The 47,276-nt window shown below is 71.6% G+C and carries 41 protein-coding genes, 1 tRNA gene and 3 pseudogenes; 23 read left to right on the top strand and 22 right to left on the bottom strand.

What is annotated here, in order from left to right; translation table 11 throughout:
* The 7 genes from DEP02_RS30675 to DEP02_RS30645 form a co-directional block, all read left to right on the top strand.
* The coding region (locus DEP02_RS30675; RefSeq protein WP_500300160.1) for a UbiA prenyltransferase family protein at positions 1 to 618 on the top strand (618 nt) is incomplete at its 5' end.
* Positions 615 to 1,484 (top strand): sugar phosphate isomerase/epimerase family protein, encoded by an 870-nt coding sequence (locus DEP02_RS30670; protein WP_112470934.1) that lies wholly within the window; start codon positions 615 to 617, stop codon positions 1,482 to 1,484. The genes DEP02_RS30675 and DEP02_RS30670, both read left to right, overlap by 4 nt.
* Positions 1,481 to 2,197, top strand: a complete 717-nt coding sequence (locus DEP02_RS30665; RefSeq protein WP_112470933.1) for an EboA domain-containing protein — start codon at positions 1,481 to 1,483, stop codon at positions 2,195 to 2,197. The genes DEP02_RS30670 and DEP02_RS30665 overlap by 4 nt, the downstream gene beginning before the upstream one ends.
* Complete coding sequence (locus DEP02_RS30660; RefSeq protein ID WP_112470932.1) at positions 2,197 to 3,045, top strand: TatD family hydrolase; 849 nt, start codon at positions 2,197 to 2,199, stop codon at positions 3,043 to 3,045. The genes DEP02_RS30665 and DEP02_RS30660 overlap by 1 nt, the downstream gene beginning before the upstream one ends.
* A 3-nt stretch (positions 3,046 to 3,048) precedes the next feature.
* Positions 3,049 to 4,248, top strand: a complete 1,200-nt coding sequence (gene eboE / locus DEP02_RS30655; RefSeq protein ID WP_112470931.1) for a metabolite traffic protein EboE — start codon at positions 3,049 to 3,051, stop codon at positions 4,246 to 4,248.
* A complete protein-coding gene (locus DEP02_RS30650; RefSeq protein ID WP_112470930.1) occupies positions 4,245 to 5,672 on the top strand; it encodes an alkaline phosphatase family protein in 1,428 nt (475 codons plus the stop codon). Before eboE ends, DEP02_RS30650 begins: the two co-directional genes overlap by 4 nt.
* Entirely contained in the window at positions 5,669 to 6,841 is a 1,173-nt protein-coding gene (locus DEP02_RS30645; protein ID WP_112470929.1) for a sugar phosphate isomerase/epimerase family protein, read from the top strand. Before DEP02_RS30650 ends, DEP02_RS30645 begins: the two co-directional genes overlap by 4 nt.
* A gap of 34 nt (positions 6,842 to 6,875) precedes the next feature.
* On the opposite strand, the gene DEP02_RS30640 is transcribed toward DEP02_RS30645, so the two are convergent.
* Positions 6,876 to 8,081: an RNA-guided endonuclease InsQ/TnpB family protein gene (locus DEP02_RS30640; protein ID WP_112470939.1), complete on the bottom strand. Its 1,206-nt coding sequence runs from the start codon at positions 8,079 to 8,081 to the stop codon at positions 6,876 to 6,878.
* A 329-nt stretch (positions 8,082 to 8,410) separates the two neighbouring features.
* Here DEP02_RS30640 and DEP02_RS30635 point away from each other — a divergent pair.
* Positions 8,411 to 8,495, top strand: a tRNA-Leu gene (locus DEP02_RS30635).
* Between the two features lie 399 nt (positions 8,496 to 8,894).
* Here the strand turns inward: DEP02_RS30635 and DEP02_RS30630 are convergent.
* Entirely contained in the window at positions 8,895 to 10,142 is a 1,248-nt protein-coding gene (locus DEP02_RS30630) for an alkaline phosphatase PhoX (RefSeq protein WP_112470928.1), read from the bottom strand.
* 148 nt (positions 10,143 to 10,290) lie between these two features.
* Between DEP02_RS30630 and DEP02_RS35620 the strand changes: the two are divergent.
* Positions 10,291 to 10,485, top strand: a pseudogene (locus tag DEP02_RS35620) (transposase); the annotation flags it as partial.
* 34 nt (positions 10,486 to 10,519) lie between these two features.
* Here the strand turns inward: DEP02_RS35620 and DEP02_RS30620 are convergent.
* The 6 genes and pseudogenes from DEP02_RS30620 to DEP02_RS30600 all read right to left on the bottom strand — a co-directional run bounded on the left by DEP02_RS30620 (position 10,520) and on the right by DEP02_RS30600 (position 17,840).
* The gene (locus DEP02_RS30620) at positions 10,520 to 11,338 is read right to left on the bottom strand and encodes an SAM-dependent methyltransferase (protein ID WP_112470927.1); all 819 of its coding nucleotides are present in this window, start codon (positions 11,336 to 11,338) and stop codon (positions 10,520 to 10,522) included.
* A gap of 720 nt (positions 11,339 to 12,058) precedes the next feature.
* A complete protein-coding gene (locus DEP02_RS30615) occupies positions 12,059 to 13,267 on the bottom strand; it encodes an SPFH domain-containing protein (protein ID WP_232839345.1) in 1,209 nt (402 codons plus the stop codon).
* Positions 13,268 to 13,342: 75 nt separating this feature from the next.
* Positions 13,343 to 13,513, bottom strand: coding sequence for an NfeD C-terminal domain-containing protein (locus DEP02_RS33750; protein ID WP_157977578.1), 171 nt, complete (start codon positions 13,511 to 13,513; stop codon positions 13,343 to 13,345).
* Positions 13,514 to 14,113: 600 nt separating this feature from the next.
* Positions 14,114 to 14,848, bottom strand: a pseudogene (locus tag DEP02_RS30610) (RNA repair domain-containing protein); the annotation flags it as partial.
* A gap of 209 nt (positions 14,849 to 15,057) precedes the next feature.
* Entirely contained in the window at positions 15,058 to 16,647 is a 1,590-nt protein-coding gene (locus tag DEP02_RS30605; protein ID WP_112470925.1) for a hypothetical protein, read from the bottom strand.
* Positions 16,647 to 17,840, bottom strand: coding sequence for an FAD-dependent monooxygenase (locus DEP02_RS30600; RefSeq protein WP_112470924.1), 1,194 nt, complete (start codon positions 17,838 to 17,840; stop codon positions 16,647 to 16,649). Before DEP02_RS30600 ends, DEP02_RS30605 begins: the two co-directional genes overlap by 1 nt.
* Before the next feature lie 190 nt (positions 17,841 to 18,030).
* On the opposite strand from DEP02_RS30600, the gene DEP02_RS30595 reads away from it, so the two are divergent.
* The 4 genes from DEP02_RS30595 (at position 18,031) to DEP02_RS30580 (ending at position 20,037) form a co-directional block, all read left to right on the top strand.
* Entirely contained in the window at positions 18,031 to 18,639 is a 609-nt protein-coding gene (locus DEP02_RS30595) for a class I SAM-dependent methyltransferase (protein ID WP_112470923.1), read from the top strand.
* 4 nt (positions 18,640 to 18,643) lie between these two features.
* On the top strand, positions 18,644 to 19,084 hold the full coding sequence (locus DEP02_RS30590) for a hypothetical protein (protein WP_112470922.1): 441 nt from the start codon (positions 18,644 to 18,646) through the stop codon (positions 19,082 to 19,084).
* A 141-nt stretch (positions 19,085 to 19,225) separates the two neighbouring features.
* Entirely contained in the window at positions 19,226 to 19,555 is a 330-nt protein-coding gene (locus DEP02_RS30585) for a plasmid mobilization protein (protein WP_112470921.1), read from the top strand.
* Complete coding sequence (locus DEP02_RS30580) at positions 19,552 to 20,037, top strand: PIN domain-containing protein (RefSeq protein WP_198668670.1); 486 nt, start codon at positions 19,552 to 19,554, stop codon at positions 20,035 to 20,037. Before DEP02_RS30585 ends, DEP02_RS30580 begins: the two co-directional genes overlap by 4 nt.
* Positions 20,038 to 20,170: 133 nt before the next feature.
* On the opposite strand, the gene DEP02_RS30575 is transcribed toward DEP02_RS30580, so the two are convergent.
* Both DEP02_RS30575 and DEP02_RS30570 read right to left on the bottom strand, forming a co-directional pair.
* Entirely contained in the window at positions 20,171 to 21,586 is a 1,416-nt protein-coding gene (locus tag DEP02_RS30575; protein WP_112470919.1) for a tannase/feruloyl esterase family alpha/beta hydrolase, read from the bottom strand.
* 87 nt (positions 21,587 to 21,673) lie between these two features.
* Positions 21,674 to 23,290 (bottom strand): long-chain fatty acid--CoA ligase, encoded by a 1,617-nt coding sequence (locus DEP02_RS30570; RefSeq protein WP_112470937.1) that lies wholly within the window; start codon positions 23,288 to 23,290, stop codon positions 21,674 to 21,676.
* A gap of 244 nt (positions 23,291 to 23,534) precedes the next feature.
* Here DEP02_RS30570 and DEP02_RS30565 point away from each other — a divergent pair, with 244 nt between their 5' ends.
* The 6 genes from DEP02_RS30565 (at position 23,535) to DEP02_RS30540 (ending at position 30,493) form a co-directional block, all read left to right on the top strand.
* Entirely contained in the window at positions 23,535 to 24,293 is a 759-nt protein-coding gene (locus DEP02_RS30565) for an ABC transporter ATP-binding protein (protein WP_112470918.1), read from the top strand.
* A 1-nt stretch (position 24,294) separates the two neighbouring features.
* Complete coding sequence (locus tag DEP02_RS30560; protein WP_198668669.1) at positions 24,295 to 24,993, top strand: ABC transporter ATP-binding protein; 699 nt, start codon at positions 24,295 to 24,297, stop codon at positions 24,991 to 24,993.
* A gap of 84 nt (positions 24,994 to 25,077) precedes the next feature.
* Positions 25,078 to 26,325 (top strand): ABC transporter substrate-binding protein, encoded by a 1,248-nt coding sequence (locus DEP02_RS30555; RefSeq protein ID WP_112470916.1) that lies wholly within the window; start codon positions 25,078 to 25,080, stop codon positions 26,323 to 26,325.
* Positions 26,326 to 26,511: 186 nt separating this feature from the next.
* Positions 26,512 to 27,378, top strand: a complete 867-nt coding sequence (locus tag DEP02_RS30550) for a branched-chain amino acid ABC transporter permease (protein ID WP_112470915.1) — start codon at positions 26,512 to 26,514, stop codon at positions 27,376 to 27,378.
* Positions 27,375 to 28,412, top strand: coding sequence for a branched-chain amino acid ABC transporter permease (locus DEP02_RS30545; protein ID WP_112470914.1), 1,038 nt, complete (start codon positions 27,375 to 27,377; stop codon positions 28,410 to 28,412). Before DEP02_RS30550 ends, DEP02_RS30545 begins: the two co-directional genes overlap by 4 nt.
* A 62-nt stretch (positions 28,413 to 28,474) precedes the next feature.
* Positions 28,475 to 30,493 (top strand): helix-turn-helix domain-containing protein, encoded by a 2,019-nt coding sequence (locus DEP02_RS30540; protein ID WP_112470913.1) that lies wholly within the window; start codon positions 28,475 to 28,477, stop codon positions 30,491 to 30,493.
* 110 nt (positions 30,494 to 30,603) lie between these two features.
* Here the strand turns inward: DEP02_RS30540 and DEP02_RS35415 are convergent, their stop codons facing one another.
* Positions 30,604 to 31,383 (bottom strand): D-Ala-D-Ala carboxypeptidase family metallohydrolase, encoded by a 780-nt coding sequence (locus DEP02_RS35415; protein ID WP_269809387.1) that lies wholly within the window; start codon positions 31,381 to 31,383, stop codon positions 30,604 to 30,606.
* Between the two features lie 270 nt (positions 31,384 to 31,653).
* Here DEP02_RS35415 and DEP02_RS30530 point away from each other — a divergent pair, with 270 nt between their 5' ends.
* Complete coding sequence (locus DEP02_RS30530) at positions 31,654 to 34,368, top strand: ATP-binding protein (RefSeq protein ID WP_112470936.1); 2,715 nt, start codon at positions 31,654 to 31,656, stop codon at positions 34,366 to 34,368.
* Positions 34,369 to 34,388: 20 nt separating this feature from the next.
* On the opposite strand, the gene DEP02_RS30525 is transcribed toward DEP02_RS30530, so the two are convergent.
* Genes DEP02_RS30525 through DEP02_RS30500 form a run of 6 tightly spaced genes read right to left on the bottom strand, consistent with a single transcriptional unit; the run spans position 34,389 to position 39,888 of the window.
* A complete protein-coding gene (locus DEP02_RS30525; protein ID WP_112470911.1) occupies positions 34,389 to 35,243 on the bottom strand; it encodes an STM4011 family radical SAM protein in 855 nt (284 codons plus the stop codon).
* Between the two features lie 17 nt (positions 35,244 to 35,260).
* Positions 35,261 to 36,646 (bottom strand): STM4012 family radical SAM protein, encoded by a 1,386-nt coding sequence (locus tag DEP02_RS30520; RefSeq protein ID WP_112470935.1) that lies wholly within the window; start codon positions 36,644 to 36,646, stop codon positions 35,261 to 35,263.
* 20 nt (positions 36,647 to 36,666) lie between these two features.
* Positions 36,667 to 37,473, bottom strand: coding sequence for an STM4013/SEN3800 family hydrolase (locus tag DEP02_RS30515; RefSeq protein WP_112470910.1), 807 nt, complete (start codon positions 37,471 to 37,473; stop codon positions 36,667 to 36,669).
* A gap of 1 nt (position 37,474) precedes the next feature.
* Positions 37,475 to 38,695: an STM4014 family protein gene (locus DEP02_RS30510; protein WP_198668667.1), complete on the bottom strand. Its 1,221-nt coding sequence runs from the start codon at positions 38,693 to 38,695 to the stop codon at positions 37,475 to 37,477.
* Complete coding sequence (locus DEP02_RS30505) at positions 38,676 to 38,924, bottom strand: hypothetical protein (protein ID WP_112470908.1); 249 nt, start codon at positions 38,922 to 38,924, stop codon at positions 38,676 to 38,678. The genes DEP02_RS30510 and DEP02_RS30505 overlap by 20 nt, the downstream gene beginning before the upstream one ends.
* A gap of 7 nt (positions 38,925 to 38,931) precedes the next feature.
* Entirely contained in the window at positions 38,932 to 39,888 is a 957-nt protein-coding gene (locus DEP02_RS30500) for an STM4015 family protein (protein WP_112470907.1), read from the bottom strand.
* An 83-nt stretch (positions 39,889 to 39,971) separates the two neighbouring features.
* Here DEP02_RS30500 and DEP02_RS30495 point away from each other — a divergent pair, with 83 nt between their 5' ends.
* Positions 39,972 to 40,172, top strand: coding sequence for a hypothetical protein (locus DEP02_RS30495; protein WP_112470906.1), 201 nt, complete (start codon positions 39,972 to 39,974; stop codon positions 40,170 to 40,172).
* A 43-nt stretch (positions 40,173 to 40,215) separates the two neighbouring features.
* Here the strand turns inward: DEP02_RS30495 and DEP02_RS34200 are convergent, their stop codons facing one another.
* The gene (locus DEP02_RS34200) at positions 40,216 to 40,758 is read right to left on the bottom strand and encodes a hypothetical protein (RefSeq protein WP_198668666.1); all 543 of its coding nucleotides are present in this window, start codon (positions 40,756 to 40,758) and stop codon (positions 40,216 to 40,218) included.
* Between the two features lie 3 nt (positions 40,759 to 40,761).
* Entirely contained in the window at positions 40,762 to 42,513 is a 1,752-nt protein-coding gene (ctaD, locus tag DEP02_RS30485) for an aa3-type cytochrome oxidase subunit I (RefSeq protein ID WP_112470905.1), read from the bottom strand.
* A 328-nt stretch (positions 42,514 to 42,841) separates the two neighbouring features.
* On the opposite strand from ctaD, the gene DEP02_RS30480 reads away from it, so the two are divergent.
* Together DEP02_RS30480 and DEP02_RS30475 are read left to right on the top strand one after the other, a co-directional pair.
* On the top strand, positions 42,842 to 44,500 hold the full coding sequence (locus DEP02_RS30480) for an N-6 DNA methylase (RefSeq protein ID WP_112470904.1): 1,659 nt from the start codon (positions 42,842 to 42,844) through the stop codon (positions 44,498 to 44,500).
* 375 nt (positions 44,501 to 44,875) lie between these two features.
* Positions 44,876 to 45,460 carry a DUF4352 domain-containing protein gene (locus DEP02_RS30475; protein WP_112470903.1) on the top strand — a complete coding sequence of 195 codons (585 nt, stop codon included), beginning with the start codon at positions 44,876 to 44,878 and terminating at the stop codon, positions 45,458 to 45,460.
* A gap of 332 nt (positions 45,461 to 45,792) precedes the next feature.
* Here DEP02_RS30475 and DEP02_RS30465 read toward each other — a convergent pair whose 3' ends face one another.
* From DEP02_RS30465 to DEP02_RS30455, 3 genes and pseudogenes are all read right to left on the bottom strand, one after another.
* Positions 45,793 to 46,197 (bottom strand): hypothetical protein, encoded by a 405-nt coding sequence (locus DEP02_RS30465; protein ID WP_112470901.1) that lies wholly within the window; start codon positions 46,195 to 46,197, stop codon positions 45,793 to 45,795.
* A gap of 40 nt (positions 46,198 to 46,237) precedes the next feature.
* Positions 46,238 to 46,501 (bottom strand): annotated as a pseudogene (locus DEP02_RS35145) (hypothetical protein); the annotation flags it as partial.
* Between the two features lie 83 nt (positions 46,502 to 46,584).
* Positions 46,585 to 47,019, bottom strand: coding sequence for an ATP-binding protein (locus DEP02_RS30455; RefSeq protein WP_112470900.1), 435 nt, complete (start codon positions 47,017 to 47,019; stop codon positions 46,585 to 46,587).
* Positions 47,020 to 47,276: the final 257 nt, after the last annotated feature.

The following is a 47,276-nucleotide window of genomic DNA, read 5'->3' as shown; positions in this document are numbered from 1 at the left end:
GCGGCCTGCGCGTTCACGGCGGCGGGCCTGGGCCTGGCGTCCCGCGCCGGCCGGCCCGCGCTGGCGGTCGCCGCGCCTCTCGCGGCCACCGTATGGGCGTACGACCTGGCCCTGAAGCACACCCCGGCGGGCCCGGTCGCCATGGCGGCGGCCCGCGGCCTCGACCTGCTGCTCGGCGCCGCGGCGACCGGCGGCCGCCTCCGCGCGGCCCTTCCGTCGGCCGCCCTGCTGAGCGCCCACACCTTCGCCGTCACAGCCGTCTCCCGCCGCGAGACCACCGGCGGCTCCGCCGCGGCGCCCCTGGCCGCCCTGGCCACGACCGCCACCCTCACCGGCCTGCTCCTGCGGCGGCGGGACACACGGCCGGACAGGAAGACCCTCTCCCCGGTGACCGCACTCACCACCGCCTACGCCCTCACCTCCGCCCGCCCCTGTCTCCACGCCGCCCTCAACCCCTCCCCACCCCTCGTCCAACGAGCCGTCGGCGGCGGCATCCGCGCCATGATCCCCCTCCAGGCCGCGCTGTCCGCCCGCGCCGGCGCACCGGTCACCGCCCTGGCCACGGCGGCCCTGGCGCCGCTCGCCCGCCGGTTCGCGAGAAAGGTGAGCGTCACATGAGCAGCCCCCGGGCCCTCCGCTTCGGCTACGGCACCAACGGCCTCGCCGACCTCCGCCTCGACGACGCCCTCGCCCTGCTCGCCGACCTCGGCTACGACGGCGTGGGACTGACCCTCGACCACATGCACCTCGACCCGCTCGCCCCCGACCTCGCCACCCGCACCCGCCGGATCGCGCACCGGCTGGACGCCCTCGGCCTTCAGGTCACCGTGGAGACGGGCGCCCGCTATGTGCTCGACCCGCGCCGCAAACACGGCCCCTCCCTCCTCGACGCGGACCCCGGGGACCGCGCCCGCCGCGCCGGCCTGCTGCTGCGCGCCGTACGGGTCGCCGCCGACCTCGGCGCCCACGCCGTGCACTGCTTCAGCGGCATCACCCCGCCCGGCACCGACCAGGACACGGCGTGGAAGCGGCTGGCCGAGTCCCTGACCCCCGTCCTGGACGCGGCCGGCGCCGCCGGCGTCCCCCTCGCCGTGGAACCCGAACCCGGCCACCTCCTCGCCACCCTCGCCGACTTCCACCACCTGCGCCGCCTCCTCGGCGACCCCGACCACCTCGGTCTGACCCTCGACATCGGCCACTGCCAGTGCCTCGAACCGCTCCCGCCCGCCGACTGCGTCCGCGCCGCCGCGCCCTGGCTCAAACACGTCCAGATCGAGGACATGCGCCGCGGCGTCCACGAACACCTGCCCTTCGGGGACGGCGAGATCGACTTCCCGCCGGTCCTGGCGGCCCTGGCCGCCACCGGCTACCAGGGCCTGACCGTCGTGGAACTGCCCCGCCACTCCCACGCCGGCCCCCACTACGCCGAACTCTCCCTGCCCTTCCTCCGCCGGGCGGCCACCGCTGAAGGGAGCACCCGATGACCCACCCGCAGGACCCCACGGGCACCCCCGCGGCCGGCACCGCCCTCGTCCCCGTGGACGAGCTGCACACAGTCCTGACCGCCCACCTGCCCCCGGCCGCCCGGGCCTGGCTCGACCAGGCGCTCGACGAGGCCGCCGCCCATCCCGGCATCCACGGCCCCATATCCGTATGGGAGCTGCGCCTGGCCGAGGCCGGTCGCCGCTGCGGTGCCGGCCACGCCGACGCCGCCCGCGTCCTCATCCTGCACGCGGCCCGCGCCGACCTGGACGCCCTCACCCGGGTCTACCGCCAGGGCACCGCCGACGAGCGCCGCGCCGTCCTGCACGCCCTGCCGCACCTCGTGCCCGGCCCGGACGCGGTGCCGCTCGTCGAGGACGCCCTGCGCACCAACGACACCCGGCTGCTCGCCGCCGCCGCGGGCCCGTACGCCGCCCGGCACCTGGCACCCCACCCGTGGCGGCACGCCGTCCTGAAGTGCCTGTTCACCGGCGTACCCGTCGACAGTGTCGCGGACCTGGCCCGCCGCTCCCGCGGCGACGCCGAACTCGCCCGCATGCTCGGCGACTACGCGGCCGAACGCACCGCCGCCGGCCGCCCGGTCCCCGAGGACCTGCACCGCGTACTGACCCTGACCGGGACCGTGCCCGAGACCGCGCCCGAGCCCGAGACCGCGCCGCACGGCCCGGTCGACCCCCACGGCAAGGAGTCCTGATGCGCATCTTCGACCCCCACATCCACATGACGTCCAGGACCACCGACGACTACGAGGCCATGTACGCCGCCGGCGTCCGGGCCGTCGTGGAGCCCGCCTTCTGGCTCGGCCAGCCCCGCACCTCGCCCGCCTCCTTCCTCGACTACTTCGACGCCCTGATCGGCTGGGAACCCTTCCGCGCCGCCCAGTACGGCATCGCCCACCACTGCACCATCGCCCTGAACCCCAAGGAGGCCAACGACCCGCGCTGCCTGCCCGTCCTCGACGAACTGCCCCGCTACCTCGTCAAGGACCGGGTCGTCGCCGTCGGCGAGATCGGCTACGACTCGATGACCCCGGCCGAGGACACCGCCGTGGCCACCCAGTTGCAGCTCGCCGCCGACCACGGCCTGCCCGCCCTCGTCCACACCCCGCACCGCGACAAGCTCGCCGGCCTGCGCCGCACCCTCGACGTCGTGCGGGAGTCGGCGCTGCCCATGGACCGCGTCCTGATCGACCACCTCAACGAGACCACCGTCAAGGAGGCCAAGGACAGCGGCTGCTGGCTCGGCTTCTCCGTCTATCCCGACACCAAGATGGACGAGGAGCGGATGGTCGCGATCCTGCGCGCCCACGGCACCGAGAAGGTACTGGTCAACTCCGCGGCGGACTGGGGCAGGAGCGACCCCCTCAAGACCCGCAAGGTCGGCGACCTGATGCTCGCCGAGGGCTTCACCGAGGACGACGTGGACCTCGTCCTGTGGCGCAACCCCGTCGCCTTCTACGGCCTCAGCGGCAGGCTGGACCTCGACGTCGCCGCGACCGACGCCACACACGAGGGCAACAGCATCCTGCGCGGCGGGGAGTGAGCGATGCGCTTCCGCCACCCCGACGGCTCCACCGTCCACCTCGCCTACTGCACCAACGTCCACCCCGCCGAAACCCTCGACGGCGTCCTCGCCCAACTCCGCGACCACTGCGAGCCCGTACGCCGCCGCCTCGGCCGGGACCGCCTGGGCATCGGCCTCTGGCTCGCCCGCGACGCCGCCCGCACCCTCGACACCGACCCGTCCGCGCTGCGCGGCCTGCGCGCCGAACTCGACCGGCACGGCCTGGAGGTCGTCACCCTCAACGGCTTCCCCTACGAGGGCTTCGGCGCCGAAGAGGTCAAGTACCGCGTCTACAAGCCCGACTGGGCCGACCCCGAACGCCTCGACCACACCACCGCCCTCGCCCGCGTCCTCGCCGGCCTCCTCCCGGACGACGTCACCGAGGGCAGCATCTCCACCCTGCCCCTGGCCTGGCGCACCGCGTACGACGACACACGCGCCGAGCAGGCCCGCACCGCCCTGCGCACCCTGGCCGAACGCCTGGACTCCCTCAAGGAGTTGACCGGCCGCTCCATTCGCGTCGGCCTGGAACCGGAACCCGGCTGCACCGTGGAGACCACGCACGACGCGATCGCCCCGCTGACCGCGATCGCCCACGACCGCATCGGCATCTGCGTCGACACCTGCCACCTCGCCACCTCCTTCGAGGACCCGGCGACCGCCCTCGACGCCCTCACCGAAGCCCGCGTCCCCGTCGTCAAGTCCCAGCTGTCCGCCGCCCTGCACGCCGAACACCCCCACCTGCCCGAGGTCCGCGAGGCCCTCGCCGCCTTCGACGAACCCCGCTTCCTGCACCAGACCCGCACTATCACCGCCACCGCCACCGCCACCGGCACCAGCACCGCCACCGGCCTGCACGGCACCGACGACCTGGGAGAAGCCCTCGGCGGCAACGCACTCCCCTACACCGCACCCTGGCGCGCCCACTTCCACGTCCCCCTGCACGCGGCCCCCGCCGCCCCCCTCACCTCCACCCTCCCGGTCCTGAAGGCCGCCCTGACCCGGCTCGTCGGCGGCCCGCACCCGCTCACCCGCCACCTCGAGGTCGAGACCTACACCTGGCAGGCCCTCCCGCCCGAGCTGCGCCCCCGCGACCGCGCCCGGCTTACCGACGGCATCGCCGCCGAACTCGCCCTCGCCCGCGACCTGCTGACCGACCTCGGCCTGAAGGAGCTGCCATGACCCGGCCCCAGCAACCGGGACCGACGCCGCTGCTCGTCCTGGACGTCGTCGGCCTCACCCCCCGGCTCCTCGACCACATGCCCCACCTCAAGTCCCTCGCCCAGTCCGGCTCCCACGCCCCGCTCGGCACCGTCCTGCCCGCCGTCACCTGCGCCGCCCAGTCCACCTTCCTGACCGGCGCCCTGCCCTCCGAGCACGGAATCGTCGGCAACGGCTGGTACTTCCGCGAACTCGGCGAGGTCCTGCTGTGGCGCCAGCACAACGGCCTGGTCGCCGGCGACAAGCTGTGGGACGCCGCCCGCCGCGCACACCCCGGCTACACGGTCGCCAACATCTGCTGGTGGTACGCCATGGGTGCCGACACCGACATCACCGTCACACCCCGCCCGGTCTACTACGCCGACGGCCGCAAGGAACCCGACTGCTACACCCGCCCGCCGTCCCTGCACGACGAACTCACCGGGAAGTTCGGCACCTTCCCCCTCTTCCACTTCTGGGGCCCCGGCGCCGACCTCGTCTCCAGCCAGTGGATCATCGACGCCACCCGCCACATCAACCGCACCCGCCACCCCGACCTGACACTCTGCTACCTCCCGCACCTCGACTACGACCTGCAGCGTTACGGCCCCGACGACCCCCGCTCCCTGCAGGCGGCCACCGACCTGGACACGGCCATGGCGCCCCTCCTGGACGACGCCCGCGCCGAGGGCCGTACCGTCGTCGCCCTGTCCGAGTACGGCATCACCCGCGCCGACCGCCCCGTCCACATCAACCGTGCCCTGCGCAGGGCCGGCCTGCTCGAGGTGCACACCCAGGACGGCATGGAGTACCTCGACCCGATGGCCTCACGCGCCTTCGCCGTCGCCGACCACCAGATCGCCCACGTCTACGTACGCCGCCCCGAGGACCTGGACGCCACCCGGGCCGCCCTCGACGGCCTGCCCGGCATCGACCAGATCCTCGACGACGAGGGCAAGGAGGCCCACCACCTCGACCACCCGCGCTCCGGCGAACTCGTCGCCGTCGCCGAACCCGACGCCTGGTTCACGTACTACTACTGGCTCGACGACGACCGCGCGCCCGACTTCGCCCAGCTGGTCGAGATCCACCGCAAACCCGGCTACGACCCGGTCGAACTGTTCATGGACCCGCTCGACCCCTACGTCAAGGTCAAGGCAGCCACCGCCCTGGCCCGCAAGAAACTCGGCCTGCGCTACCGCATGGCGGTCGTCCCCCTCGACGCGTCCCCCATCCGCGGCAGCCACGGCCGCCTCCCCAGGAGCGACGACGACGGTCCGCTCCTCATCTGCTCCACCCCCCGCGCCGTCGGCGACCGCGTCGCGGCCACCGACGTGAAGTCACTCCTTCTCCAGCTCGCCGGTCTCGGCGGAGCCGAGCACCAGTCCGAAAAGAGGCACCCGTGAACGACCTCCACGCAACCGACCACGCAGCCGATCACGGCACCGACGACCAGCTGCGCCGCAGCCTCGGCATAGGCCGCCGCGGCTTCCTCGGCACCTGCACCGCCGTCGCGGCCGGCGCGATCGCCGCCCCCGTCCTCGGCGCGGCCCCCGTGCAGGCGGCGCCCGCGACCGGGACGCCCGGCAAGGCCAAGGGCCACCTGCTCGTCCCCGAGGACAAGCGCGGCATCATCCTCTACACGGTCCGCGACGCCACCGGACGCGACCCGCTCTCCACCAACCTGCCCTCCGGCTTCCGCGCCGTCTTCGAACAGCTGGCCCGCTTCGGCTACCGCCAGGTGGAGTTCGCCGGTTACCGCCAGCACGCCAACGCCCCCGGCGGCGCCAACCTGGAGACCGTCGAGGGCGCCCGGCTGCTGCGCCGCTGGCTGGACGACTACGGGCTGAGAGCGCAGGGCAACCACGGTTTCATCCCACCGTCCTGGCCCCTGACCACCGCGGACCTGGACACCTTCAAGAAGCACCTGGAGATCGCCAACATCCTCGGCATGGGCCACATGGGCACCGGCGGTGACCCCACCGGCAGCTCCTACCGGGCCGACTGGGACGTGGCCGCCGACAAGTGGAACGCCATGGGCGAGATCGCCCGCAGAGCCGGGATCAAGCTCTACACCCACAACCACGACGCGGCGTACGGCTTCCTGCTCGACGGCGGCCCGCTCGACGACCGGGGCCGCCCGACCCGCAGCTCCGGCATCCGCAAGCTGGAGTACTTCCTGTCCGTCACCGACCCCAAGCTGGTCTGGCTGGAGATGGACATCTACTGGGCACACGTGGCCCAGTACAAGTTCCGCACCTACACCGACCACGACGGTGCCGTCCGGCAGGACATCTTCGACCCGGCCGCCCTGGTCGCCGCCCACAACAAGCGCTACCCGCTCTTCCACGCCAAGGACGGTGTCATCAACACCACCAACGGCCAGGGCTACGACATGGTCCCCTTCGGCACCGGCGTCATCGACTACACGACCTTCTTCTCCCGCGTCGGCCACCGCAACTACCACAACCCGATGGTCGAACAGGACAACGCCCCGAGCTCCACCGACCCGGCCCAGTCCCTGGAACACGCCCGCATCGGCTACCGGAACATGGCCGCCCTGCGCCGCAATTGACATCCTCGCCGTCTTGAAGGACGGCGATTCCCGCCTACCGTGCCGTTGAAGGCTGGGGTGTCGGGTGGGTTCCCGCTTCGCCGCGCTGTGCCGGGACGGGTCCCGGTCTTACCTGCGCTCCATGGGCTGACACGGCCAGTCCGGCCGCCTTGGCGACGTTGACCGCCGCGTTGGTGTCCCGGTCCAGGACGGCCCCGCACGCCCTGCACGTCCAGACACGGACGTGCAGGGGCTTGGGGCCGTCCTGCATACCGCAGGCCGAGCAGACCTGGCTGGTGGGCTCGAAGCGGCCGACTCGGACGAAGGTCCGCCCGTACCGGGCGGCCTTGTACTCCAGCATGGCCACGAACGCCGACCATCCGGCGTCGTGGACGGACTTGGCCAGGCGCGTGCGGGCGAGTCCCTTCACCGCCAGGTCCTCCACGGCGACCGCTTGGTTCTCGCGGATCAACCTTGTGGAGAGCTGGTGGTGGAACTCGCGGCGCGCGTCGGCCACCTGCGCGTGCGCGCGGGCTACCTTGTGCCGGGCCCTGTCGCGGTTCTTCGAGCCTTTCTCCTTGCGGGAGAGGGCACGCTGCGCCTTCTTCAGCCGTTTCTCCGCCCGGCGCAGGAAGCGCGGAGAGTCGATCTTCGTGCCGTCCGAGAGCACGGCGAAGTGCGTCAGACCCAGGTCGATCCCGATCTCGGGTGTGGCCTCCGGCAGCGTCTCGGCCGGGCCGGTGACGACGAAGCTCGCGAAGTACCGGCCGGCGCTGTCCTTGACCACCGTCACCGTGGACGGCACCGAGGGCAGGCTCCGGGACCACTTCACCTTCACGTCGCCGATCTTCGGCAGGCGCAGCTTCCCGCCCGGCGTGATCGACCAGCGGGCGTTCGCGGTGAAGCGGACGGCCTGCCGGGTGTCCTTGCGGGACTTGTACCGGGGCGCGCCCATGCGCGGGCGTTTGCCTTTCAGTCCGTCGAAGAAGTTCTTGTACGCGCTGTCGAGGTCCCTCAGGGACTGCTGGAGGATCACGGCGGACACCTCGCCGAGCCAGGCCCGTTCCGGGGTTTTCTTCGCCTCGGTGATGAGCTGCTTGGACAGCTTGCCGGTCTTCGGGAATGGCAGCCCCTCGCTGCGGGCGGTCTCACGGGCGCGGAGCGCGTCGTTGTAGACCACTCGCGCACACCCGAACGCCCGTGCCAGCGCGGTGCGCTGACCGGCGCTGGGGTACAGGCGGAAGCTGTACCGAAGCTGCACACCGATCACGGTACACAGTCGGCTTATGAGTGCCGATGAGAACATTTGTGCTGGTCGCACTGTGTTTCCGGCTGCATGTCCAATTGGTTTTTGTGACGAAGTACCGGCAGGCAGTGTTCGCCGAGTCCTGCGAATGATCCCGGTAGCACCGTACGGACACTAGGAGGCTAAACTCTGAAGGTGGCCATCTGGGCACTCTCCGTATTCACTCCCGAGGCCCCTTCCGAGGCGCCCCCAGGGGCAGATACGCAGGTGAAAGCCACCCCCAAACCTTGGTATTGTTGTCCTGTCGCCGCGGGGAACATCCCCGCTCGGGCGGCAGGCACCTGGTCCGGGTGGCGGAATGGCAGACGCGCTAGCTTGAGGTGCTAGTGCCCTTTATCGGGCGTGGGGGTTCAAGTCCCCCCTCGGACACTCACTGTGTCGATACGTATGAGAGGGCCTCGACCTGACGGTCGCGGCTCTCGTTGCGTGTTCATGGGTAATGGTGATGTCCAGGGCTTCGTGAAGGGGCCCTCCTTCTCCGCGTCGGCGGCGCGGACGCGTGGTGTGATGCCTCCGATTCTTTCGGTGATCGCCTGGCGAGCCTGGGCCTGCTCGGAGGTCTGCGTCTCTGCGGTGCTTGCTTGGCTGAGTGCTGTGACGGTGGCGGTGAGCAGGTCTGGTGCGAGGGCCCGGGCGACCCACGCATCCAGTGCCCGGCACACGACCTCTTTACGCGGGGCATGGGCCCGCCGCCCGAGACGGAAGGGCCCCGTCGCGGATGCGGCAGGGCCCTTCGGGGCTCGGGTCAGGAGCGGGGCGGGGAGCAGGTCAGCGGCGGGTGATCTTCCAGGTGCCGTCGGCCTTCGGCTTGTCGGGGTGCTGGACGTTGAAGAAGAGGCTCTTCGGGTCCTTGCCGAAGTAGATGCCGCTGATCTCGGCACCCGGGTCCTTGAGCGAGCCGAACAGCTCGACCTTGTCGGCGGCGCCGTCCTTGTCGTTGTCCTTGCCGGCGACGTAGATGTCGCTGAGGTAGTTGTCCTCGACGATCCACAGGCGGCCGTCAGGGCCCTCGGCGAGGTTGTCCGGGCTGTTGAAGCCCGTCATCTTGGCGCCGGCGTTCTCGACCGGCACGTTCTTCCCGGCCTGGACGAAGCTGGTGAGCACGTTCTTGTTCAGGTCGACGGCGACGACACGGTCCTCGCTGGTGTTGGCGACGTACAGCGTGTCGCCGATGACCTCGACGTCCTCCGGACGGCCGAACTCGGTGGCGTTGACGGCGTTGGCCGCGGCGTCGGCGTCCACGACCACCTTGTCCATGTCGAGCGCGACCCACTCGAAGGCGCCGACCTTCTTGTCGTACGTCGCCGAGCTCCACTTCTGCTCGGCGTCGGAGAGGCCCTTGATCTTCAGCGCGTAGAGCCGGCCGTCGGACAGGTCGCCGCGCTTGGTGGGCACGAACTTGTAGATCGAGCCGCCGTTGAGTTCGTCGATGACGAAGACGGTGCCGTCGGCGAGCGCCTCGATGCCCTCGTGCCGCATGATGCCGGCCTCGCGGCGCTCCTCGACGCGGGTGATCTTCGTCGGGTCCTCGGAGTCGAGGAACGCCTCGAAGAGGCGGCCGCCGGTCGTCTCCTCGGCGAAGAGCAGGGTGCCCCACGGGGTCCAGCGCAGGCCGTCGAGCCGGCTCCAGTCCGCGCGCTGGGCGATGACCTTGGCCTCGCCGGTCTTCAGGTCGACGACGGACAGGGAGCCGTTGGAGCCGACCTCGTGGGTGCGGTAGAGGTAACGGCCGGCCTGCGGGCCGGTCTCGTTGACCGTGTTCATGTCGGTGAGGTCGTCGGCGGTGCCGCCGTAGATGTCGAGGACGGTCTCGTCGGCGACGAGCTTCTGGGTGAAGCCCTCGGGGGCGACGAGCGGCTCGCTCCAGTCGGGGGTCACCTGGTCGTAGGCCGAGCCCTTGATCGGCTCGAACGCCATCGGCCCGGCCGCGGCGGCTGCCGGGCCGGCAGCCATCAGCCCGAGGGGCAGGCTCAGGCCGAGCGTGAGAGCCGCTGTGGCGAGACGGGTACGGCGCATGAGTGCGTCTCCCTGTGCAAGTCGTGGTACTGGGTGGACGCGTTGGAAGCTATGAGCAGTCTGTGAACATCCGGCCACCCACAAGTAGCCCTTCGCCATGGAGGCAGGTGAACACTCGGCCCCCTGCTGCGGCGCAAAGGGGCCGGCCGACCGCACTGGCATCCCTCGGCGGTAACTGCCGCACGACTTCGCCCCATGGGAGACGGTCCATGGCCATTTCACGGCCTGGCAGAAGGACGGCGTGTTCGGCCGGCTCAATGGAGTGCCGCGGCGACTGGTCCGGGAGGCGGAGGGCCGGAAGCCCGGGCTGCACCCCGCCGCACAATGCACCACCGACGCTCGCCCGCGACTACGAGACCCACCCGCACCGCTCCGAACTAGGCTTTCCGGGCCAGCCCGGCGGCGATGAGACGCTCCCAGACGGTGAGCTCCCGTTCGCCGCCGCTGTTCCACGGGCTGTCAGCCACGTCAGGACGCCACAGGGACGCGGGGACGATCCCGGGGTCGAGGATCTCCAGGCCATCCAGCAGGGATTCGATCTCCTCGTCGGTGCGCCACCGGCCGCGGCCGAAAGTCTGCTGGAGGACTCCCTCGGCCTCCGCTGTCTCCGGGTTGTTGCCGGAACGGAAGTGGCTGACGAAGAAGTAGCTGCCGGAGGGTACGTGGTCGCGCCAGTAGCGGACGATTCCAGCTGGGTCTTCCTCGTCGTTGACGTGGTGAAGGATGGCGCTGAACATGACGGCGACGGAGCGGTCGAAGTCGATCAGTTCCAGGGTGTCCGGGTGGGTACGGACGTCTTCGGGGTTGCGTACATCGGCCGGGACGACCCGGGTCCGGTCGTTTTCCTCCAACAACGCACGGCCGTGGACCAGCACTTGGGGGTCGATGTCGACGTACACGACCCGAGACTCCGGAGCGTGCCGTTGCGCGACCTGGTGGACGTTGTCGGCGGTCGGAAGACCACTGCCCAGGTCGATGAACTGCCGTACGTCGGTGGTCGTCACGATCTCCCCGACCGCCCGGGTCAGGGCTGCGCGGTTGGCGAAGGCGATTGCCACCGAACCAGGAAGGTCACGTTTGAACACGTCGCCGATCTCCCGGTCCACAGCGTAGTTGTCCTTGCCGCCGAGCACGTAGTCGTAGACGCGGGCGATACTGGGCTTGGTGAGGTCGATGGAGAGGCCTTCATCCGTCATGGCGGCCATCCTCCCCCGTGTGCTCGTCTGCTGACCATCACTTTGGAATCCTTGAGCAGACATCATGCTGCCGCACCGGGAAACCCCAAGATCCCCCACAGAGTCAAGGCCACGGGCCGCGTCGTTGCCACGCGCAGGGACGGACCGGCCGCGTACTCGATCGCGACGACATGGAACGGCCGTGACACGACAGGCGGACTGCTTCCCAACGGCTCGTACACCTGAACGCTGACGCCTGTGCCGGCGGACGGGCAGGGCGCGGCGTTGGTCCAGTCCGGCACGGTCCGGCTGACGGGTGGCGCGGCGGTGCGGCGGGACCACGTCGGCGACTCGTCGCTGCCCGACGGTGTCGGCGGCCTCCTGACGCTGAACTCCTCGGGATCGCTCACCTTCCACTGGGGGACGGGGGCGGGAAAGTGTCGGCGAGTGGCTGGTCGACCTCGGTCAGAGCCGTGCCGCTCGGCGACCTCAGCGGTGACCGCTGCAACAGGGCCTCGTCCAGGAGGCCTCCGTCGAAACCGATGAGCACACTGTCGCTGACGATTTCCGCGTCCAGCCCCGATGCGCCATCGACGTCCCAGGGCGCTTCGACGCCTCGTCCAGAACGACCCCAACCCGACCCCGAACTCGTTGACACCTGCCTCCACGAGATGGGCCATCACCTCCCGGGCCCGAACGCCGCCACCACACGGTTGGCGCGATCCGCATCCATAACAGCTGTCACTCCTCCGAGTTCAGGGCTTCTCGCGGGTTCAAGCCTTCTCGGGCTCGGCCGGTACCTGTCTTCCCGGACTTGGCCGGAACCTGCCTTCCTGTGGTGGGTGAGGGCGTCGAGTGCTGGAGCGAGTCGAGGATGGACAGACCTTGCGCCACCACTCCGGCCGCCACCTGGTTGATACCGTCGGTGCCGTTCAGGACGGTGAGATTGGCTCCGGACATGCCACGGGCCGCCGCCTCGGCGAGGGCGGGCAGATTCTCCACGACCCGGTTGGCAGCGATGAGTTCCTGGTTGCCGTCACGGAGCGAGGCGGCACGAGCCGTGTTGGCGTCGGCCTGAGCCTGGGCGATGGTCCGCTCGGCGTAGGCGGTTCCGTCGGCCTCGAACCTGGCCCGGTCGCGGCCCGCCTCGGCCAGGGCCCGCTGCCGATAAGCCTCCGCGTCCGCCGGGCGCCGTACCTCCGCCTCCAGCCGCTGGGCCGCCAGACCGGCCTGGCGCTGGGCCAGAGCGGTTTGTTCCTCGATGACCTCCTGGGAAGCCCTGGCCTGGGCGAGGGGGCCCGCCTGTGCGGCGCGGGCGTTGTACTGCTCGGTCTCAGCGGTGAAGCCCGCCCGCTTGATCGCGGTGTCCCGTTCGTACTCGGCCTTGAGCGCGGCGGCCTGCTGCTCCCGCTCCGCTGCTTCCTGATCAGCCTTGGCCTGCGCTATCCGGGCCTGGCTCGCCACCGCGGCGGCATGCGGTGCCGCCAGGTTGTCGATGTATCCGGTGGCGTCCTCGATCTCCTGGATCTGGAGTGCGTCCACGACGATGCCGAGTTTCTCCATCTCACCATGGCTGCCCGCCACCACTTCCTGGGAGACCCGGCTGCGCTCGCGGATGATCTGCTCCACTGTGAGTCCGCCGATGATGGAACGCAGATGTCCCGCGAAGATCCGGCCGACCAACTCCTCCATCCGATGCTGTTCCGACAGGAACCGGCGGGCGGCATTGGCGATCGACACCGCGTCGTCACCTACCTTGAACACGCATACGGCCCGCACCGCGAGCCGAATTCCCTGCTGGGTCACACAGTCCTCCGCGATCTCCGCTTCCCGCAGGGCCAGCGACAGCATCCGGGCCTTCTGCTTGACGGGTAGCACAAAACTGCCATGACCGGTGACGATACGAAACTGGGTTTTCTCGGCCTGCCGTTTGGAGCCGGAAATGAGCATTGCCTCATTCGGTGCGGGAACATGCCAGAAAAGCATGAGGAATCACCTCGCATCCTGCGGAACCAAGAAGACGCTTCAGGACGGCAGCGGCTCAACGATCACCGAGCGTGCCGAGATGGAGTCGATCACGATCACGCGGACGTCCTTGGCAACCGGTGCCGCGGACCAGGCCGCATAGGCTTCCGAGCCGCCCCGTACGGCCACGAGAACTTCCCCGGGACCGTCCTGTGGGATCGCCACCGTCACTTTCCCCAGGGCTCCCACAGGACTCTGCGAAGAGTCGTCGGCTATGCGCATACGTCCTCTTGACACACGGATACGGAAGGTCACCTGAAGGGGCTCTGAGTGGTCGACAGGCCACGATCACTCGCTGCCCGCTTTCTCCCCTCCGGACGCATCAAGGCTCTGGACACATCTGCAAATAGCTCCAGGCACCAAGACCTCGGTCGCCTTCGCACTCCTCCACGCTACTCCGCCTCGCTTCCCTCGGCGCATCACGCCTGACCGTGACACGGTGTGGTCGGTGATGTCGGGCGTCACGCGGAGGGCCCATGTCGATGAGCGCGGCGGCAGAATTCTGTTCATCGCGATGAGTTCGGCGAATTCTGACAGATTCTTGGAGGGAATTCCGGGCCGATTGAGCCCGGATCCACCCTGGCCATGGCCTCACCTGTCGGTGATTTCGGAGAGCCATGCCGTGTCCTCCGGGCCCGGCGCTTCGGGGCCGGGCGTGGGCAGCCAACGGACCTCGCCCGTGCGCAGGGCGACCGTGGCCCGTGGCCGCATCGGCCCGTCGCCCCTGCGTGAGAGCAGGACGAGTTCCCAGACCGTCGCCGTCATGGTGTCCAGCCGGGTGGTGCAGTCGGCGGTGACTCGCCTCGGATCCCGGGTCCGGCCCAGGGACAGATGGGGGGTGAAGTTCCTGGCGGGCCCCCTGCAGCGCGGGAACCGCTGCTGCAGTACGCGGTGCAGGTCCGCCCAGGGCACCTCGCCGGCTGCCGTCGGGTCGAGCCACACGGTGAAGTACGCCCTGTGCCGGAAGGTGCGCACCCCGTCCAGCCGGGCGGTGAAGACCGGCGTCTCGGCCGTCGCCGCGGCGAGCAGTGGGGCAGCCCGCTCGAAGTCGGACTCCGGCACGAAGCCGAAGAGCAGGTTGACGTGCGGCGGCCAACGGTGGATCTGCGGATCGTAATCCCGGCGGATGTCCTGGATGGGCGGCCACAGCTCCGCGGGCGGGATCCAGGCCACCGCCGTGCGGGCCGTCGGGGACACGTCGAGGACGCCGGCGGACTCGCCCCTGCCGGGGCTCGTGCCGGAGCTCAGGTGTGCTTGCGGGTGCCGCACCCGGCCGGCGCCCGACGCGTCGACGCGGTCCACGCCCGTGGCCCGGTCCCAGACCACCTCGCCGTCCGCCTCGATGAACACCACCCGGTGCCACGGGATGTCGCCCCCGGGCACGAAGGAGGACAGCGGGATGCGTTTGAGGCCGTCCCCGCGCTGGCTGATCCCCAGCACGAACCGGGCCGGGTCGAACCGCGGGTCCCAGCGGACCCGGTGGTAGATCTCGTCGCTGGTTCGCACCACGCCTCCTCTCCCGCCTTCGCACCTTCTCTTCCTCAGGATCGGCGATCGGTGTGGGTAATGGGTGCAGCGGGATCGAATCCCCCCTCGGACACTCGCTGCTACGGTACAGACGCGAGGGCCCCGACCTCACGGTCGCGGGCCTTGTCGCGTGTTCGTGGCCGACGGTGACGCCCCGGGCCCTGTGGAGCGGTGGCACCGCGACCTGATCAAGCAGCGTCACGCCCGCACCCGTCGGCCGAAGAGTCCGAGCCGATGCCCTGGTCCCTCGCTCTCGACGGCGTCCTGGCGCAGAGGTACGGGCGTGCGAGGAGCAGGCCGGTGCCGGTCAGGGCGATGCCGAAGTAGACCGGCGCGAGGTGGATGAAGTCCGTGTAGTGGATCGCGCCGTGCACCACGACAGCCGGCAGGAAGCCGGTGGCCGCCGCCGCGGTCAGGGTCCAGAACACCCAGGCCTCACCCCGCCGCCAGCCCCACGCGCTGAGCAGGACGATCGCCACCGCCGAGGCCATCAGGGCGCCGCCGAACCCCGCGCGGTCGTGCGCGACGAACGGCACGAGCCGGGGATTCACCGCTTCCAGTGTCTGCGTGTCGGTGCCCAGGAAGGTCAGGTCGGTCGGCACGAAGACACCGGTCAGACCGATCACCGAGATAACCGCTCCGCCGACGAACAGCCCCGCTCCCGTGACGATCAGCAGCAGCTGGCCGACCAGCGCCCGCCGGCGCTCCGGCTCCGGCCCCTCGGGCGCCAGGCGCCACCGCGGCGCGTGCGGGGTCCGGCGGACCGCGGCCACGAACATCGGGAAGAGCACGAGGGTGGTGGCCGTGTGCAGGGGTTCCACGAAGCCGGTGGCCAGGAAGTAGAACAAGGTGGGGAAGCCGACCGCCCCCGAGAGCAGGTACACCTCGCGGGCCCAGGGCCAGCCGCGCCTGATCCCGCCCACGGCGAGACCGGTGTAGAGGGCGCCGATCGCCATCATCGTGCCGGCCATGGTGATCCGGTCGTGCTGGAGGAAGTGCACGAGGTGGTGGTTGGCGGCACGCAGTTCGTGCAGCGTCATGCCGAGGTAGTCGCGGTCGTACCAGAGCAGCACCGGACCGAGCGTGATCGCCGCGGCGCCCAGTCCGGCGCCCGTCATGCCGAGCCCGACGAGCAGCCCCCACCACCAGGCGGGCCAGCGGCGGGGATCGCGGCCGACGTCCCGCAGCACGGGAGCGGGCGCGGTGGGCGTGGCTGCCTCGGTGACCCGTGCGAACCAGCCGGGTCCGGCCTCGACGAGCACCCCGGGCCGGGCGAGCACGACGGCGTCCGGCTCCTCGAGTGCGGTGGCCGCGGCGGTGACCGACGGGTCGGACACGTGGACCACGTGGGGATCGTCGCCGCTGGTGAACCCGTCGACATGGGGTTTGAGGGAGGCCTCGGCCTCCGGGTCGCAGGCGCGGACGACCAGCGGGATCGAGCGGCCGGCAGCGGCCTCGCGCACGGTCTCCGCGTCGGCCGCCGAGACGGGCGCCACCTCGACGACACCGGCCCCGAGCGGCGGCATGGCGCGTACCGCCTCGCGGGCGAGCGAGGGCGGGACGGACAGGCCGAGGCGGACGGTCACGGGCACATCGGCGATCTCGCCGGCGAGCCGCTTCGGCGGATGGCGGTGGCCGAACCCCCGGGCGATCAGCCGCGCGCCGGCGGGACGGGAGCCGATCGAGGCCAGCAGCCGCAGTGCGGTGCGCTGCGAACGGCGGCGGCCGAGGACGGCGGCGGCCAGGCCGCGCAGCGGGTGGTACGTCCAGTCCGGCATCAGTGGCTCCCGCTCTCCGTCGTGCTCTCCGTCGTGCTCACCCGGTCACCGGGCGGGGTCCAGCCGAGCACCGGCGTCATGGAACGCAGCGCCGCCCGCGTCGGCGTCAGCCGGGCGGCCGTGTCACGCAGCAGCACCGCGGGCGGCCACGACAGCTGGCCGACCACGCCGAGCCGGGCGGAGCGGCGCGTGATGGCCTGCGTCCGCGGGCGACGCAGCACGTCGTACGAGCGGAGCGCGGCGGCCACGTCCGGGGTGGAGTCGAGACAGTGGGCGAGGGTGACCGCGTCCTCCAGTGCCTGGCACGCGCCCTGGCCCAGATTGGGGGTCATGGCATGGGCCGCGTCGCCCAGCAGCGCGACCCGGCCGTGGACGAAGGAGGGCAGCGGCGGCAGGTCGTACAGGTCGTGCCGGAGCACCGCGTCCGCGGGGACGGCGGCCAGCAGGGCGGGAATGGGGTCCGGCCAGGACCCGAACCGGCGCAGCAGTTCGGCGTACTCGGACGAGCCGGAGGCCGCTCCCTCCGGCAGCGACGCGGTCGCGAAGCAGTACATCCGCCCGCCCGGCAGCGCCGTGCAGCCGAACCTCGCCCCACGGCCCCAGGTCACCGCACCCTCGGAGGGCGGCTCGGCGAGAGGCTCGGTGACCATGCGCCAGGCGGTGTAACCGGCGTACCGGGGGCCGGCCGCGTCGGGCCACAGGGTACGGCGGACCGCACTGCGCAGCCCGTCGGCGCCGACCACGAGATCGGACCGGGACCCGCCCCTTCGGTGGTCGACGACCACGCGGTGGCCGTCGTCGCGCACCGCGGACACCTCGCTGCCCGAGCGCAGAGCCCCGGCGGGCAGCGCCTCGGTGAGCACCCGCAACAGGTCCGCGCGGTGCAGGACCACCAGGGGATGACCGAAGCGGCGGGTCAGCTCCGCGTTGTCCGTACGGGACAGCCGGCGGCCCCGGCGGTCGCGTACGCCGCCCGCGGCCTCGACGGCGCCGAGTGCCCGGACGGCACCGGCCAGGCCGAGCACCTCCAGCGCGCGCAGCGCGTTCGGCCACAGGGAGATGCCGGCGCCGATCTCGGTGAACCCCGGGGCCCGTTCCAGTACCTCGACGCGCCAGCCCCGGCGGTGCAGGGCGATGGCCGCCGCAAGGCCGCCGATCCCACCGCCGACGACGGTCGCGGCGCGCTGCGGCATGGGTCCTCGCTCCGGGTTCGGGGGCACCGCCCCCGGTCAAGTGGCCGTCGATCCGGTGCCCGAGCGGCAAGCGGCAAGGCGCAGGTCCGGCTGAGCAGCGCCCCATCGCAGCATGCCGGCAGACGCCTGTCAACGTGCCGAGGGGCGAACCGGCCGCCCCCTGTCACACGGTCGACCTATAGTTGACCGCATGAGCCGTTGGAGGGAGTTGACCGGGGAGACGTCCGGGGAGGACTACGCCGCACGGTTCGCGGCCCTGGCCCGCAGCGGGAAGGACATGCACGGTGAGGCGCGGTTCTGCGCGGCTCTCGTGCCTGCCGGAGCGCGGGTGCTGGATGCAGGGTGCGGCACCGGACGGGTCATGATCCGGCTCGCGGAGCTGGGGTACGACTGCGTCGGGGTGGACCTTGACGCGTCGATGCTGGCGGTGGCGCGGAAGCAGGCGCCGGAACTGCCCTGGTTCCAGGCCGATCTGGCCGAGTTCGAGCCGGACCTGCTCGGCATCGCGGCGGACTTCGACCTCGTGGTCGCCGCGGGCAATGTCTTCCCGTTGGTCGCCGCCGGCACCGAGGCCGCGGTGGTCGAGCGCCTGGCCGCGGCCCTGCGTCCAGGTGGTCTGATGGTCGCCGGCTTCGGCCTGGACGAAGCCCACCTGCCCGTGCCGCCCGGCATCACACTGTCGGAATACGACGACTGCTGCGCCGCGGCCGGCCTCACCCTCGTCGACCGCTTCGCCACCTGGGACGCCGACCCCTACGACGGTGGCGGCTACGCCGTCAGCGTCCACCGCCGCCACTGAGGATGTGCGGGACATCCTGATCATCCGTGCCCGCCGGACGGCGGCCGGCAGCCTCTGCGGCTTCTGCGGCGATCCCGAGCGCACCACCGTGCTGCGCACCTGGTACGGCGACGATGTCGCCGACTCCGCCGCCGAACTCGGCCGGCCCGGCCACGACCCCGTTCCCCTCCCCGACCTCGGCCGGCAGGCGGACCCGGCGACCTACCGCCCCTTCCTGTCGTACTCCGAACTCGGCCAGGTGATCGGCGGCAAGCCCAGCGAGATGTACGGCGCCGTCGCCGCCGTCCTCGGGCTGGAGCAACTCGCCTCCGTCGACAAGCGGTTGCGCGAACCGGCCCGCGAGTACGACGCGCCGGCCAAGGCGGCCAAGGCCGAACTGCCCGCCCTGCTCGCTCTGCTGGAAACCACCGACGACCCCGGGCCCGGGCTGCCCACGCCACGCTGAGCGGGCGGCGCCCGGACCTCACGCGGGCGGCCGAGCCGGCCGACGGGCGCGGTACGGATCGGGGCGCTGCGGGGGAAGGGCCAGGGTTGCCCACATCTGATCACACTCGCACTGACGTCATACGCGTAATACGATGCCTTCATGGCAAAGACGCGGATCAGTATCAGCCTGGAGCGAGACCAGGCCGAACGCATCAGGCAGCACGCGGAACGGGCGGGCATGGACGTCTCGGCCTACCTGGTGCACGCCGCAACGCGCCAGATGGCCGAGAGTGACGCCATAGAGGAGCAGTTCGCCGAGGTGGACGCGCTCATCGCCCGGGCGGAGCGGGCAGCGGGCGGGCTGCCCGCCGAACCCGCCCCGGAACCGGCCGCGGAACTGACGGAGCAGGAACGCCGCGAGGTCGAGGAGGCCCTGGACCTCGTCCACGGCAGGGACCGGCACGACCGCCGTCCGGGGCACGCCGCGTGAGTGCACGGGTGCCGGTCTACGACACCGGCATGCTCATCGCACTCGCCGACCGCAAGGCGAAGGCGGTGGCTCTCCACGAGGGACTGCGCACGGTCCCGCACCGGGCACTGGTGCTCGGCCCGGTCCTCGCCCAGGTGTGGCGCCCTCAGCCGGCACTGGTGCACGCTCTGTCCGGCGTCCTGAAGGACTGCACGGTCCCTCAGGCCCGTACATCCGGGCCGCCCATGCGCGAGACGAAGGTGGGTCGTCCGGAGTGTCTGGCCTGTGCTACGGGCCCGGACCTCGCGGACTGGCGGCGCATCGGCACTGCTCTGGGGCGAGCGGCCCTGCCGGCGAAGAAACGGCCGGACGCGGTGGACGCCTGGGTGGCACTGGCGGCGGCCCGGCACGGCAGCGCGGTGATCTTCACCACCGACCCGGGGGACATCCACGCCTACCTGGCGGTCCTCGCGCCGACGGACGTGCACGTGGTCGCCGTCTGACGACCGGGAGCCGCGCTCCGCCCCGTCCAGGTGGCCGCGGTGCTGACACCTCTGCTCCCGGCATGAGGTGGTGCGCGCGAAGCCGCCCCGCCGGACGGCCTCCGGCGGGGCGGCTGTCAGTGGCGCTCCAGGGTCAGCGCAGGGCGCAGGAGTTCACCACGTCCCCCGTGGCGGGCTTGGACACGGTGCCGCTCGGGGGCGGCGCCGCGCCGCGCTCCACCCAGGCGGTCAGCGCGTCGAAGGCGGTGCGGTAGCAGGGCAGGATCGGGCGGAGCCGGTCCGGGTAGGCGTCGTAGAGGCTGTCGACGTGGGTGCCCGCCTCGATGGTGTAGTAGCGGTGCATGCCCTCGCGGCCCCGGGCCTTGACCATCCTGGTGTAGACGTCGGAGTCGACGGAGATCGGCAGCAGGGCGTCGAGCGTGCCGTGCAGGGTGAGCATCGGCTTGCCGATCCGGCCGGTCAGCGAGATCCGGTCGAGCGCCCGGTGTACCGACTTCGGCCGCTGGGCGTAGTCGTACGAGGCGTCCGAGGCGCAGGGGGCGACGATCTCCTCGAGCGTGGAGCCGGCCGACGCCCCCGGGCAGTCGGGGTCGTAGGACGGGTCGAACTCGGCGCGGTAGGTCTTCTGTGTCAGGCCCCAGTAGATCGACTGGTGGTAGGGCCAGAGGAACTCGGAACCAGGGGCGAAGCCCGCGTCCAGCATGTCCTGGTGGGTGGCCCGGCCGGCCTGGTAGGCGACCGCGGTGGGCAGGAAGGTGAAGGGGTTGGGGCCTTCGGCCGTCATCAGCGTGCCTTCCCAGTCCACCCCGCCGTCGTACAGCTCGGGGTGGTTCTCCAGCTGCCAGCGGGTCAGGTATCCGCCGTTGGAGATGCCGGTCATGTAGGTGCGGCGCGGCGCCTTCCCGTAGACGCGTTTGGTGACCTGCTTGGCGGTGCGGGTGAGCCTGGTGGTCAGCTCGTGCCATTCGGCGACGGCGTCGCCGGGGCGTTTGCCGTCGGTGTAGAAGTCGACGCCGTTGTTGCCCTTGTCGTGGGAGGCGAACGCGTAGCCCTGGGCGAGAACGTGGTCGGAGACGAGATGGTCCAGGGCGTACTGCTTGCGGGTGCCGGGCGCCCCGGTCACCACGAGTTTGCCGTTCCACCGGTCCGGCAGGCGGATGACGAACTGCGAGTCGTGGTTCCAGCCGTGTGTGGTGTTCAGCTTGGAGTCGTCGGGGAAGTAGCCGTCGATCTGGATGCCGGGGACACCGGAGGGGTTCTTGGTGCCCTTCGCCGACAGGGAGGCCCAGTCGGCCTGGTCGGTGTACCGCGTACCGGTGAGCGCGGCCGTGGTCAGGTCCGGCAGGCAGGCGGTGGTCTGGAATGCGGCGCCGGGCACGGTGGCGCGGGACTGGCCGGCGCAGTGGCGGGCCTCGCCCGGCGCCGCGTCGGCGGCGGTTGCCACGCCGCCGGTGCTGACTGCCAGGGCGGCGGCCAGTACGGCGGCCGCTGTTCTGGAACGCGACGAACGCGACGAACGCGATGAACGCCTCAAACGCGTCAAGTGCATCACTCGGACACCTCCGGGTCGGGCCGGGGAACAGGACGGGGACGACAGGACGGAGCAACAGGACGGAGCAACAGGACGGGGACGGACTCAGGCGCCGAACCGGGCGCGCAGGACCTTCTTGTCGAATTTGCCCGTACCGGTGCGGGGCAGCGAATCGAGCACCTCCACCTGGTCGGGGAGCTGCCAGCGGGCGAAGCCGGCCCCCTCCAGGTGCTCGCGCACCTCCGCGAGACCGACCCGCGCCCCGGGGCGCGGGACCATGCACACCAGCGGCCGTTCCTGCCACTTCTCGTCCGGTACGGCGATCACGGCGGCCTCGACGACACCGTCCATCGCCATCACGGCCGACTCCATGTCGACCGAGGAGATCCACTCCCCGCCGGACTTGACCAGGTCCTTGGCGCGGTCGGTGATGACGAAGTAGCCGTCGGGCGAGCCGACCGCGACATCGCCGGTCAGGAACCAGCCGTCGTCGGTGAACCGGTCGGAGCCCTCGCCGCCGAAGTAGGAGTCGGCGATCCACGGGCCGCGCACCAGCAGCTCGCCCATCGCCTCCCCGTCCCACGGGACGGCCCGGCCCCGCTCGTCGCGGATCTCCACCTGGACGCCGGGCAGCGGCAGCCCGGCCCTGGCGCGTACGGCCCGAGCGAGCCGCTCCTCGCCCCAGTCGCTCATCCGCTCCTTCGGCCAGGCCATGCTCGCCAGCGGGGAGGTCTCGGTCATGCCCCAACCCTGGACCAGGGGGATGCCGAGCTCGCGCCGATAGCGTTCGATCAGCGCGTCCGGCGGCCGGGCCCCGCCGCACATCACATGCCGCAGGTCCGGCAGCCCGCCGCGCGCCGCGATCGCGTCGGCGACCGACATCCACACGGTGGGCACACCTGCGGCCACGGTGACCCGTTCGGCGGCCATCAGCTCCACCAGTGCGGACGGGTCCTGCCGTCCGCCGTGGAAGACCTGTTTCGCCCCGTACGCGGTCGCGGTGTACGGCAGGCCCCAGGCGTTGGCGTGGAACATGGGAACGAGCGGCAGCACCCGGTCCGACGGGCCGATCGCGACCCCGGCCGCGGTGGCGGCGGTCATGGCGTGCAGCACCGTCGAGCGGTGGGTGTAGACGACGCCCTTGGGGCGGCCGGTGGTGCCGGAGGTGTAGCACAGGCCGAGCGGGGTCCGCTCGTCGATGTCGAGGGGCGGGTAGTGGTCGGGACGGCCGCCGATCAGCTCCTCGTACGCCACCACCGTCACTGTCCTGGACAGGGGAGTGGGTGGTACCCCGTCGGCGAGGACGACGACATGGGTCACCCCGGCCAGGGCGCCGAGCCCGTGCACCTGCTCCAGCAGCGGCAGCAGGTCGGCGTCCACCAGGATCACCCGGTCGTCCGCGTGGCCGATGACGTACGCCAGGTGGTCCGCCGACAGCCGCACATTGAGGGTGTGCAGAACGCGCCCGGTGCACGGGACCGCCCAGTACGCCTCCAGGTGACGGTGGCCGTTCCAGGCGAGCGTCGCCACCCGGTCACCGCGCTCGAGACCGAGCGAGTCGAGCGCGTGCATCAGCCGCTGGGCCCGCCGGCCGAAGTCGGCGTAGGTGCAGCGGTGCAGACCGCCGTCCGGCAGGTAGCTGACGATCTCCGTGTCGTGGAAGTAGCGGGGGGCATGGCCGAACAGCAGCCAGGTGTTGAGCGGTGTGTCCATCATCGCCATGACGGACATCGTCACCGAGGGCGCCGGGGCGGGACCACGGAGGAAACCCACGGTCCGCACGGCTCCACTATGGAGTGCACCGCTACCACCGCGCCGTGCCGTCCGGGGCCAGCAGTGTGGGCAAACCACACTGCCGGGGTGCGGTTTATGGTGTTCTCCTCCGTAGCCCCCGTGCGGGGCCGACTCTAGCGTCTCCCCCCAACGCCGGCAGTCGGCGGCGCATCCCAGGGGAGCCGAGATCGGCATGAGCCAATCACCCGCCATTTTGTCAACGCAGAATCTGGTCAAGGAGTTTCAGGGCTTCCGTGCGGTCGACGGGGTCGACCTGAACGTCCGGGAAGGCACCGTGCACGCCCTGGTCGGGCCGAACGGGGCCGGCAAGACGACACTGTTCAACCTGCTCACCGGCTTCCTCCCCGCCTCCGCGGGCCGGATCGCGCTGGGCGGGCGGGACATCACCGGGCAGCCGCCGGAGCACATCGCCCGCCTCGGCGTCGCCCGCTCCTTCCAGGTCACCAGCCTCTTCGCCGAGGTGACGGCCTGTGCGCACGTCGAGCTGGCCCTGCAGGCCACAGCGGGCCTCGGGCGCAGCTTCTGGCGCTCCGACAAACAGATGCGCCGCTTCACCTCCCGCGCGATGGAGCTGCTCGACCAGGTGGGTCTGGCCCGGCACGCCACCCGGTCGGCGGGCAGTCTGCCGTACGGCCACAAGCGGGCCCTGGAACTGGCCCTCGCGCTCGCCCTCGATCCGAAGGTGCTGCTGCTCGACGAGCCGACCGCCGGGATGGGCCTGGAGGACGTCGACCGGACGGTCGCCCTCATCGGCCGGGTCCGCGAGGACCGCACGGTGGTGATGGTCGAGCACAACATGAACGTGGTCGGGTCACTGGCCGACACCGTGACGGTGCTCCAGCACGGCCGGGTGCTGGCCGAAGGGCCGTACCGGGACGTGCGGTCCGATCCGAAGGTCGTCGAGGCATATCTGGGGGCGGACGTTGCTTGAGGTGCGGGGCGTATCCGCCCACTACGACGAGGCCAGGGTCCTGGACGAGGTGTCGCTGCGGATCGGCGAGGGCGAGGTGGTCACCCTCGTGGGGCGCAACGGCGCCGGCAAGACCACCCTGCTGAGGTGTGTGATGGGCCTGCACCAGCGGATGACCGGCGAGGTCACCTTCGCCGGGCGGGACATCAGCACGGCCGCCCCGCACCGCCGGGCCCGGCTCGGCCTGGGATTCGTACCGGACGACCGGGGCATCTACGCGGGCCTGACCGTCGAGGAGAACCTCACCCTCCCTCCGGTCCCGGCCGCCGCCAGGTCCTCGGGCTCACCCTGGTCGCTGGAGCGGATCTACGAGTCGTTCCCGGTGCTGGCGCAGCGCCGCCGCACGTCCGGCGCCAGGCTCTCCGGAGGTGAGCAGCAGATGCTGGCGCTGGCCAGGGTGTTGCGCACGGGGGCGCGGGTGCTGCTCTGCGACGAGCCCACCGAGGGGCTGGCGCCGATCGTCGTCCAGCGGATCGGGGAGATCATCCGCGGGGCGAAGGAGCACGGGGTCGGCGTTCTCCTCGTGGAACAGAACGTGCGCTTCGCGACCACCGTCGCCGACCGCCACTACCTGCTGGCCCAGGGCCGCATCGTGCGGTCGCTCGACAACACCGAGGTGCGGGAGCGCGAACACGAACTCCTCCAGTACCTCGGCCTGTGATCCCCGGCCCGGCCGCCGCACGGCCGGCTCGCCCACTTCCGTCCCCTCTCTCCACCGTCGGCACACCCTTGCAGGAGGAAACCCATGAGACGTTCCTGGTCGGCGCCCTCGGCGGCGCTCGCGGCCATCGCGCTGCTCGCCGGCTGCGGGGGAGGCGGCCCGGGTTCGGGCGGCGGCAGCATCAGCGATGACGGGATCACCCTCGGCGTACTGACCGACCTGTCCGGTGTCTACGCCGACCTCGCCGGGCCGAACGCCGTCAAGGCGGTCGAGATGGCCGTCGACGACTTCAAGAAGAAGCACGGCGACAAGGCCGTCACCAAGAACATCTCGGTCATCTCCGCCGACCACCAGAACAAGCCGGAGATCGCCAACACCAAGGCGCGCGAGATGTACGACCGCAAGAAGACCGACGCGATCTTCGACGTGCCGACGTCCTCCGCCGCCCTCGCGGTCGCCACCATCGCCGGACAGTCCAAGCGCCTGTACTTCAACATCGGTGCCGCGACGACCGAGTTGAACGGCAAGAGCTGCAACAAGTACACCTACGGATGGGCCTACGACGCCTACATGCTCGCCAACGGCACCGGCACCGAGGTGACGGAGCACGGCGACAGGAACTGGTACCTGATCTACCCGGACTACGCCTTCGGCCAGGACATGGAGGCGAAGTTCAGCACCGCGATCAAGAGCGCCGGCGGCGAGGTCGTCGGCAAGGACGCGACCCCCTTCCCGAACGACAACTTCTCGACCTTCCTGCTGAAGGCCTCGGCCCACAAGCCGAAGCCGGACGTCGTGGGCGTGATGCAGGCCGGCGGCGACCTGGTCAACGTGGTCAAGCAGTACCAGCAGTTCAAGCTCAAGGACAAGGACATCGCGCTGGCCGTCGGCCTGATGTTCGACACCGACATCAAGTCGATCGGTCAGAAGAACCTCGCCGGGACGAGGTACACCACCGCCTGGTTCTGGAACATGGACGACAAGGCGAAGCAGTGGTCGGCGCGGTTCAAGGAACGGACCGGGGTGACGCCCACCTTCGACCACGCCGCCAACTACTCGGCCGCGACCCAGTACCTGGAGGCGGTGCAGAGGGCCGGCACCGACAAGGCGGAGGACGTCGCCAAGACCCTGGACGGAATGAAGTTCGACGACGTCTTCGCCCGCAACGCCGAGGTGCGCAAGGAGGACCACCGGGTCGTGCACGACGCCTACCTCGTGCAGGTCAAGGAGCCTGCCGAGAGCACGGAGGAGGACGACTTCACCAAGCTGGTGAAGACGATCCCCGCCGACAAGGCGTTCGCCGCACCGTCCCCCGACTGCACGATGGGCTGACCCGCGAAAGCCTCTGCCGTGCCGCTCCCCGGCGGGCGCGCCGCCCGCCGGGGCCCGCCCCCGCACCCGCAGCCCCCCGGCTCCGGGCCACGCTCCTTTGCTCCAGTCCCTTTGCTCCAGCCCCTTCCCTCCAGCCGCTTTTTCCAGCCCCTTTCCTCCGTCCGCCGGCCACGGGAAAGAACACTCATGACATCGTTCCTGCAACAGGCGTTCAACGGCCTGGTCAGCGGCGGGTTCTACGCCCTGCTCGCGCTCGGCCTGGCCGTCATCTTCGGCATGCTGCGCGTGGTGAACTTCGCGCACGGCGCCCTCTACATGCTCGGCGCGTTCGGCGCCGTAGTGCTCTCCGACAGCCTCGGCCTCGGCTTCTGGTGGGCACTGCTGATCGTGCCCCTCGTGCTCGCCGCCGCCGGCATGCTCGTCGAGCGGCTGCTCGTCCACCGGCTGGCGGCCCTCGACCCGCTCTACAACTTCCTGCTGACCTTCGGGATCGCCCTGGTCTGCCAGGACCTGATGCGGATGAAGTACGGCTCGCACTCGCAGCCGTACGCGGGCGCCCCCTTCCCCGGCTCGCTCGACCTCGGCCTGTTCACCTTCCCCACCTACCAGGTGTTCGTCCTGTGCGTGGCCGCCGTCGTATGTCTCGCGGTGTGGCTGCTGCTCACCCGCACCCGGATCGGGACGGTGGTGCGCGCCGCGACCGAACGGCCCGAGACGACAAGGGCGTTCGGGATCGACACCGGCCGCTGGGTCACCCCCGTCTTCGGCTTCGGGGCCGGCCTGGCCGCGCTCGCCGGGGTACTGGCCGCGCCCATGCGGGCGGTCAACTCCTCCATGGGCGCCGACCTGATCATCATCGTCTTCGCGGTCGTCGTCATCGGCGGCCTCGGCTCGATCCCCGGGGCGGTCACCGCCGGGTTCCTCATCGGGATGCTGCAGGCGCTCGGCAACCTCTACGTCCCCGTCCTGTCGCAGACCTCCGTCTACCTGCTCATGGCCGTGGTCCTGCTGGTCCGCCCGGCCGGCCTGTTCGGCAAGGAGGAGCACGCGTGATCCGCTTCGTCGTCACCCGGCTGGAGGCTCACCCCGCGTGGGTCCGGTGGGGTCTGCTCGCCGCCGGGCTGCTGCTCGCCTTCGGGCTGCCCTGGACGCTGTACCCGCCGGTGGCCACCGACATCCTGTGCTGGGCCCTGTTCGCCGTGGCGTTCGACCTGCTGCTCGGACACGCGGGACTGCTGTCCTTCGGCCATGCCGCGTTCTGGGGGACCTCGGCGTACGCCACCGGCCTGATCGCCATCCACTCCGGACTGCCGTTCTACGCCGCGGTGCTGTGCGGCGCGGTGGCCGCCGCGGTCCTCGCCGTGCCGATCGGCTTCCTCGGGGTGCGGCGCAGCGGCATCTACTTCGCCATGGTCACCCTGGCCTTCGCCCAGATGGTGTACTTCGTCGCCAACCAGTGGAGCGGCCTCACCGGCGGGGAGAACGGTCTGCAGGGCATACCCCGGACGCTGCCCGGAGTGGATCTGTCCGACTCCTTCGTCTTCTACTACGCGGCGCTGCCGGTGGTGCTGCTCGGCCTGCTCGCGGCCTGGCGGGTCGTGCACTCCCCGTTCGGCCGGGTCGTCGCCGCCGTCCGGGACAACCCGGCCCGGGCCCGCGCCCTCGGCTACCCCGTCGACCGGTACAAGGTGGTGGTCTTCACCATCTCCGCCTTCCTGTCCGGGCTGGCCGGCGGGCTCTACGCGGTCAACCACGGCTTCGCCTCGCTGCAGGAGGTGTACTGGACCACCTCGGGCAAGGTCGTCGTGATGACCGTCCTCGGCGGCATCGGCACCCTGTGGGGCAGCCTGATCGGCGCCGGGGTGATCGTCCGGCTGGAGGACTGGCTGGCCACGGCCGGTTTCGACGAGGTCGGCCTGGTCACGGGCGGGATCTTCATCGTCGTGGTCATGCTCTTCCGCCGGGGTCTGTGGGGCACCGCCACCCATCTCCTGCGCCGCCGCTTCGGGGCGCTGTCCGAGGACACCGGCGAGAAACACCGCCCGGAGCACGACCGCGAGGCTCCGTCACAGCCCGTACCGTCATAAGGCGTCCGGAGTGTTCGATGCCGGCCGCTCCGGCTCAGCTGTTCTGTCGTAGGGGAGGTTCCATGACCGCGGCCCCGCCCGGGACCGTCCTCGGGGTCGAATCCGTCGGCAGACTGCTGCGGCTGCTGCTGCGCGAGAGCGCGGTCGTCCACGAGTACGAGGCGGTCCTCGACGGTGTCCCCGCCGACACCGCCGAGCTGCTTCGCCCGCTGGTCGACGACGCGCTGCGGGTCCGCGCCAGACTCGACGAGCGCCGCCGCCGCGAGGCCGAACTCGCCGCGCTGTACGAGACCGCGGGAGACCTGTCCTCGCTGCGGGACCTGGAGGCCGTGCTCCAGGCGATCGTCCGACGGGCCCGCGCCCTGCTGGACACCGACGCCGCCTATCTGATGCTCAACGATCCCGTCCGCGGCGACACCTACATGCGGGTCACGGACGGGATCCGCACCGACGCCTTCAAAAAGGGCCGCCTGGCGATGGGCGCCGGCCTCGGCGGGCTGGTCGCCAAGACCGGTGTCCCCTACAACACCGCCGACTACCTCAACGACCAGCGCTTCGAGCACACCGTCGACGACATGGTCGGCGGCGAGGGACTGACGACCATCCAGGGGGTGCCGCTCACCCTCGGCAACAAGGCCGTCGGTGTGCTGTTCGCCGCGAACCGGGACCACCGCGGGTTCTCCGGCCAGGAGGTGGCCCTGCTGATCTCGCTGGCCAACCAGGCGGCCATCGCCATCGAGAACGCCACTCTCTTCGAGGACGTACGCCGCGCGGTCGACGAGCTCACCGAGGCCAACGCCGTCATCCAGGCGCACAGCGAGTCCATCGAACGCGCCGCCGCCCTGCACGAACGGCTGACCACCATCGTGCTGGACGGCGGCGGGATGTCCGACATCGCGGGCACGCTCGCGGAGTTCCTGGGCGGCAGCATCCTCGTCCTGGATCCGCGCGGGCGGGCCATGGCCGCCGCGGGCGAGGACCCGGTCGTGGAGCAGACCCGCGTCGAGGGCGCACTGCCGCGCTCCTGGCCCCCGGCGGGCGCGGTCCGCGAGGCGTGCGTGCTCAGTACGGACTCGCGCCGCACCCGCCGGACACCGTCGGGCAGCGGCGGCGCCACGGTCTGCGCCACACCGATCGCGGCGGGCGGCGAGGCGCTCGGGGTGCTGGTACTGCTCCGCGACCGCGTGGACGCCTCCCACGTCCGCTCGCTGGAGCGCGCCGCACAGGTCACCGCGCTGATGCTGCTCAGCGAGCGCACCGTCGCCGAGGCCGAGCACCGGCTGCGGGGAGAGATCCTCGAGGACCTGCTCGGCTCCCCGCACCGCGACCCCGAAGGACTGCGGCGGCGTGCCGCGCTGATGGGCCTCGACCTGGACAAGCCGTACACCGTGCTCACCGCCCGCTGCAGGGACAGCCGCCACCGGCGCCGGATCGCGGACGCGGCGGCGCCGTTCGCCGTCCGGGCCGGCGGGCTGGCCGGGGAGTACCGGGGCAATGTCGTCGTGCTGCTCCCCGACGACGACGGCGACGACGGCGACGGTGACGACGGCGGCGACGGAGCCGCCGCGCGCGCCGCAGGGCCCGCCGAGACCGCGCGGGACCTGGCCGAGCACCTGACGAAGTCGGTGGACGCCCCGGTCACGGTCGGAGCGGCGGCCGCCTCGGCGACGGGCGTGGACCCGATCGTGGAGGCGCACCGGGACGCCGCCCGCTGCCTCGACGTACTGCTCGCCCTCGGCCGCGCCGGCGAGGGCGCCTCACCGGGTGAACTCGGTGTCTACGGGCTGCTGTTCCACAAGACCGGCCGCGACGAGCTGCGCCGCTTCGTCGACCGCACCATCGGCGCGGTGCTCGAGTACGACGCCCAGCGCCGCAGCGACCTGGTGCGCACCCTGCTGACGTACTTCGCCTGCGACGGCAACCTCAACCGCACCGCGGCCGCCCTGTACGTACACGTCAACACCCTGTACCAGCGCGTCGACCGGATCACGGCGCTGCTCGGCCCGCAGTGGCGCCACAGCGACCAGGCGCTGCAGGTGCACCTCGCGCTGAAGGTGCACTCCGTGCTCAGCACCGAGTAGGACCGGGGCGCCCCTCACGAACCGTGGACCGAACCGTGGAGCCCTCAGACAAGCGGCCCGTCCGCGCCGCCGAGGCGCGGACGGGCCCGAGTCGGCTGCGGCCGGGCGGATCACACCACGCCGCTCTCCCACCACCAGAAGCCGGAGCCGTACGAGGGGTACTGGACGCGGCTGTCGACGTGCTGCCACGAGTTCGTGTACGCCTCGAGGCCGGAGAAGCCGCAGGTCTCGGCGACCCGGTAGGTCTGCAGGGTGCTGCGGCCGGAGACCACGATGTCCGCGGCCACGCCGTAGACGTGCATGCTGTTGGACGCGCCGCCCACCGAGGCGTTGTGCGAGGTGCTGCGGAAGCCGGAGTTGATGGTGATCGGGCTGTTGCCGGACTTCCTGCGCACCGCCTCCAGCTTGTACATCAGCCGGCGTACGTTCTCCTTGACCGTCGCGGATCCGACCTTGCCGCCGCTGAAACCGGAGCCGTCCTTGGAGTGGAACTCGCTCCAGTCGAAGTGGGCGGTCGAACCGTCGCCGCTCTCCAGGCTGTTGAGCACGCTCTGGGTCTGCGGGCCGACGACGCCGTCCGCGGTCAGGCCGTAGGCGGACTGGAAGCGTTTGACGGCGGCGGCCGTGGCCGGGCCGAAGGCGCCGTCCCAGGCGACGTACGTCTGCTGGGCGCTGGAGGCGGCCCAGCCGCCGACGCGGATCTGCAGTTCCACCACGTCCGAGCCGGAAGCGCCCTGCTGGAGGGTGCGGGTCCAGCCGTAGGCCGAGGCGGTGCCCGCCATGGCGACGCTGCCGGCCGCCGCCAGGCCGAGCGCGGCCGTCATGCCTGCCGCGCCCCGGAACAGGGCGCGGCGGTCGATGCTTCGATGGGGGTGTCGAGACGGGTTCACGGAAGTCTCCTGCTTTCTGCCGGGGGACGACAGCGCGAAACAACTCACCGTGGGATGAGGTGAGTTGACGCGCGTAAAACCGTAAGGGGCGAGTTGACATGTCCGCAATGATTTGGCGGTGCGGGGTGGTGGAAGTGCTTCCGCGGTCATCCGCAACCAATTCGCCGCATCTCTGACGTCCCTGTGCGCGCTTCGCTAGGCTTCCCGCCATACCTGCAGATCAGGGGTAACGGAGTGGCGGAACCGCAGCACACCGGGAGGACCACCGTCGTGGACGGACGCGAGCGGCTGGAAAAACCCCTGTACGAGCGTGAGAACGAGGTGATCGCCGCTCAGGAAGCGGTGGAGGCGATCTGCGCGGGCGGAGAGGACGGCGAAGGCCCGCGGGGCGGGCTGCTGTTCTTCAGCGCGGCCGCCGGACTGGGCAAGACGACCGTGCTGACCGAGGTCCGGCGCATCGCCGCCGCCCGCGGCTGCACCGTGCTGTCCGCCCGGGGCAGCGAGCAGGAGCACACCGTCCCCTTCCACGTCGTACGCCAGCTGCTGCAGCCCCACCTCGCCTCCTGCACCGAGGCCGAGCGGCGCGAGATCTTCGGCGGGTGGTACGAGATCGCCGGCCCGGCAGTCGGCCTGTTCGCCCAGCAGACCGGTACCGCCGTCCCGGACCCGCAGGGCGTCCGGGACGGCCTGGACTGGGTCGTCACCCAGGTGGCCGTGCGCCGGGCACCGGTCGTGATCGTCCTCGACGACGCCCACTGGGGTGACCTGGAGTCGCTCGCCTGGCTCGCCGCCTTCGCGGTGAGAGCACGGGACCTCCCCGTACTGGTGGTCATCGGCTACCGCCCGGACGAAGTGCCCGCCGAGGCCCGGACGTTCCGCGAACTGACCGACGGCCGCGGCGCACGCCCGATCCCGCTGCACGCCCTCAGCCCGGAGGCGGTGGCCGAACTGGTGCGAGGCTCGCTGGGCGCGGAAGCCGACGACGTCTTCTGCCACGAGTGCTGGGTGGTCACCGGCGGCAACCCCTACGAGGCCGTCGAGCTCATGGCCAAGGTCCAGGACCGTGGCCTCGCCCCGGACGCGGAGTCGGCCTCCCTGCTGCGCGAACTCGGTGCGGGCGCACGGGGCACCGGACTGGTCAAACGCCTGGAACGGCTCGGCCACGCCGCCGTCCGGCTCGCCTGGGCCGCCGCGGTGCTCGGCACCGAGATCTCCGCGGAGCTGGCCGCGACGGTGGCCGGACTGCCGCCGGCCGAGACCCGGAGCGCCGTGGACCGGCTGCGGCTCGCCCGTATCCTCACCGGCACCCGGACCCTGGAGTTCATCCACCCGCTCATCGCCACCGCCGTGTACCAGGCCATCCCGCCCACCACCCGCACCGCGCTGCACGGACAGGCCGCCTGGGCGGTGGCCGACGCCGGCCTGGGCATCACCGCCGCCGCCCGGCACCTGCTCGAAACCCACCCCGAGGGCGACCCGCACACCGTCCGGCAACTGCGCGCCGCCGCACGCGAGAACCTCCGTCTGGGCGCACCCGACGCGGCCCGGCGCTGTCTGGAACGCGCGCTGCGCGAACCGCCGGCACCCGAGGACCGCGCGGGCGTGCTCTACGAACTCGGCTGCTCCGCCCTGCTCACCGCCCCCGCCACCACGGTCAACCACCTCACCGCGGCCCTGGAACAGCCCTTCCTGGACGCCGAGCTCAGGGAGAACGCCACCTTCCGCCTGGCCCAGGCCTTCGGCCACAACGACGAGCTCGCCAGAGCGGCCGCCGTCGTGGGCGCCGAGGCCGCCCGGTCCCAGTCCCCCCGCGCACGGCTGCGCCTGCAGGCGGCGCACCAGCTGTGGCTGGTCTTCGACGCGCACGAGACGCAGGCGTCCGACCGCTCCCGCCGGCTCGCACAGCTCGTCGAGGACCTGCCCGGCCAGGCCATCGAGGAACGGGCCCTGCTGTGCCTGCGCACCTGGGACGCGACGCTGCGCGGGGAACCGGCCGCGGACACACTGACCATCGCCGCACGCGCCATGGGACTGAGCTACACCGACCCGGACTGGGGCTTCGAACTGCCGAGCCTGACCGCGCTCAGCTACATGTACGCCGACGAATGCGACCGCGCGGAAGAGCTGTTCAGCTCGGCCATCGCCGAGTGCGAGCAGGTCGGCTGGAGCGGCGCCCACCTCTCCTTCGGCTTCACCCTCCTCGGCCTGGTCCGGCTCCGGCGCGGGATGCTCGCCGAGGCGGAGCAGTGCGCGCGTGAGGGAGTACGCCTGGCCGAGCGGGTGGGCGACCGGGTACCCGCCCGGTGGTACGCCGTAGGGCTGCTGCTGGACGTCCTGCTGTCCCGGGGTTGCCTGGAGGAGGCGCTCCACGTCGCCAGGACCTACGACTTCGCGCCCCCCTACCTGAACGCGGTGGTCTTCCCGGACTCCCAGACGGTCTACGGACGGCTGCTCCTCGCCCGCGGTCTGCGCAAGGAGGCCGAGGCCCAGCTCACCGCCGCCGGGGCACGGCTGGAGGCCAAGAGCGTCCTCAACCCGACCTGGTGCCCCTGGGCGGGACACCTCGCCCTCGCCGTCGCCGGGGAGGACCCCCGCCGCGCCCGCTCCCTCACGGCGAGGATGCTGCACCGGGCGGAGCACTACGGCACCCCCACCGCCATCGGCGAGGCGCTGTCCTTCAGCGCGGCGGTGGCCGAGGCCGGGCAGGCACTGCCCCTGCGGGAACGCGCGGTGCGGGTACTGCGCCGATCCCCCAGCCGGCACGTGTACGCCGAGGCCCTGATCGACCTCGGCGCGGAGCTCGGGCGCGCCGGCCACGCCGACCGGGCGACCGGGCTCCTGGCCGAGGGCACCGAGCTGGCGGACCGGTGTGGCGCCGGCCGGCTCGCCGAGCGAGGCCGCGCGGAGATGGCCGGGGCGGGACCGCGGCTCCACGGCGAACGCCCTGTGGCCCGGCGCGGGGCGGGCGCCACGGAGCCGGGCTGACCCTGCCGGAGCGGCCTTGGTCAGACCGCGGGCGGCACGGCCGGGACCCGCTCCAGGACACCGCCCGCGAACACGTCGTACAGCGGCAGCGTCTCCAGGTGGACGTAGCCGATGTGGCAGTCGCAGACGGACAGCGGGCACGCGCGGGGACGCAGGGCCCGCCGGTAGGAGCCGTCGTACAGGTTGCCCAGCTCCGAGCGGACGAAGTGGCAGCGGCGCACCGTGCCCTCACCGTCCACCGAGATGACCGACTCCCCCGTACGGCAGGGCAGGCCCGCGCTGCGGTGCGGGCGGCGGCTGTACGGGAACAGCGGGTCCAGGGCGGTCCACCGGCCGGCCTCGGCATCGGTGTAGGTGTGCCCCTCGGCGGCGTTGACCCACAGGTACACGTGGGCGGGCAGGTCGGCGCGCAGGCGGCGCGCGTGCTCCAGGTGCTCGGGGAGCCCGACGACGCCGACACTGTGGCGGACCCCGCGGGCGGCCAGGTCCTGGCACTTGGCCAGGAAGCGGTCGTACGGCGTCTGCCCGGGATGGAAGGTGCACCACAGGGCGAGGGTGTCCAGGTCGGCCTCCTCCAGCCAGTCCGTACGGCAGCTGAGATTGGTCTGGATCGCCACCCGGCGGATGTGCGGCAGCCGGCTCAGCTCCGCGAGCGTACGCCGGTACCAGGAGCGCACCAGGCCCTCGCCCCACGGGGTGAACAGCAGCGAGAGCCGGTCGTCCCGCTGCGCCGCCGCCCAGGCGGCGAAACGCTCCAGCGCGGCGCGGTCCGCGGCCAGCTGGACGCGGCTGTCCCGGCGCTTGGCGAAGGGGCAGTACGGGCAGTCGTAGTCGCACGACGCCAGCGGGCCGCGGTAGAGGATCGTCAGGTCCATACGGGCTGCGGCCTCCGTCACTTCGGTTCGTACGCGGCCATGCGCTCGCGCACGGCGATGGAGAACAGCTCGGGGCCCAGCGCGTCGGAGTGGGCCAGCCCCTCGGGAGACAGCCGCAGCAGCTCCGTACCGGCCGAGCCGTCCAGCCAGCCCCGGTCGCGGAACCGGTCCAGCTCGGCGGCGAAGTCGTCGCCGGGCGCGGTGCCGAAGCGGGCCCGGTAGTCCGCGACCGGCATGCCCTCGGCCTGCAGCAGCGACTGCAGCAGATGGCGGCGCCGGGCCTCGTCGCCGTCCATCTCCCAGCCGAAGTCGGCGCGGCGGAAGTCGTCGGTCGAGCGGGCGGTGTACTCGTCGATGATCCCGCGTATGCGGTGCACGTCCACCGCGTAGTCGAAGGAGTAGTGCAGCGCGGAGGTGTACGAGCGGGCGCCGCAGCCGAGGCCGACCATGCCGTCGGTCTGGCACGTGTAGTCCTCCCCGCCGGTGGCGGGGGCGCCCGCACGGCGGAACATGCGCATCGACACCTGTTCGTAGCCCCGCGCGAGCAGGTGGTCGCGGCCGTGGCGGTACAGCCGCAGCCGGTGTTCGTCCCAGGCGGCTCCGTCCCCTTCGGCCCCTTCGGCCGCCCGGCCGCGATGCCGGCCGAGACCGGTGAGCGGGCGCACGTAGAGGGGGTAGAGATACAGCTCCTCCGGCTGCCAGGCGAGGGCGGCGTCGAGGGAATGGTTCCAGGACTCCTCGGTCTGGCCCTCGATGCCGTAGATCAGGTCGATGTTGAGGACGGGGATGCCGGCGTCGCGGATCCGGGCGAGGGCCGCCTCGACGTCCGCCCGGCGCTGGGGGCGCACGGCCGTGCGTGCCTCGGCGTCGACGAAGCTCTGCACGCCCAGGCTCAGCCGCGTGGTGCCGCGGGCGGCCAGCACGGCCAGCCGGTCGGCGGTCGCCGTGGCGGGGGAGGCCTCCACCGACAGCGGGATCGCGGTCAGATCGGCGCCCAGGCCGTGCTCGGCGAGATCGCACAGCCGCTCCAGCTCCGCGGCCTCGAGGAAGGTCGGAGTGCCGCCGCCGAACGCCGCGCCCGCGAACCGAGCCCCGTCGCCCAGCGCCTCGCGCACCGCGGCCGCCTGACGCTCCAGTGCGTCCAGATAGGCGGTGGCCAGGCCGTCGGGCGCCCCGATCCGGGTGAAGAGGTTGCAGAAGCCGCAGCGGACCTCGCAGAAGGGGATGTGGAAGTAGAGCGAGAGGGCGCCCTTCGGCTCGTCCGCCCACAACTCGCGCAGCGACGCCTGCTCCCGGTTCAGCGGGCGGTAGGCGGTCTTGTGCGGATACGCGTACACGTACTGCTGGTACGGGCGGACGGCGTGCGTGGCCGCCGCTTCGGCGATGGGCACGGGTGCGGACATGGACACGGACACGGGCATGGTCATCGGTCCTCGTCGACGAAGAAGTGGGCGTAGGGCACGGTCCAGACGACGTCGTGGCCGATGCGGTGACCGCTGTAGCCGTCCTCGCCGTACGCGGTGCCGTGGTCGGAGCAGACGATGGCGAAACACGGACGGCGGCTGCCGACGGCGGCCAGGAGCCGCCCCATGTGCCGGTCCACGTACTCCAGCGCCGCGGCGTGGGTGGCCCGGGTGTCGCCCGCCTCGCGGGTGGCCCCGGGCAGGTGGAACCAGTTGGGCTGGTGCAGGGCCGACACGTTCACGAAGAGGAACAGGCGCTGTTCCCGGGGAAGTTGGGCGACGACCTTCTCCGCGCAGGCCACCTGTGCCTCGAAGGACGTGGGGGAAGTCACCCCGAACTCCGGCTCCCAGTGGCTCTCCTGGAACATCCCGGGCAGGACGGAGCCCAACGGCCCCTGCTTGTTGAAGAAACCCACGCCGCCGATGCAGACGGTGCGGTAGCCCACGGCGGCCAGTCCCGAGACCAGGTCGGGCGTGTCGTAGACGAAGGTGCCGCTCGCGGTGGTCTCACTGCCCGCGAAACGGGCGGCGAACAGCCGCGGATGCGGACCCGGCGCGGCCGGTGTCGGCAGGAACCCCGCGAACATCGCCTGGTGGGAGGCGTAGGTGAAGCTGCCGGGCGCGTGCCGGCGCTCCCAGACGCCGCCGGGCAGATGCCGGGCCAGGTTCGGAATGCGTCCGGCCGCCGCCAGCTCCTGCGCCACGTCGTGGCGGAGGGTGTCGAGCGTGACCAGCAGGAGGTCGTGGCTGCCCACGACCTCGTTCATGTCAATCGGTGGTGTCATGGTGATGTTCCTGGTGTTTCTGGCATTCCTGATGTTCTTGATACTTCTGACGTTTCTGTTGCTTCGGGTGCTTTTTGTGTTCCGCCCGCCGTGCGGCGGCCGGTGCGACGGCGACCTGCGCGGCGTAGGTGTCCAGGCCCTCGGCGCCGCTGCCGGGCAGACCGGTCAGCCGGGGCAGCAGGTCCCCGAAGGCGTTCACCTCACCGACGGCGAAGCGGCGCCACCCGGTGGCCGGCAGGATGTCCACGCCGACGCACAGCGTGCCCGGGAAGCACGCGGCCGCCCGCTCGGCCACATCCAGCACGTCGGCGAAGCTGCCTCCGGCGGCCCGGATCGCCGCACGTGCCGTGTCCAGGTCGCCGCGGGCGCCACCGAGGTGCAGATTCGTCATGGGGTGCCGGCTGGTCCGTACGACAGCGTGCGTGGCGCGCCCTGCGATCACGACCACCCGCAGGTCGGCGGCCCGGCCGCCCTGCGAGGCCTTGGGCAGCCACCGCTCGACGTGGATCCCGTCCGGGGCCAGGGCGTCGACCAGGGCGGCGACCTCGCTCTCCGAGGTGTAGTGGCGCACCCGCAGGGAGTTGTACAGGCGGCCGTCGGCAGTGGTCTCCACGGAGGTCGTCGCCCTGACCCGGCCGCCTCCCGCCATCGCCAGGGCCACGACACCGGAGGCCGACGACCCGTGCGCCGGCTTCACGAACGCCCGCGGGACACGGGCGGCCTTCAACTGCTCCCGGAGCCCGTCCCAGCCGTTGACCGGACCTTTCAGCGCCGGCGGGACCGGGACTCCCGCGGCGGCGAGCCGGGCATGGCAGCGCCGCTTGTCGAACATCACCGCGACATCCTCCGGATCGGCGGTCGTCACCGCGCCCGCACGGTGCGCCGCGGCGGTCACCTCCCGGACCGCGGCGGTGAAACGGCGGTGCCACAGAGCCGTTCCCTCGACCCGGGCGGGATCGTCGGTGTCGCGCAGCAGCCGGTCGACCTCGGCGTTCTCGCCGGGGGAGTCGATCCGTACCAACTCGCCCGGCCCGAAGGCGTACCGCCCGCGCAGCACATCCCGCCACGCGAGCACACGGGGCGCCGCGTGGCCCGCCGCGCGCACGGCATCGGCGAACATCGTCGTCCGCCGGTTCTCGGGGTTGCCGACGACGGCGAACCGAAGACCGGCAGCGGGCGCCGGACTACTCGGAGACGGCGACACAACGCCACTCCTCGTCCCGCCAGGGCCCTGTGACCAGGGCCCGCACCTCCGTGCTCGGCACCCGGTCCGTGAAGCTCCGCCACAGCTCGGCGAGCGGAATCTCCCCGGCCTCGTAGCAGTCCAGACGCCAGGCCACGTCGCCCGCGGCGGGGATGGGCTCCTCACGCGGCTCGGGCAGGGTGAAGACGGGCAGCCCGTGGAAGGTCTCGAAGTGATCGGCGAAGGTCATGACGGCCTCATTCCGCGACGGCGGTGAAGCGGTGGACGACGCCGTCGTCCTCCCACGCCTCGCCGCGCTCCGACAGGTCGACCTCGACGCCGGCCGGCTCCAGCGCCTCCCGGAGCCGCCGGGCCACCGGCTCGGTGACGAAGTTGTGGCGGAGGTCGAGCCAGGTCAGATGGGTGAGCGGCTGGCCGCCGAGCAGCGCCGTCACGCCCTCGTCGGTGAGCACTCCGAGGGACAGGTCGAGCGACGTCAGCTGCGCCACGACCGGGGCCCCGGCGACGGCGGCGGCGATCTCGTCCTGGATCTCGCTGTTGCGCAGGCCGAGATGGCGCAGCGCCGGGAAGTGCCCCGCGGCCAGGAGCGGCGCGAGGTCGGCGACCGTGGCGTCACCGCCGTACTCCTCCACGCCGAGCCACATCTCGAGGTACTTCAGTGCGGGAAGCTCACTGGCGGCGACACCGCGCACGACCTCACCGGGCAGGCCGCCGGCCTCGAAGCAGAGCGTGCGCAGGTGCTGGTGCCGGACCGCCGGGAAGCGCAGTCCGCTGCCGCCGCGGACCCCGAACTCCTCCAGCAGCGGGTAGGCCTCGAGGACCGGTGTGACGTCGGACTGCTCGATCCAGGAGATCTCCGCCTCCTCCATCTCCAGGTCCCCGATGAACACGGCCTGAAGCGCTGTCAGCCGGTCACGGGCATCGACGAGGCGCTGCACGATGCCGCTGGAGTCGTTGTCGTACGGCTCTCCCCACTGGCCCACGACGATCGCGCGGACGCCCGCGGGGTCCACGGAGTCGAGGAAGCGGTCCCACAGGTCGCCGAACTGCTCGTGCGAGGAGCCCCCGTAGGGATCGACGGCCAGCCGCCAGGCCACGGCGCCCGCCTCCGGCAGCTCCCGCCGAGCCTTGGGGTCGGGGAAGTCGAAGGCCGGGAGGCCGTGCAGTTCCTGCAGATGCTCGACGTGGGACATGTCGCTGGCCTCCTGAGACCCGAACGGGGTTGGTGTTCGCGGAAAGTTCTACCAAGCCGCTCTGACATCGCCGTGGACGGACTGTGCGGGGGCCGCGGTCCGGGGGCGTCGTCCTCGCCGCGGCCGGCCGTGGGATGCGCCGGACCGTCGCCCGGACGCTGGACGACACGGCCGAGCGCTGGAACAAGGCCGTACCGCGGCTCGTGGCCATGGACTCCGAGGGGTTGAGGGAGGCCCTCCTCACCGCGGCACGGCACCCCGGCAGCGACGACGGCAGGCCGTGACGTAGCGCCTGCGGCCGGCGGGCATGCCCACCGGCCGCAGCGGCTAACTCCGAGGCCCTTGGGCAGCCGCCCGGGCGTACACGGCCGCCGCGATGAGGAACACCCCCATGACGGTGGCCGAAGCGGCGGCCGCCGCCGCCCAGTTCGCGTCGCCGCCCGGGCCGGAGGCGGCCTGCCAGACCGCGACGGCCACGGCGGCGGCCATGCCGCAGCCCACGACGGCGACGACGACGTTCCGGGAGCGGCCCGTACCGACCGGAGGCGGAACGTGGCCCAGCCGTGCCCAGTGGTGAGCGGTCTCCCGCGCCTCGCGTCTGCGCCGTACGGCGGCACACAGGCGCAGGGCGGTGGCGGTGGCGGCGCCGACGACGGCCGCGACGGCCGGGGTCCGCCAGCCTTCGGCCACGAGCAGCAGTACGGCGACCGCACCGGCGCCGGCCCAGCCGGTCACGCAGGCCGCGGCAGCGAGACGCCGGGAGCAGGGCCGGTCGGCGCCGGCCCGCAGGTCGGCGAGGGCCGGCACGTACCAGACGCAGCCGGAGACGGTGAACACGGCGGTTCCCAGGGCGGCAACAGCGTGCGACATGGCCTACCTCGCCGCCGCTTCCGCCTCGGAGCCCTCGGAGCCCTCGGCGACCCCGGAGATCTCCGGATGGTGCAGGTCGAACGCCGGGGACTCGCTGCGGATCCGGGGCAGGGAGACGAAGTTGTGCCGCGGCGGTGGGCAGGACGTGGCCCACTCCAGCGAACGGCCGTAGCCCCACGGGTCGTCGACGCCGACCGGCTTGCCGTACCTGGCGGTCCGCCACACGTTGTAGAAGAACGGCAGGATCGACAGGCCCAGCACGAACGACCCGATCGTGGACAGGGTGTTGAGGAAGGTGAAGCCGTCGGCGTCCAGGTAGTCGGAGTACCGGCGCGGCATGCCCTCGGCGCCCAGCCAGTGCTGGACCAGGAACGTCAGGTGGAAACCGGCGGTGAGCGTCCAGAATGTGATCTTGGCGAGCCGCTCGTCGAGCATCTTGCCGGTCCACTTCGGCCACCAGAAGTGGAAGCCGGCGAACATCGCGTACACGACCGTGCCGAACACCGTGTAGTGGAAGTGCGCCACCACGAAGTACGAGTCCGTGACGTGGAAGTCCAGTGGCGGGGAGGCCAGGATCACGCCGGTCAGCCCGCCGAAGAGGAACGTCACCAGGAAGCCCACCGTCCACAGCATCGGGGCCTCGAAGGACAGGCTGCCCTTCCACATGGTGCCGATCCAGTTGAAGAACTTCACCCCGGTCGGCACCGCGATCAGGAAGGTCATGAAGGCGAAGAACGGCAGCAGGACCCCGCCCGTGGTGTACATGTGGTGGGCCCACACCGTCAGCGACAGACCGGCGATCGAGATGGTCGCGCCGATCAGGCCGATGTAGCCGAACATCGGCTTGCGGGAGAAGACGGGGATCACCTCGGAGACGATGCCGAAGAACGGCAGCGCCAGGATGTACACCTCGGGATGGCCGAAGAACCAGAACAGGTGCTGCCACAGCAGGGCTCCGCCGGTGGCCGCGTCGAAGATGTGGCTGCCGAACTTGCGGTCGCACTCCAGGGCGAACAGGGCCGCCGCGAGCACGGGGAAGACGAACAGGACGAGGAGCGCGGTCAGCAGCACGTTCCAGGTGAAGATCGGCATGCGGAACATGGTCATGCCCGGTGCCCGCATGCAGATGATCGTGGTGATGAAGTTGACCGCGCCGAGGATGCTGCCGAAGCCGGACAGCGCCACGCCCATGATCCACAGGTCGGCACCGATCCCCGGCGAGTGGACGGCGTCCGACAGCGGGGCGTACAGGAACCAGCCGAAGTCGGCGGCCCCGCCCGGGGTGAGGAAGCCGCCCGCGGCGATGACGGAACCGAACAGGAACAGCCAGTAGGCGAGCATGTTCAGCCGGGGGAAGGCGACGTCGGGGGCGCCGATCTGCAGCGGCATGATCCAGTTCGCGAAGCCGGTGAACAACGGCATCGCGAACATCAGCAGCATGATCGAGCCGTGCATCGTGAACGCCTGGTTGAACTGCTCGTTCGACATGATCTGCAGTCCGGGCCGGGCGAGCTCGGCCCGCATCGCCAGCGCCATGACGCCGCCGACGACGAAGAACGCGAAGGCGGTGACGAGATAGAGCGTCCCGATCTTCTTGTGGTCGGTGGTGGTCAGCCACTCCACCCAGGTCGGCCGTCCGCCGGCCTCCTCCCGGCCCGTCGCCGCGGTCGCGGCGGGCGCCTCGATTGCGTCCGGCGCCTCGACCGCGTCCGGCAGCCGCACGGCCGCCGCCTGTTGTATCCGCACCTCGTCCACCGGACGGTGCCTCCCGATCTGTTTCTCTTCATCGTTGGAACGACGCCCCGGAGGTGCTCCGGCCGGGGAACCGGACCGGCACCCTCCCGGCCGCCGCCCAATGATCACCGGATCGGTACGGGGTCCCGACAGGGCCGAACAGTCCCTGCCCGACCCTCCGGACAGGGACCAACAGCCCCTTCTGCACCAGGGCCGGCACGGAACCGGACGTACGCGCCGGCCTCCAACAGGAAAGGGCGAAGTACACGTGAGGGAACCTTGCCGGACGTGTACCACGTCAACGCGTTTTTCGTTGATGGGGGGACGGAGGCCGTGTACGGTTGTCCGCATGACGGACAACGCCGCCCCACCAGCCGGTCCTCTGGTCACCGGCTCCGAGATCGCGCGGCTCGCGGGCGTCACCCGGGCCGCGGTGTCCAACTGGCGGCGGCGGTACGACGACTTCCCCGCGCCGACGGGTGGAAGCGCCAACAGTCCGCTCTTCGATCTTGCCGAGGTCCAGGCGTGGCTGGACAAGCAGCGCAAGGGACAGGACCTCTCGGAGGAAGTCAAGCTCTGGCAGGTGCTGCGCGGAGCCTACGGCGACGACATGGTGGCCGGGCTCGCCGATGTCGCCACGGTCCTCGCCGACACCCGGGCGAAGAGGCCGGCCGCCCTCCCGGAGGACGCCGCCGGCCTGGCCCGGCGCCTGGCGGACAGCGGCTCGCCCGGCGAGGTGGCCGACGCTCTCGCCGAGCGCTTCACCGACTCCGTACGCCGTGCCGGATCCGACCAGATCTCCTCGCCGCGCGTCGTCCGGGCCGTACGGCACCTGGCCGGCCAAGTCGCCGCCGACGCCACCGTTCTCGACCCGGCCTGCGGCATCGGCACCCTCCTGCTCTCCGTCGGCCCCGAGCGGGGGCCGCGGCGGTTCGGCCAGGAGGTGGACACCCGCAGCGCCCGCTTCGCGCAGCTGCGCGCCGACCTCACCGGACGTACCGACGTCGAGATCGTCGCGGGGGACTCCCTCCGCGACGACCGCTGGGCGGGCCTCGGAGCCGATCTGGTCGTCTGCGACCCACCCGTCGGCGGCACCGACTGGGGCCGCGAGGAGCTTCTCCTCGACCCGCGGTGGGAACTGGGCACCCCGTCCCGAGCCGAGGGCGAACTCGCCTGGCTGCAGCACGCGTACGCGCACACCGCCCCCGGCGGCCGGATACTGATGGTCATGCCCGCCTCGGTCGCCTACCGCAAGGCCGGCCGCCGTATCCGTGCCGAGCTCGTACGCCGTGGCATCCTCACCCAGGTCACCGCCCTGCCGTCGGGCACGGCCGCCTCGCACGCGCTGCCCGTGCACATCTGGCAGCTGCGCCGTCCGGGCTCCCTGGGCGACGCGGTCACCAGCGTCCGCATGGTCGACCTGACCGGCAACGACCCGGACGGCCCCCTGGACGCACGGCCGGACCAGACGGCGGACGTCTCCCTCATCGAGCTGCTCGACGACGTCGTGGACCTCACCCCCGGCCGGTACGTGGAGGAGTCCCACCGCGACTACCCGGCCGAATACCAGCAGCTGCGGCGCGAGCTGGCGGAACACGTGCGCGTGCTCGCCGAACTGCTGCCGGCCCTCACCGCGGGCGAACGCCACAGCGCCGCGGACGGCCCCTCCGTCAGTGTCGCCGACCTCGCCCGGGCCGGCCTCGTCGAGTACGGCGAGGCGGAGCCGGTGTCCGTCAGCGACCAGCTCGACACCGACTTCCTGCAGGGGTTCCTGCGCAGTGCGGCCAACACCCGCCGGTCCACCAGTGCGAGCGGAACGTTCCGCCTCGACGGCAAGGGCGCACGCGTCCCCCAGATGGACATCGCCGAGCAGCGCCGGTACGGCGCGGCCTTCCGCGCCCTTCAGGAGTTCGAGGAACACGCCAGGAAAGTCGCCGAACTGAGCCGCGAGGCCACCGAACTGGCCCGGGACGGCCTCGCCAACGGCGCGCTCGAACCCGACGAGTGACGTTTCGTCAGAGAATCAGGACGAACGGACTCACGGCCCCGCGAAGGGCTTCCCCCGAACACCGGCGAGCTCCTGGGAGCCGCTGACCAGCACGGTGCGGCGATGACGTTCGCGCCGGCCGCGGCGAGCCCCTTGCGGCCGCCGCCTTCCCCGGCGGAAACACCTCACTGTCGGTTCACTGTCGGTTCACTGCCGGTTCACTGTCGATCCAGTGCCTTCATGGTGTATCTGATGCCCTCGGATCCCTGCGTAAACAGTTCAAATTGCTCCGTTGACATTATCAACGCACACTATCTATGCTCATCCGTGAGCTCCCGCCGACGGAAGTCTGCGGGAGCGCGTCGTGAACAACACAGCACTGTCCTTGGGGGGACCATGTACGCCCGTACCAGAATCGCCGCCGCCGCTGTCGCCGCCATCGGCGCGCTCACCCTCACCGCCTGCGACACCGGCAGCACCGTCGTCGACAAGCCGAAGGAGAACGCCACCGCCAAGGCGGACAGCGGCAAGGACGCCAAGAAGGAGAAGGCCGCCGCCCCCGAGGTCGCCAAGGTCGGCGACACCCTCACTCTGAAGGGCATGAAGAGCGGCAGCCAACTCGACGTCACCGTCGTCAAGGTCGCCGACCCCGCCAAGTCGGCCAACGAGTTCCTCGAGCCCGACTCCGGCAAGCGACTCGTCGGCGTGCAGTTCCAGCTCGTCAACACCGGTAAGGCGGCCTACAGCGACAGCCCGTCCAACGGCGCCCAGGTCGCCGACAGCGAGGGGCAGCAGTTCGACTCCACCTTCGCGGACATCACGGCCGGGCCGTCCATGTCCTCCGGCCTGAAGCTCAAGCCCGGCGCCAAGGGCCTCGGCTGGATCGTCTTCGAAGTCCCCAAGGCGGCGAAGCTCGACACCGTGCAGTTCACCATGGACTCCGGGTTCGCCGACCAGACCGGCGAGTGGAAAGTGAAGTAGCCGCACCAGGAGGCCGCGTCGGACCGCGTCGGCCGTTCCTCATCCTCCGCACGACCTCCTCGGCGTCGGCGAGCGATCCCCCCGGTGCCTGGTCCGGGCCGAGGGCAGTGCAGTACGCCGGCATCCGGTACAGGCCGGCATCCGGGTGGCCGCCCCGCTTCTCCGTCTTGTGCTTCGCGTCCGCGACCGGGCACGGGGCGCCACCCGGCCCGTACGGCACGAAGCCGAGTCGCATGCGGCCGGTGGCGGCCTCGTCGAGGTGATGGCTGTGCTGGAGCCGGACGGTGCGGCCCACACTGGCCGAAGCCGCCGACCGCGCCGGAGTGGCGTCCTCACAAGTTCCTGACCACCACACGGTCCCCGCACAGCTTGCGCAGGTCGTCCTCGTCGGAGGTGAAGACGGTGACCGGCCCCGGTTGTCGCAGGGCGACGGCGGCGAGAGCCGCGTCGATGGCGTACCTGTGACCGTGGAGGTCGGTCTCCTCGAGCAGCCCGATCGCCTCCTGGGCGATCTCCTCGGTCACCGGTTCGACGTGAACACGGGAAAGTGCCCAGTGCCGGGCCGGGAGGTAGGTCCGTACGTCGTACGCCTCGATCAAGGTCATCGACGTGGTCATCACACGGACGCCGAGCCTGTGGGCGTCCTTGATCCGGACGCCCGTCCGCCGCTCGCCGCGGACCCACCGCGAGAGGCCCTCGCGGTCCAGCAGGTAGGCGGTTTCCCCCTCGCGCCGCATCCTTCCGCTGTTGCTCGGATGTCGGCTCGACCGGTTCTCCTGCGGCCACTCGCCGGGCACGTGCCGGCTCGGCGTGCCGGCGCTCGATCTCCCTGCGCTCTGCCTCGGCTTCGGCCAACTCGGCCTCGGTGACCTGGCCGTACTCTTTCTCCCACCAGTCGACCGCCTCCCCGAGCCGGTCCTGCTCCCGCTGGCGCTCCATGGCGTGCGTGACATAGCGGCTGAAACCCCCGGGGCCCACCTCGGCACGGATGGCCTCGGCCGGCTCCTCGGGGAGTGTGACCGTGTACTTCTTGGTTGCCATACCGTTGGCCATACCGTCCGTGGAGGAGTGACGTACCGGAACGGCGGCGGCTTCACCCGATCGAGCGGGCTGTGCGAATGTGCTCACCACGCACACTCGACCCAGACGGTCTTGCCGCCGGGCGGATACGGCTCCGTGCCCCAGCGGTCGGCCAGGGCGGTGACCAGGATCAGGCCGCGACCCGATTCCGCGTCCGGGGGCGTGGTGAAGTCCGTACCGGCGGAGGGGGGCCGGTCCCCACGCGCGTCGGTCACCTCGATCCGCAGCAGGCCGGCCGCCGGGTCGAGACGGAGCGTCAGGCGGAAGTCACGGCCCTGGACCCGGCCGTGCAGCGCCGCGTTGGCGCTCAGCTCCGCCACGATCTGCTCCGCGCGTTCGACCACGGACGGTGACACCTGCCAGGCCCGCAACTCCGCCGCGGCGAGCAGCCGGGCGAGCCGTGCGCCGCGACGGGTGGAGGACAGCTGCTGCGCGAATGTCCTGATGGCGCTGGATGCGTGGGGTGTGGTCACGTTCATGAGGGCCACCGTGAGGGGCGCACGGGGGCGCACGCCAGGAGGAAGCCCCGTACGCTGTGTGAGCGTACGGATGCTCTCTGTGGGCGGTGCGGTGGTGTGCCGTCACTCTGCGCGCTGCGCGCTGCGGGGTGTGAGGGTGAGGTCGCCACGTTCGCACACTGCTTCGCTGAGCCGGAGCCCGCTGACCGGCACGCCGGGCCGGCCGCCGACAGCCGAGGGGGCGGGGCCGGGGTACGCCACCCCGGCCCCGCCCCTTC

This window comes from Streptomyces triticisoli, from assembly GCF_003270085.1.
GTDB classification, from domain to species: domain Bacteria; phylum Actinomycetota; class Actinomycetes; order Streptomycetales; family Streptomycetaceae; genus Streptomyces; species Streptomyces triticisoli.
This window is presented reverse-complemented; position numbering and strand designations above follow the sequence as displayed.

Bases quoted from the DNA above. Each gene is read 5' to 3' on its own strand.
- DEP02_RS30660 (WP_112470932.1), top strand. From the start codon at position 2,197: ATGCGCATCTTCGACCCCCACATCCACATGACGTCCAGGACCACCGAC.
- DEP02_RS34200 (WP_198668666.1), bottom strand. From the start codon at position 40,758: ATGTCGCACGCTGTTGCCGCCCTGGGAACCGCCGTGTTCACCGTCTCC.
- DEP02_RS30615 (WP_232839345.1), bottom strand. From the start codon at position 13,267: ATGCTCATTTCCGGCTCCAAACGGCAGGCCGAGAAAACCCAGTTTCGT.
- DEP02_RS30585 (WP_112470921.1), top strand. From the start codon at position 19,226: ATGGCAAAGACGCGGATCAGTATCAGCCTGGAGCGAGACCAGGCCGAA.
- DEP02_RS30605 (WP_112470925.1), bottom strand. From the start codon at position 16,647: ATGCCGGACTGGACGTACCACCCGCTGCGCGGCCTGGCCGCCGCCGTC.
- DEP02_RS30565 (WP_112470918.1), top strand. From the start codon at position 23,535: ATGAGCCAATCACCCGCCATTTTGTCAACGCAGAATCTGGTCAAGGAG.
- DEP02_RS30500 (WP_112470907.1), bottom strand. From the start codon at position 39,888: ATGTCCCACGTCGAGCATCTGCAGGAACTGCACGGCCTCCCGGCCTTC.
- DEP02_RS30525 (WP_112470911.1), bottom strand. From the start codon at position 35,243: ATGGACCTGACGATCCTCTACCGCGGCCCGCTGGCGTCGTGCGACTAC.
- DEP02_RS30465 (WP_112470901.1), bottom strand. From the start codon at position 46,197: ATGCGGCGCGAGGGGGAAACCGCCTACCTGCTGGACCGCGAGGGCCTC.
- eboE (WP_112470931.1), top strand. From the start codon at position 3,049: ATGCGCTTCCGCCACCCCGACGGCTCCACCGTCCACCTCGCCTACTGC.
- DEP02_RS30520 (WP_112470935.1), bottom strand. From the start codon at position 36,646: ATGTCCGCACCCGTGCCCATCGCCGAAGCGGCGGCCACGCACGCCGTC.
- DEP02_RS30540 (WP_112470913.1), top strand. From the start codon at position 28,475: ATGACCGCGGCCCCGCCCGGGACCGTCCTCGGGGTCGAATCCGTCGGC.
- DEP02_RS30665 (WP_112470933.1), top strand. From the start codon at position 1,481: ATGACCCACCCGCAGGACCCCACGGGCACCCCCGCGGCCGGCACCGCC.
- DEP02_RS30650 (WP_112470930.1), top strand. From the start codon at position 4,245: ATGACCCGGCCCCAGCAACCGGGACCGACGCCGCTGCTCGTCCTGGAC.
- DEP02_RS30455 (WP_112470900.1), bottom strand. From the start codon at position 47,019: ATGAACGTGACCACACCCCACGCATCCAGCGCCATCAGGACATTCGCG.
- DEP02_RS30575 (WP_112470919.1), bottom strand. From the start codon at position 21,586: ATGCACTTGACGCGTTTGAGGCGTTCATCGCGTTCGTCGCGTTCGTCG.
- DEP02_RS30600 (WP_112470924.1), bottom strand. From the start codon at position 17,840: ATGCCGCAGCGCGCCGCGACCGTCGTCGGCGGTGGGATCGGCGGCCTT.
- DEP02_RS30630 (WP_112470928.1), bottom strand. From the start codon at position 10,142: ATGCGCCGTACCCGTCTCGCCACAGCGGCTCTCACGCTCGGCCTGAGC.
- DEP02_RS30475 (WP_112470903.1), top strand. From the start codon at position 44,876: ATGTACGCCCGTACCAGAATCGCCGCCGCCGCTGTCGCCGCCATCGGC.
- DEP02_RS30505 (WP_112470908.1), bottom strand. From the start codon at position 38,924: ATGACCTTCGCCGATCACTTCGAGACCTTCCACGGGCTGCCCGTCTTC.
- DEP02_RS30595 (WP_112470923.1), top strand. From the start codon at position 18,031: ATGAGCCGTTGGAGGGAGTTGACCGGGGAGACGTCCGGGGAGGACTAC.
- DEP02_RS30555 (WP_112470916.1), top strand. From the start codon at position 25,078: ATGAGACGTTCCTGGTCGGCGCCCTCGGCGGCGCTCGCGGCCATCGCG.
- DEP02_RS30480 (WP_112470904.1), top strand. From the start codon at position 42,842: ATGACGGACAACGCCGCCCCACCAGCCGGTCCTCTGGTCACCGGCTCC.
- DEP02_RS30620 (WP_112470927.1), bottom strand. From the start codon at position 11,338: ATGACGGATGAAGGCCTCTCCATCGACCTCACCAAGCCCAGTATCGCC.
- DEP02_RS30515 (WP_112470910.1), bottom strand. From the start codon at position 37,473: ATGAACGAGGTCGTGGGCAGCCACGACCTCCTGCTGGTCACGCTCGAC.
- DEP02_RS30670 (WP_112470934.1), top strand. From the start codon at position 615: ATGAGCAGCCCCCGGGCCCTCCGCTTCGGCTACGGCACCAACGGCCTC.
- DEP02_RS30550 (WP_112470915.1), top strand. From the start codon at position 26,512: ATGACATCGTTCCTGCAACAGGCGTTCAACGGCCTGGTCAGCGGCGGG.
- DEP02_RS30570 (WP_112470937.1), bottom strand. From the start codon at position 23,290: ATGGCGATGATGGACACACCGCTCAACACCTGGCTGCTGTTCGGCCAT.